The sequence below is a fragment of the Bradyrhizobium sp. HKCCYLS3013 genome (genome assembly GCF_051167615.1).
In the GTDB taxonomy this organism is placed as follows: domain Bacteria; phylum Pseudomonadota; class Alphaproteobacteria; order Rhizobiales; family Xanthobacteraceae; genus Bradyrhizobium.
Window position 1 is genome coordinate 115343 of record NZ_JBNPTK010000005.1, and the last position, 55660, is coordinate 171002.

Here is a 55660-nt window from a genome sequence, read left to right on the forward strand (position 1 = left end):
GCGACGCCCGAGAAATTCCCGCAAGAGCGTCGAGACTAGAACCTCGGTCCGTGTAGGAAATATCTCCCCGGACGGTCGCGACGCGGACCGCTATCGTGGTCGAAGGTGCCTCCCTCCGCCTCGGCCCGGGCGTTGGCGACGTGGCGTCTGCGCTTGGCGACATGCCTTGCGGTTCTGGCATCGCTCCCCGACAACGCGTGTTGGGCTTGCCCAACCTGACTTCTCTTGCCGGCGTGGGTTTGACTCCACCAGGCTTCCAACTGGTCCCGCAGCGTCTCCTCCGCGAAGGCGCGTCCGTCCGGCAGCAGCGTGGACAGGAGGAGCGCGACTATCAGCCCGAGCGGCATCGGCTGAGCGGACAAGCGGCGGCGATGACCGGGTGTGTGAAGCACGGGCGTGTCCATTCTCTGGCTGATCCGGCGATCAGCAATGCATGCTGCAACCGATGTTTTCCTCGCTCTATGACCTCAATGTGTTTGCAACACGCCACATTCATCACCGTGTTGAGATTCACTCGCGAAATGGCCGCCATATTGTCTCGGTCAAAATGTCCCGTTCGACTTGCCAAAACATCCCTATTCCTCACCGAAACAGGAAAGGCCGGAGCAAATGCGGCATTCAACGACTGATCGTTTCCCGATCGCGTCATCTTTCAGCCGACAGGCCCGCATGTTTTCGCCCCGGCGACTCGTTAGCTCATCAGTTGAAGGGAGCGCGGGGACATGCAGCCGAACGGCATCGCCAGGAGTGCAAGAAGACGATCGCGATTGTACATGGCTGCCGGTGCTCTCGTGCTCGCGCCGTTCGGCGCAGCGGCCGAGGAGATCCAGGGCAATGACCCGGCCTCGCCCGGACATTTCCAGGTCGAGCAGCGCTTCGGCTATCTGACCACCTTCAATCCGCAACAGAACGGCGGACGCCGCGTGCCGCAGCGTGCGGTCACCGGCGAGACCGAGATCGGCTACTCGCCGACCGAATGGTACGAGATCGCGTTGACCTCGCCCTACGCCTTTGCCCGCACCAATGTGCCGATGGCGCTGGGCAACGTGATGGACAACGGCGTGCCCGGCTATTCATTCCAGTCCGGCGGCGTCACCATTCGCCAGACCTTCATCCAGGGCGACCGGCTCGAGCGCACCGTCTTCCTCGGCCTGGTGTCACGCACCATCCTGGCGCCGCAGGGCGGCCTGACGCCCGATCTGTGGGTCGCCAACAAGGCCGGCGCCGGCCAGCCCGGCGCGCCGCGCTTCGTGCAGGAGGCCACGCCGCGGGTAGCGCAGATGTTCACGCCGATCATCGGCGTCAACCTGCCCAACGACTATCAGCTCATCTTCAACGCCAACATGACCTTCGGCATCGACGGCGCCGGCTCGGCGTTCGAGCCGTCGGTGCGCTTCGTCAAGCGCCTCAGCGACCGCTGGACCGTCGGCATCGAGCATTTCTCCAATCTCGGACCGTTCGGCTACATCCTGCCCTGGAATCAGCAGATGCAGACGCTCTACGCAGTCGCCGACACCCGCTTCAAGGGCTTCGAGCTCAGCTTCGGCCTCGGCTACGGCCTGACCAACGCCTCGCGTGGCCTCGCCGTCAAGACCAGCATCGGCAAGGATTTCTGATCCGCGCGCCTTCATCCCGTGACCAATCATAAGAAAAGGACACTCGTCATGCGTCGCCTCGTCACCGCCTGCGCGCTTCTCATGCTGGCCGGCTCCGCCGCGTCCGCCGAGGACGGCCCGCGCTTTCTCAATCGCACCGGCCAGACCATCGTGAAGATGTACCTGGCGGCCGCGGGCACCAAGACCTGGGGCGCCGACCAGTGCAAGAACGACGACGAGGGCGAGGTCGACCATAACGAGCGCATGACCTTGGTCGGCGTGAAATCAGGCCGCTACGACATCAAGCTGTCCGAAAAGGGCGGCCGCACCTGCATCGCCAAGAACATCGAGCTCAAGGAAGGCGCGCAGTTCGTCGTGCGCGATACGGATCTGACCGAGTGCAGCAAATAGCGGGACGGAGCGCCATCGGACGTAGCTCCGGATGGCGCCGCGTTCAGCGCGGCCTCAGATGCAGCGGCACCGTGCGCGAGACCTGCGCCTGAGCCATCGCCGGCGGAAAGCGCGGGAACGGCGCGGCGCGTTCGATGATGCCCATCGCCGCGCGGTCCAGCGCCGGCGAGCCCGAGCTGCCGGCGAGCCGTCGCGACAAGAGTCGTCCGTTGCGATCGATCACGACGTTCAGCATGACGGTGCCGCTCGCGCCATTGCCGTCGGAGGGATAGGCCGCGGCGCGGCGGATCTGCGCCACCACCTCGGCGTTCCAACTGGCCTGGCCCTCGCGCGCCCCGACGCTGTCCTCGCCGGGATTGGGCGCCGACGCGACACGTGAAGGCCGGGCCGCCGGCGCCGCAGCCGGCTTCGGCGGCGCGGACTTCCTCTCGGCCTTCTTCGTTTCCTTCTTCTCGACCGGCTTGCGCTCGACACGCTCGGGCACGGGAACGGGCTTCGGCTCCGGCGGCTTCGCCTCGATCGGTTTTGGTGGTGGCGGCGGCGGCAGAACGACATCGTCCGCACGCGGCGGCTCGGGCGCGAGGGCGACCTGCGGCGCGGGCTCCGGCGAGGGAATGACATCCGGCTCCAGGTCAGGCTGCGCCACGACCTGCGGCTCCGGCTCGGAGGGAGCCGGCGGGACAGGCTCAGCGACGGCCTCACGCGCGACCGGCTCGTCCTTCACCTGCTCTTCCTTCGGCGGCTCCGCCGACGTTGGCTCGGACGCCGGCGCATCCTGCGCCGTCGGCGCCGGCTCGCTCACCACCGCCGGGGTGAACACGACGTCGAAGGCCGGCGCCTGGGCACGCCCCTGCGGCGCGGGGCGCAGCAGCAGATAGCCGACGGCGAGCCCGACATGCAGCGCGGCCACCACCAGCGCGGCGATGGTCCACAGCGTCCGCTCACGGCGCTGCTCGTGTTCGAACGGATCGAGCGTCAGGACGCTCACTGCGCGCCCCGGTCTTCCAGTGCGACGAGTGCGACCTTGGTATAGCCGGCGCGGCGCAACGTGTTCATCAGCGCCATCACCTCGCCATAGGGCAGCGTCTGATCGGCGCGCAGCAGCACGCGCTGCTCATGATCGGACTTGGTGGCGGCATCGAGCGAGGCGGCGATGTCGGCCTGCGCCACGCTCTGGTCGCCGACGGCGAGCGAGCGGTCGGCCTTGAAGGTGACGAAGACCGGCGTCTCCGCGCGCGGCTGCGGCTCGGCCGAGATCGCCGGCAGGTTGACCGGGACGTCGACCGTGGCGAGCGGCGCGGCGACCATGAAGATGATCAGGAGCACCAGCATGACGTCGATGAACGGCGTCACGTTGATGTCGTGCGTCTCCTCGAACTCGTCGGTGCGCCGGGCGAGCTTGACGGCCATGGCTCACTCCGCCGGATTGGCGATCGACAGCATCGGCGCCTCGACCGCGCGGATGGCGCTGCGCCGCGCCTCGGCGGGCCCCGCATGCTGCCGGTCGAGATCGCGGCTGAGCAGCCGCATCACCGCCACCGATGCATCGGCGATGACGGCGCGATAGCCGCCGGTGGCGCGCGCGAACAGGTTGTAGATCACGACCGCGGGAATCGCGGCGGCGAGGCCGAAGGCGGTCGCGAGCAGCGCTTCCGCGATGCCCGGCGCCACCACCGCGAGGTTGGTCGTATGCGCATGCGAGATGCCGATGAAGCTGTTCATGATGCCCCAGACCGTGCCGAACAGGCCGACGAACGGGCCGACGGCGCCGACGGTGGCGAGAATGCCGATGCCGCGGCCGATGCGCGCCACTGCCGCCGCCTCGATCCGCTCGAACTGCCAGGAGACGCGCTCCTTGATGCCGTCGGCAGGCAGGCCGCGCGACTTGTCGATCTCGTCGTCGGCCAGGGCGAGAAGCCGGCCGACGACACCGTCGTCGGCCGAAATGCGTCCTGTCGCATCGGTCAAGGAGCGGGCCGCCATGGTGATGCCGAGCGCGCCGCGGGCCGTGCGCAGCGCCGAGCGGAGCTGAATGGTCTTGACGACCAGCACCGTCCAGGTTGCCACCGAGGCCAACGCCAAGCCGATCATCACCGACTTCACGACGATGTCGGCCTGCATGAACATGGTCCAGGGCGACAACGCCTCCGGCAGCGTGCTCGCGATATTGGCGATGTGCGCCTGATCCATGGCCGTACTCCCTGTAAGGGACCTTGGGGGTCCTCGATGCAGCCGCGGAGCCCCGTGCCGTCCACCGTTCTCCCCGGAGGGCTCTTGGTTTTGATACCCGGGCAGAGCTGCAATGGAACGGCTGCACTGTTCGCAAGCCGAGAGTGCCGCCTGTTCTCGGCAGCTTCAAGACACTTGCCTCATGGAATATGTCCCCAGGCCGATGGGAAGAATTCCCGGATGGAACGGGCGCGAGCGGTTGCTGCGCTACGGTGGTGCGCATCGGCCTCAAGTTCGCGCAGCTCGAGCCGGCGAGGGCACCGCTCGCATCACCGCGGACGATGAGTCCGGAGCCGGCACCCGAGTTCAGTTGTCCGGCCCGACCGTATATGATCGTGAATATGAGCGAGACCACCGAAGAGATCGCACGCCGCGCCACGGCCGCCTTCAACGCAGGGCGCGCGGCAGAGGCGCAACGGCTGTGCGAAACGGGCTTGAAGCAAAGTCCAGACGAACCGATGTTGAGCCATCTGCTTGCCGCAGTGCTGTTCGCGGTCGAGGACAACGCCGCAGCACGGTTGCGCATCGAGGCCAGTCTGGCCCGCCGGCCGGACCATGCCGCAGCTCGGCTGCTTGCGGCGCGCATCGCGCGGGTGGGGAAGGATTTCGAGCGCGCGCTCGCCCATGTCGACCGCGCCATCGCGCTGTCACCCCGCCGCGAGGTCTTCATCGAAAAAGCTCGCATTCTCGATCAGGCAGGAATGGCAGCCCAGGCGCGGGCAGCTTGGCTGGCGATTCTCAAGGTCATACCGGAGCACGACGAAGCACTAGCGCGGCTCGGACGTCTTTCCTGGGAGAACGGCGACTTCGATACGGCACGGACCGTCCTCGAACGGGCAGCCAACCCGGCTGCGCCGGCCTCGGTCTGGTTCGATCTCGGCCTCGTGCGACAGGATGTTGCGGATCTCGCGGGAGCTGCCGCAGCCTATCGCCGCGTGCTGGCGATAAGGCCGGATCACGCCGAAGCGGCGCTCAATCTCGGCATCGTCCTGCAGGAGAGCGGCGACCCCGACGCGGCAATGCAGGCCTATGCTTGTGCCTATCGGCTTCGCCCACAGATGTTCGGTGCCATCGCCATGGCGCTCACCTCGGCTCCGCATGGCCGACTTTGGATCGACCCTGCCGCGTTGAAGCGCGCCCTGAACTCAGCTGGTTAGGCGGCCGCGGCGTGCGCGAAATTTCTTGCGGTACACGTTTGGTGTCGCGAGCACCTCAGCCACCGTTGCAGCGTAGGTCTCACGCTGCGCGTCGTCGAGCGGCTCGAACACGAGCTGCGGCGGCTCGCGCAATACGGCGAAGCACTGCGCCACAGGCGTACCCTTCGGCAGGACGCCGGTGAAATCCGGATCGAGCCAGAGCGCTGGAAAATTGATGCCGCCATCGTGGAAGCGATCGGCATCGACGAGGCCCGACAGGGTGCGGAACGGCAAGTCCTCGCGGTTGACCGGATGCGTCGCGAAAAGCGACCACCCGGCTTCGCACTCGATCGTCCAGAAGGAATTGAACTTGATGGCCGCCTGCTGATCCGACGCGAACGGCGCGCCCATCAATTGCGCTGCGACATGAAAGCTCAACGGCGCACGCGGATGTCCCTTGGTCGCCGGGGCCGGGATGTCCCATTCCCAGGCGAACGCGCCGCACTCGACGCTGACGTCACAGGGCAGCAGGATCATGACGCCATAGGCCATCGCGTCGACGAAGGGCGGACACTGTTTGACCGTGCGGATGTCGCGCCCGTGCAGCTCGGAATGCGCCGAGGCCGGCATCTGCCGCAACCAATCCGGCAGCACGGTTCTGGCCGGCACCGGCCGCGGCAGGTGATCCACAAGGGCGGGATCACAGCGAAAGGTCATGCGCATCGCAATTTCCAGCGGCTCGAACCAAGTCTCATCGGGTGACGAGCAGAGCGATCCGAACGCGCATGATCGGACAAGTCAACGAAAAAGAAGAAGGCCGGGATTGCTCCCGGCCTTCCAAGCTCCCGACGGACGAACCGACCTGTCGCCGACCCGCCGCAGGAGAGGCAGTTACTTCGCCTCGGCGCGCTTCGGAGGCGACGCCGGCCACGACTTGATCAGCGTGTCGTAGTCGATCGTCTCGCCCTTCGGCTTCTCGTTCGCGAGCTTGCGCTGCGGAGCGATGTTGCCGTCCTTCGCCGACTTGTTGAACCAGTACTCGGCCGACTCCTTCTTGTTCAGCTTCGGCCCGCAGTCGCCCTGGACCTTGGACTTCTCAAGACGCTCGAGCACGGAGTCCTGCGCGGCTGCGAGTGCGTCCATCGCCTGCTGCGGCGTCTTCGCACCGGACGACGCATCGCCGATGTTCTGCCACCACAGCTGCGCGAGCTTCGGATAGTCGGGCACGTTGTTGCCGGTCGGGGTCCACTGCACGCGCGCGGGCGAGCGGTAGAACTCGATCAAGCCGCCAAGCTTCGGCGCGCGCTCGGTGAACGACTTGTCCCAGATGTCCGATTCACGGATGAAGGTCAGACCGACATGGCTCTTCTTCAAGGACACCGTCTTCGAGACGATGAACTGCAGATAGAGCCAGGCCGCCTTGCGGCGATCGACCGGCGTGGACTTCAGGAGCGTCAACGATCCCACGTCCTGATAGCCGAGCTTCATGCCGTCCTTCCAGTAGGAGCCGTGCGGCGACGGAGCCATGCGCCACTTCGGCGTTCCGTCGGCGTTCATCACCGGCAGGCCGGGCTTGACCATGTCGGCGGTGAAGGCGGTGTACCAGAAGATCTGCTGAGCGATGTTGCCCTGCGACGGCACCGGGCCGGATTCCGAGAAGGTCATGCCCTGGGCCTGCGGCGGAGCATACTTCTTCATCCAGTCGAGATACTTGACGATCGAATAGACTGCGGCAGGTCCGTTGACGTCGCCGCCGCGCTCGACCGAGGAGCCGACCGGACGGCAACCTTCCATGCGGATGCCCCATTCGTCGACCGGCAGGCCGTTCGGGAGGCCCTTGTCGCCGTTACCGGCCATCGACAGCCAGGCGTCGGTGAAACGCCAGCCGAGCGAGGGATCCTTCTTGCCGTAGTCCATGTGGCCATAGACTCGGACGCCGTTGATCTCCTTGATGTCGTTGGTGAAGAACTCGGCGATGTCCTCGTAGGCCGACCAGTTCACCGGCACGCCGAGGTCGTAGCCATACTTGGCCTTGAACTTGGCCTTGTAGTCCGGGTTGGTGAACCAGTCGTAGCGGAACCAATACAGGTTGGCGAACTGCTGGTCGGGCAACTGATACAAATGGCCGTTGGGCGCGGTGGTGAAGGACTTGCCGATGAAGTCGTTGACGTCGAGCATCGGATCGGTGACGTCCTTGGCGTCCTTCGCCATCCAGTCCGTCAGGTCGACGGCCTGGCCGTAGCGGAAGTGGGTGCCGATGAAATCGGAGTCGTTGATCCAGCCGTCATAGACGTTCTTGCCGGACTGCATCTGGGTCTGGATCTTCTCGACGACGTCACCTTCCTGGATGATGTCGTGCTTGACCTTGATGCCGGTGATCTCTTCGAACGCCTTCGCCAGAGTCTTGGACTCGTATTCGTGGGTTGTCAGCGTCTCGGAGACAACGTTGATCTCCATGCCCTTGAAGGGTTCAGCGGCCTTCATGAACCACTGCATTTCCTTCATCTGGTCGTCCTTCGAGAGCGTCGACGGCTGGAACTCGCTGTCGATCCACTTCTTTGCGGCGGCCTCGTCGGCCTTTGCCGGAACGGACATCGTCATGCCCGCGGCAAACAGCGCTGCGGCGCTGGTCATCGCGAGGTAGCGGGCCTTGGTCAAGTGATGCTTCCTAGGCTTCAAGTGTCGCATGCTTTCCTCCTTGAGCGACAATATTCCAGGTCCGGGTTGCCCCCGGATCTGCCCCTTTTCACTTGCGTCAGACGGTGCGAAAGATCGCAACGGCGGACGCAAGCGAAATTGCGGTTGCGAGCCACAGGCTCGAAACCTCAAACCCTTCCTCGCCGATCGGCAAGGTCGTAATCGTGTCGGTGCCGACCAGGCCGATCCAGGCAAGATGGATGATCGCGGCCAAGATCAGCGAGATGAACAGACGATCGCCGCGCGTGGTCGGAATGCGCAGCACCCCGACCCGCTCGGCCTCGGGGTAGCGGGCCGCGAGCCAGGTCATGACGACCAGCGTGCAGGCCAGCGCGGCGAAGAAGATTGCTGTCGGCAGGGTCCATGCCATCCATGCGATGTTGTCCATGGCTCAGTGACTCCAGGCGGTAGCGGCCCCCCTCCCCCGCTTGCGGGGGAGGGTTGGGGTGGGGGCGCCGCGAGTCGAACTGCCCGAGAGGACAGAGGTCCCCACCCGCATCGCATCTGACGATGCGACGCGACCTCCCCCGCAGGCGGGAGAGGTGGAGCGGAGACTGCGGCGACATGAAATCATCATCACACCCGTCCCAGCGCGAAGCCGCGCGCGATGTAGTTGCGGACGAACCAGATCACGAGCGCGCCGGGGATGATGGTCAGCACGCCGGCGGCGGCGAGCAGGCCCCAGTCCATGCCGGCGGCAGACACGGTTCGCGTCATGATCGCCGAGATCGGCTTGGCTTCGGTCGCCGTCAGCGTGCGCGCCAGCAGGAGTTCGACCCAGGAGAACATGAAGCAGAAGAACGCCGCCACGCCGATGCCGCTGGCGATCAGCGGCACCAGGATCTTGATGAAGAAGCGCGGAAACGAGTAGCCGTCCAGAAACGCCGTCTCGTCGATCTCGCGCGGCACGGACGAGACGAAGCCCTCGAGAATCCAGACCGCGAGCGGGATGTTGAAGATGCAATGGGCCAGCGCCACCGCCCAGGGCGTATCGAACAGCCCGATCGCCGAGTAGAGATTGAAGAACGGCAGCGCATAGACCGCGGCCGGCGCCATGCGGTTCGACAGCAGCCAGAAGAACAGATGCTTGTCGCCGAGGAAGCGGTAGCGCGCAAAGGCGTAGGCCGCCGGCAGCGCTACGGCAATCGAGATCACCGTGTTGATGACGACGTATTTCAACGAGTTGATGTAGCCGGAATACCAGCTCTCGTCGGTGAAGATGCGCATGTAATTCGCGATGGTCGGCTGATGCGGCCACAGCGTCATGGTCGAGACGATCTCGGTGTTGGTCTTGAAGCTCATGTTGACGAGCCAATAGATCGGCAACAGCAGGAAGACCAGGAACAGCGAGATGATGATTCGGCGGCCCGGAATCGTGTTCATCACGCGCCCCCTTCCACCGGCCGGCGCTCGGCGCCGGCATTGGTCATGATGGTGTAGAACACCCAGCAGACGATCAGGATGATCAGATTGTAGACCAGCGACAGCGCCGCGGCCTTGCCGAGGTCGAACTGGCCGAGCGCGATCTTGACCAACTCGATCGAGATGAAGGTGGTGGAATTGCCCGGGCCGCCGCCGGTGACCACGAACGGCTCGGTATAGATCATGAAGCTGTCCATGAAGCGCAGCAGCACGGCGATCAGCAGCACGCGGTGCATCTTCGGCAGCTGGATCGCGGTGAACACCGCCCAGCGCGAGGCGCCGTCGATCTGGGCCGCCTGGTAGTAGGCGTCCGGGATCGATTTGAGGCCGGAGTAGCATAGGAGCGCCACCAGGCTGGTCCAGTGCCAGACATCCATCAGGATGACGGTGAACCAGGCGTCAGCCTCGTTGGAGACGTAGTTGTAGTCGAGGCCGATGGCGTTGAGCACATAGCCGAGCAGGCCGATGTCGGGACGCCCGAAGATCTGCCAGATGGTTCCGACAACGTTCCACGGAATCAACAGCGGCAATGCCAGCACGACCAGTGCGAACGCCACGGTCCAGCCCTGCCGCGGCATCGCCAGCGCGATCACGATGCCGAGCGGGACCTCGATGGCGAGAATTGCGCCGGAGAAGATCAGGTTGCGCCACAGCGAGGCGAGGAAGCGGCCGCCGAGATCGGTCGAGGGATCGAGCAGCTCCTTGAACCAGCCGACACCGTTCCAGAAGAACTGGTTGTTGCCGAAGGTGTCCTGCATCGAATAGTTCACCACCGTCATCAGCGGCAGAATGGCGGAGAACGCCACCAGCAGGAACACCGGCAGCACCAGGAACCAGGCCTTGTTGTTGATGGTCTTGTCCATCACTCAGGCTCCCTCGACGAGACGGCTGTCGGCATAGACGTGGACATAGGCTGGATTGAACTTCAGCCCGATCGCGGAGCCCTGCGGCGAGAAGCCGGCCGGCAGTCGCGCGGCGAACTTGACGTCGCCGACACGGACGCGCGCGAAGCGGATGCGGCCGAGATCGTCGACGCGCTCGATATTGGCATCGAGCAGGCCGGGTCCGGGCTGCGCGACATCGACGAATTCCGGACGGACGCCGATCTCGATCTTGGCTCCGGCCGGCAGCGCGTCGTAGCTGCGCGACAGCGTCAGCGTGTGACCGTCGATGCGGGCCTCGCGTCCCTTCACCTCGGCGGAGAGGATGTTCATGCCCGGCGAGCCGATGAAGTACCCGACGAAGGTATGCGCCGGCTTGTCGAACAGCTCTGCCGGCGTGCCGCTCTGCACCACGCGGCCGTCATGCATGACGACGACGGTGTCGGCGAAGGTCAGCGCCTCGGTCTGGTCGTGGGTGACGTAGATCATCGTCAGGTCGAGCTCACGATGCAGCGCCTTCAGTTTCGAACGCAGCTGCCATTTCAGCTCGGGATCGATCACGGTCAGCGGCTCGTCGAACAAGACGGCGGCGACATCGGAGCGCACCAGGCCGCGGCCGAGCGAGATCTTCTGCTTGGCGTCGGCGGTGAGCCGTGTCGCCTTGCGGTTGAGGTCCGGAGTCAGATCGAGGAGACGCGCGATCTCGGCGACGCGCTTGTCGATCTCGGCCTTGGGCACGCCGCGGTTCTTGAGCGGAAAGGCGAGGTTCTCGCCGACCGTCATCGTGTCGTAGATCACCGGGAACTGGAACACCTGCGCGATATTGCGCTCACGGGTCGAGGCTTTGGTGATGTCGGTGCCGTCGAACAGGATCTTGCCGTGCGAGGGCGTGAGAATGCCCGAGATCAGGTTGAGCAAGGTGGTCTTGCCGCAGCCGGACGGGCCGAGCAGCGCATAGGCGCCGCCCTGGCGCCAGGTCATCGTCACCGGCTTCAGCGCGTAGCTCTCGATATCGCCGCTGTTGCCGTTGTAGGCGTGGGCGAGATCGACGAGGTCAATGCGGGCCATGCGGCATCTCCCTCAGATCGCCGGCGCGGCGACCAGGCGGTCGCCGGCGTCGAACACGAACACATTGGACGGATCGAGCACCGCGTCGAGGATCTCGCCGGGCTCATATTCATGGACGCCGTGCAGCACGGCGACCCAGTTCATGCCGTCGCGCGTCAGATGCACGAAGCTCTCCGATCCCGTGATCTCGGTGACCGAGACGATCGCGGGAAAGGCATGGCGGCCGTGGCTGCCGTCGCCTTTGCCAAGCCCGAGCTGATGCGGGCGGAAGCCCACGCGGTAGGCGCCATCGGACAGATCGGCATAGAGGCCGACCGCCGGCGCCTTGACCCCGCCGGCATACTCCACGCTCTCGCCGCGCTTCTGGATCTCGACCGTGTTCATCGGCGGGTCCGAGAACACCTGGCCGACACGCAAGGTATCGGGTCGGCGATACACGGCCGCGGTATCGCCGGCCTGCAGCGCCTGCCCTTCCCACATGCAGATGGTGCGGCCACCGAGCAGCAGCGCCTCCGACGGCTCGGTGGTGGCGTAGACGAAGATCGCGCCCGAGGCTTCGAAGATGCGCGGCAGCTCGGTGCGCAGCTCCTCGCGCAGCTTGTAATCGAGATTGGCGAGCGGCTCGTCCAGCAGCACGAGGTCGGCCCCCTTGACCAGAGCGCGCGCGATCGCGGTGCGCTGCTGCTGGCCGCCGGAGAGCTGCAGCGGCGTGCGCTTCAGATAGGGCTCGAGCCGGAGCAGCCGCGCCGCTTCCGCCACGCGCTTCTCGATTTCCTGGCGCGACTTGCCCTGCACGCGCAGCGGCGAGGCGATGTTCTCATAGACCGTCAGCGAGGGATAGTTGATGAATTGCTGATAGACCATCGCGACCGAGCGCTGCCGCACATCGGCGCCGGTGACGTCCTTGCCGTCGACCAGCACGCGGCCGGTGGTCGGCTTGTCGAGGCCGGCGAGCAGCCGCATGATCGAGGTCTTGCCGGACAGCGTCGGCCCGAGCAGCACGCTCAGCGTGCCGCGCTGCAAGGTCAGCGAGACGTCGCGAATGGTGGTCACGCCGTCGACAATTCGGGAGACGTGATCGAGCGTGACGCTCATGCGCGTCCTCCCGCCTCACGCGCCGGCAAAGTGGAGCGCTCGCGATTGGCTGTGATCCACGCCTCGAGGGCGGCGATCTCAGCCGCCGACATCCGCAACCCCAGCTTCGATCGACGCCACACGATGTCCTCGGCCGTCAACGCCCACTCGTCCGTCATCAGGTACCTGACTTCACGCTCCGTCAAGGTGCCACCGAAGTCCTGGCCGAGATCGGCCAAAGATGTCGCACCGGCGAGCATGGCCGCAGCCCGCGTGCCGTAGGCATGGGCGATGCGCTTCGCATGTGCATCCGACAGGAACGGAAAGGTCTTGCAGAGATCCGCAATCAACGGCCCGACGGCCGAGACCTTCATGTCGCCGCCGGGCAGCGGCGCCTTGCCGGTCCAGCCTTCCTCCGCGTCGCCCCCTTTCAGATAGGGCGCAAGACGCTCCAGCGCCTCTTCCGACAGGCGCCGGTAGGTGGTGATCTTGCCACCATAGATCGACAGCAGCGGCAAGCCGCCGGGCGTATCGAGCTCGAATACGTAGTCGCGGGTCGCTGCCTTGGCCTCGCTGGCGCCGTCATCATAGAGCGGCCGCACGCCGGAATAGCTCCACACAACGTCGGCCGGCGTCACCGGCTTGGCGAGATATTCCCCGAGCGCGGCGCAGAGATAGGCGATCTCCTCGTCGGTCGCCTTCACCTTGGCCGGATCACCCTGATAGTCGCGATCGGTGGTGCCGATCAGCGTGAAATCCTGCTGATAGGGAATGGCGAAGATGATGCGGCCGTCGGCGTTCTGGAAGATGTAGGCGCGGTCGTGATCGTAGAGCTTGCGCACCACGATGTGCGAGCCCTGCACCAGCCGCACCTTCGCTTTCGCATTGACGCCGGCGCCGGTCGCCAGCACCTGCTCGACCCAGGGACCGGCGGCATTGACCAGCGCGCGCGCCTTGATGGTCTCGCGCTCGCCGGTCTGGGTGTTCTCGGTCGTGACCAGCCAGTGGCTGCCATCCTGATGGATCTCGGTCGCACGCGTGCGGGTGCGGATGACGGCGCCGCGATCGGCGGCATCCCGAGCGGTCAGCACGACCAGGCGCGCATCGTCGACGAAGCAGTCGGAATATTCGAAGCCCTTGCTGTAGCGCCCGGGGATCAAGGGGCGGCCGACCTCGTCGCTGCGCAGGTTCACCGACCGCGTCGGCGGCAGCAGCTTGCGGCCGCCGAGATGGTCATAGAGGAACAGGCCGAGGCGCAGCAGCCAGGCCGGGCGCAGCCCCGAATGATGCGGCAGCACGAAGCGCAGCGGACGGATGATATGGGGCGCGATCTGCCACAGGACTTCGCGCTCGATCAGCGCCTCGCGGACCAGCCGGAACTCGTAATATTCGAGATAGCGCAGGCCGCCGTGCACGAGCTTGGTCGACCAGGACGAGGTTCCGCTCGCCAGATCGTTCATTTCACACAGGAAAACGGAATTTCCGCGTCCGGCCGCATCGCGCGCGATGCCGCAACCGTTCACGCCGCCTCCGACAATGGCGAGGTCGTAGATCCGCTCCAACAGACGCATCCCCCGGCAATCGCCTTGACTGCGGCGATTTCACTTTCGGTTTCGAGTTAAACACAAACGAAAGTGAAAGCAAATCGAAATTCGCATGTTGGGCCGCGGTTGGGCAAAAGCTGCCCAAACCGGGATCAAGGAGCCTGCGAGAGTGGCGGAAAGTCAGGCGCGGCGGAGCACGGCGGACCCCGCCGTTTCGGTTGCCTCTGCGGCGTCGTCGGCATCGTCGGCGGGCATCGCCGAGACCACCTCGATGCCGCGGCTATGGCAGAGGCTCGCCAGTCCGTCCGGCAGGGGGCGGTCGGTGACGAAGGTCTGGATCTGGCTGAGATGTGCGATGCGCACCGGCGCGCTGCGGTGGAGCTTGGTGGAATCGGCGACCAGCATCACGCTGCGGGCATTGGCGATGATCGCCTGCGCAACCTGGACCTCGCGATAGTCGAAGTCGAGCAGCGCGCCCTCCTCGTCGATCGCCGACGCGCCGATGATCGCATAGTCGACCTTGAACTGGCCGATCAGTTGCGTCGCGGTCGATCCGATGACGCCGCCGTCCGAGCGCCGCACGGTGCCGCCGGCCACGATCACCTCGATGCGCGGATGCGGATAGAGCAGCATCGCGACGTTGAGATTGTTGGTGATGACGAGCAGGTCCTGGTGCGACGACAGCGCGCTCGCCACCTCCTCCGTCGTGGTGCCGATATTGATGAACAGCGAGGAGCCGTTCGGAATCCGCGCGGCTGCAACCGCACCGATCGCCTTCTTCTCGTCCGCAGCGACGAAGCGCCGCGCCTCGTAGGCGAGATTCTCGACCCCGGAGGCGATGATGGCCCCGCCATGAATGCGCGTCAGCGCGCGCTGCTCGCACAGATCGTTGAGATCCTTGCGGATGGTCTGGGCCGAGACCTCGAAGCGGCGCGCGAGATCCTCCACCATGACGCGGCCGGAGGCGCGGGCGATGTTGAGGATGTCGGTCTGGCGTTGGGACAGGACGGCCATGGCAAGCTTTCAGGACAAGCTGCACCATGGTGATGCTGATCGAGTCAAGCGTCAATCGGCGAAGCATTGGGCGCATCGCAGCAATCGCCCGCCCCGGAGCAGCTCAGACGCGGCCTTGGTCCGGCCTACGTCCACGTGCGCCGAGCTCGCTCAGGCGGCTGCGCTCAGCTCACCGGTCACGAGCCGAATCGCGGCGCGTTCGGCTTCGCGGGCATTGCGAAACACCTGGCCCTCGAGGGCATTGAAGCGATGGGACGCCGCGAAGAAGCGAAAGCCGCCGCGGTCGCGGATGACGATCCCCGCCGCCTGGGAGCTGACCTCGATGATATAGGTTTCGGACATTGCGCAATCCCGTCGTTCATTCCGGGGCGTATAACCGAGCTCCATGACGAATGTTCCGTGCAGGGAGCCCCGGCTATTCCGACGTGAATGCCAACAGGAAATTGTGTGGATGTTATGTTGGCTGCGCTGCACGCCCTCACGCCGTGACGCCTTGCCGAATCAGTGCGGATCATCCGGGACGAGCGTCGCCTTGTGCAGCGATGCATCGGCTCCGCCGAGACAGTGCTGATGCCGACCGAGCAACTGATAGATCGTGCGCAGATCCCTCAGCACCTCGACGTGATGTTCACGAAACGCGCTGAGCTGATGCTCGTAGACGCCAATCCTGCGCTCGGCATGGAGGAGCCGCTGCTGCAGCTTCTTCAGCACCTGCAAGGTCAGTTTCTCGTCGACGTCCGACATGGACTTCCTCCCACCCTGTTCGCGCAACATGCCCCCACCATTTCCCCTGTGCCGGCAATTTTTTCCGGCTGGCATTTTTTGCCTTGTTGGTCGGAAACGGACTGCCGTGATTGCTGTCCGTCCGGCGCGCCACTCGAAGCGCGCAATACGGCAGAGACGCGGCAACGCGCATCCAAGCAACCAGAACTTGCAAACATCGTAAAGACGCCTGCCCTGTGGACAGGACTTAGATCGCGCGAGATTGATCGGCGCAGACGCCGCGCGAACGTGCTCGAATGAACGCGCATCGCCGGATGCCGGTTCCTATGCCGAGCGAGCGGCATATGCCGCGCATTAACGGAGGTTATTTGCGGCCGCCGACCGCGAATGTGATCAGGTCGCGATCACGCCATCACGCTGGATCGGCTGCGGCCGGCCGCCGTCGTCGATCGAGACATAGGTGAAATTGCCGTCGGTGACGAGGATCGGCTGCTCCTCTTTCCGGCGCAGCACCCAGGCTTCGAGACGCACCGTCATCGACGTCCGGCCGACGCGGACGAGATGTGCGTAGACCGAAACGAGATCGCCGACATAGACCGCCTTGCGGAAGTTCATCGCCTCGATCGCGACCGTCACCGTGCGCGACTTCGCGACCTTGGCGGCGAACACGCCGCCGCCGACGTCCATCTGGCTGAGCAGCCAGCCGCCGAAGATGTCGCCATTGGCGTTGGTGTCCGCCGGCATCGCCAGCGTGCGGATGCAGAGATCGCCGCGGGGCTCGGTCGGCGCGGCATGGGCGGTCGCTTCGGTCACGTCGGATGGTCTCCAATTGCGGGAGCGTTCAAGAAGGCGCCAAGCAGGGCCGTCAGTCCGGCCTCGCCATTTCGAACATCGCCTCCTGCATGATCTCGAAATAGTCGCCGCGACGGCCGGCGCGGACGATCGGATGCGCGAGCGCTGTCTGGTAGACACCGTCCTTGATCAGCGTCTTGTCGATATGCACGCCGACCACCTCGCCGAGCGTCAGCCAGGCCTGGGCCTTGGTGCCGTCGGCGCCCTGCAGCTGGATGATCTGCGTCACCTTGCATTCGAACGCGACGGGGCTTTCGCCGACCCGCGGCACGTTGACGAACTTGCACGGCACCGGCGTCACGCCCGCGAGCTTGAACTCGTCGATCTCGCGCGCGACATGCGCGGCGGTCGCATTCATCTGCGTCGCAAGCCCGCGCGTCACCAGGTTCCAGACGAACTCGCCGGTGTCCTGGATGTTGGCGACCGAGTCCTTCCACTGCGTCGAGGAGAAGCCGATGATCGGCGGCGTGTAGTTGAACGCATTGAAAAAGCTGTAGGGCGCAAGGTTGACGTGCCCATCAGGATCACGCGACGAGATCCAGCCGATCGGACGCGGCGCGACGATGGCGTTGAAGGGATCGTGGCGCAGGCCGTGGCCGTTCTTCGGTTCGTAGAAATGCAGATCCCGTTCGGTCACGCCGTCGTCCCTTCCGTCATTGCGGGGAGCGCAAGCGACTTGGCTTCGCTCGAATGGCGGAGAACTTAGCTTGCAGCGCCCCTGGAACCAAGCCCTGCCAGCACGAAATCGATCATCTCGTCGATCGTCGGGCCCGGCTTGGTCGCGCATTGCGCGATCATCTGCGGATGGAAGAAGCGCATCATCGCGGTCGTCGCACATTTTGCCGCCAGCGGCAGATCGGTGACCGCGAATTCGCCGGACGCCGCGCCCTGCCCGATCACGCGGCCGATGATCTCGGTGATCAGCAGCATGTGCGCCTCGCAGACGTCCCAGCTCTCCTCCATCGCCACCGCGACCATCTCGTGCAGCTTGTTGTCGCCGACATAGCGCTCGGTGTTCATGCGATGGATCGTGCCGAGCAACTCGCGCAGCCGCGGTGCCGCCGGACCGGGCCGCTCCGCGATCGCGATGGCGGCCGCCTCGACCTGGGCCATCAGCGTGCGGGCGACCCCGCGGTGGATCGCCTTCTTCGAGTCGAAGAACCGGTAGACATTCGCCGGGCTCATGCGGAGCTCCTTGGCGATGTCGGCGACGGTCGTCTTCTGGTAGCCGATCTGTCGAAACAGGCGCTCAGCAACGACGAGAATGCGCTCGTGCGTGTCGGATTCGATATGGTCGGAAACCAGGGTCATCATGCCTGCGATCTTGTTGATCCTTCATTCGGCGGCCTCGGCCAGAGGAAGCGAAGGCCTCGGCACGTCAACGTGCTGCGCTGCGGAATGATCCGCGTCTTTCGCTCCGCGCTCGTCCAGACTCTTGCGGAACCATAGGGCATACAATCCAGGCAAGTACAGCAGCGTCAGGAAGGTTGCAACGAACAACCCGCCCATGATGGTGATCGCCATCGGGCCCCAGAACGCCGAGCGCGACAGCGGGATCATGGCCAGGATCGCCGCCAGCGCGGTCAGCACCACGGGGCGGGCGCGGCGCACCGTGGCCTCGATGATCGCGTCCTTGCGGGTCAGGCCATGGGCGACGTCGGTCTCGATCTGATCGACCAGGATCACCGCGTTGCGCATGATCATGCCGGCCAGCGCGATCAGGCCGAGCAGCGCCACGAAGCCGAACGGCGCGTTGGCGACGTTGAGCCCGAGCGAGGCGCCGACGATGCCGAGCGGCGCGGTCAGGAACACCAGGATCAGCCGCGAGAAGCTCTGAAGCTGGATCATCAGCAGGGTCAGCATCACGATGACCATCAGCGGAAACAGCACGAAGATCGACGCATTGCCCTTGGCGGATTCCTCGAACGCACCGCCCGCCTCGATCCGGTAGGCCGGCTCGAGATGATTGCGGATGTCCTGCAGCTTGGGCGAGATCTGATTGGTGACATCGGGCGCCTGCACGCCATCGGCCACGTCGGCACGGACCGTGATCGCCATGTCACGGTTGCGCCGCCACAGGATCGGCTCCTCGTGCGAATACTCGATCTTGGCGATCTGCTGCAGCGGCACCGCCACGCCGTTCTTCGAGGTGATGGTGAGATCGCCGACATGGGCGAGATCCAGCCGCTCGGACGGTGCCGCGCGCGCGACGACGCCGACCTTCTCGATGCCGTCACGGATGGTCGTGACCTGGACGCCGGAGATCAGCATCGCCAGCGACTGCGACACGTCCTGCGGGGTCAGGCCGAGCGCACGGGCACGATCCTGGTCGACGACCAGCTTGAGGTAAGGCGACTGCTCGTTCCAGTCGAGCTGCGGATCCCTGACATTCGGGTTCTGGCGCATGACGTCACGCACCTGATGGGCGATCTCGCGCACCTTGGCCGCATCGGGACCGATGACGCGGAACTGGACGGGGAAGCCGACCGGCGGACCGAAATTGAAGCGATCGACGCGGACGCGCGCTTCGTTCAGCTCGCCGTTCGCAGCCGCGGTCTCGATCTTGGCCTTGATGCGCTCGCGCGCGGCGACGTCCTTGGCGACGATCACGATCTCGGCGAAGGCCTCGTTCGGCAGTTGCGGGTTGAGGCCGAGCCAGAAGCGCGGCGAGCCCTGCCCGACATAGGCGGTGTAGGTCTCGATGTCCTTGTCGTCCTTCAGCAGCGCCTCGGCCTCGCGCGCCGCCTTCTCGGTGACACCGAACGCGGTGCCCTCCGGCAGCCGCAACTGCAGGAACAGCTCGGGGCGTTCCGACAGCGGGAAGAACTGCTGCTGGACGTGGCCGAAGGCGACGATCGATGCCGCGAACACGCCGACCGTCGCGGCGACGGTGGTGATGCGGTGATCGACGCACCAGCGCACGATGGCGCGCAGGCCGCGATACATGCGCGTGTCGTAGACCGCGTGCTCGTCATGGCCGTGATGGGCCTTCATGTCCGGCAGCAGCTTGACGCCGATATAGGGCGTGAAGATCACCGCGACGAACCAGGACGCGACCAGCGCGATGGCGACGATCCAGAAGATGCTGCCGGCATATTCGCCGACCGCGGAATTGGCGAAGCCGATCGGCAGGAAGCCCGCGGCCGTGACCAGGGTGCCGGTCAGCATCGGGAACGCGGTGGACTCCCACGCAAACGACGCCGCGCGCATCCGGTCCCAGCCCTGCTCCATCTTCACCACCATCATCTCGACCGCGATGATGGCATCGTCGACCAGAAGGCCGAGCGCAATGATGAGGGCACCAAGCGAAATGCGGTGCAGGTTCAGCCCCATGATGTTCATGACGATGAAGACGAGCCCCAGCACCAGCGGCACCGACAGCGCCACCACGATGCCGGTACGCCACCCCAGCGCCAGGAACGACACGAACAGCACGATCACCAGCGCCTCGACGAACGAATGCACGAACTCGCTGACGGCGTGCTCGACCACCTTGGGCTGGTCGGCAATCTGCTCGATCTCGATGCCCTGCGGCACGGCCTTCATGAAGTCGTCGGCCGCGGCGTGGACCTCCTTGCCGAGCTCCAGGATGTTGGCCTCCTTGGCGGTGACGACGCCGATGCCGAGCGCGGGCTTGCCCTCCTGCCGCACCTTGAAGCTCGGCGGATCGACGTAGCCGTGAGTGACGGTGGCGATGTCGCCGAGCCGGAACACCCGACCGTTGCTTTCGACCGGCGTCTCCGCCACCGCCTTGGCGCCATCGAGCGCGCCGGTGACGCGCAGCGGCACGCGCTGCGACGAGGTCTCGACCGTGCCGGCCGGTGTCACATTGTTCTGCTTGGCAAGCGAATCGAACAGCGCCTGCGGCGTGATGCCGAGCGTGGCGAGCTTGGCATGGCTGAACTCGACATAGATGCGCTCGTCCTGGGTGCCGTAGAGATTGACCTTGGTGACGCCGGCGACCTTCAGCAGGCGCTGGCGCAGACCTTCGGCGGTCTTCTTCAATTGCGCATAGTCGGCGCCGTCGCCGGTCATCATGAACAGGATCGAATCGACGTCGGAGAACTCGTCATTGACGAACGGACCGATGATCCCCGACGGCAGCGAGGACTGCACGTCGTCGAGCTTCTTGCGGATCAGGTAGAACAGATGCGGCACCTCCTTCGGCGGCGTCGAATCGCGGAAAGTCACCTGCATCGCGGTGAAGGCCGGCTTCGAATAGGTCTGCACCTTCTCGAAGTAAGGCAGCTCCTGCAGCTTCTTCTCGATGGGGTCGGCGACCTGGCTCTGCATCTCCACGGCGGTCGCGCCCGGCCACATCACCGAGACGTTGACGACCTTGACGGTGAAGAACGGATCTTCGGCGCGGCCGAGCTTCTGATAGGAGAAGAAGCCGGCGACGCCGAGCGCAATGATCAGGAACAGCACCAGCGGCGGATGATTGACCGCCCAGGCCGACAGGTTGAACCGCTTCATGGGTGCTCTCCGATGAGGACCTAGTTGCTTCGCGCTTCGGTGGCCTCAATCCTTCGAGACGGCGCTTTCGCGTCTTCTCAGGATGAGGATCTAGCCCCTCACGGTGAGGAGCGCGGCGACGCCGCGCGTCTCGAACCATGAGGCCGTCATGCCATCAGAACGTCAGCGCCGACACGACCCGCACCCTCTGGCTGGGATCGATCTTCTGCACGCCGAGCGCCACGACCTTCTCGCCCTCGTCGACGCCTGACGTGATCAGCACGTCCTTGCTGTCATAGGCCTTTACCTTCACCGGCTTCAGCGTCACCTCGCCCTTGTCGTTGACCACATAGAGCGACGGATCACGGCCCTCGCTGAACAGGGCCGACAGCGGCAGCCGCGCGACGCGCGTGGTGGCGGGATCGGCGAGCGTCAAGGTCGCGGTCATGCCGAGCGAGACGGCTTCGCCGGCGTCGGGCAGCGAGAACTTGGCGAGATAGGTCCGCGTGGCAGGGTCGGCGGCCGGCGCGATCTCGCGCAGCTTCGCCGCATATTTCTTGTCGGCCTCCGACCACAGCGTGACGTAGGCGCTGCCGGTCTTGGCGCGTTCGAGCAGCGTCTCGGGGATCGCGACCACCGCCTCTTTCTCGGCAAAGCGCGCGACCCGGATCGCGGCCTGGCCGGCGGCAACCACCACGCCCGGCTCGATCATGCTCGCGGTGACCACGCCGCGCGCATCCGCAACCAGCGTCGCATAGGACAGCGAGTTGCGGGTCAGCTCGACCGAGCGTTCGGCACGGTTGAGCCGTGCCCTCGCCTCGTCGGCGGACGCCCTGGCCTGGTCCATCTGGGCGTCGGTGGTCCAGCCCTTGGCCCGCAGCTCCTTGGCGCGGGTCTCGGCGGCGGACGCTTGCGCCAGCACGCCGGTGGCGGCGCGGAATTCGGCTTCGGCCTGCTCGGCCTGGAGCTTCAGGTCGACCTCGTCGAGCGTGGCGAGCGGCTGGCCGACATCGACGGTCTGGCCGATCTCGACCAGGCGCTTGGCGACCTTGCCGGCGACGCGGAAGCCGATATCGGCCTCGATGCGCGGGCGGATGGTGCCGACGAAGCTGCGTTCGGGCGTCTCGGCCTCATAGTGGACCGGGGCGACCAGAACCGGCCGGACCGGCTCGGCCTTCTGGGCGACGGTCTCATTGCACCCGGCCAGGGCGACGGCCATGGTGGCCAGCGCAAGACCGGTCAACAGCTTGGAATAGCTCGCGAAAATCAGGCGGATCAACATGGCGCACCCTCGCTGCAGTTGCGAGCGAGTGTCGAATGTTGAGTGATGATTGTCAATATTCGTCAGTGATCATGACTTCGTGAACATCTGGACACGTTGCCGCAGGTGCTCGTTGGCGCGGCAGGCGCTCTTGGGGAGCTCCCCCCAGCCAAGGCGACGGCGGCAGCCGTCGAACCCGGAATCCCGCGCTGGTCGGCACCATCCTCCTCATCTCGAGCTTCGGGTTCGGTCGGCTGATGCAGCCTGCCAACGAACGTCCGCGCGGCCGCCGCGGATCGCCCCCGCCTCGACCCCGCGGAGCGCACGTGCCCTTGCCTGGAAGCCACAACAAAGAGCCCGGTCGAGACCGGGCCCTTCGTCACCTCACTCGATGGGCGATCTCAAGCCTCTGCAATCGTCAGCCGATTGTGCGGTCGCTATTCCGCCGGCGCCTGGCCGGCGAACTCCACCTTGCTCTCATGGCCGCCGAAGAACACCAGCAGCCCGGCGATCAGCGGCAGCACCGACAATGCGAGCAGGCCGTGGGTGGTGGAGCCCGTGGTGTCCTTGATCCAGCCGACCAGATAGGGGCCGCCGAAGCCCGCGAGATTGCCGATCGAGTTGATCAGCGCGATGGCGCCGGCCGCGGCCGTGCCCGACAGCCACGCCGTCGGCAAGGTCCAGAATACGCCGAAGACGCAGAACACGCCGATCGCCGCAACCGTCAGCGCGACCATGGTGAGCGTGGGATCGCCGATCACGCTCGAGGCGGCCAGCGCCACCGCGATCAGGATCAGTGGCGCGCCGACATGCACGACGCGCTCGCGCGTCGCATCCGAATGCCGCGCCCACAGGATCATCGCCACGGTGCCGAACGCATAGGGGATCGCGGTGACGAAGCCGGTCTGCACATTGCTCAGTCCGAACGCCTTGACGATCTGCGGAAGCCAGAACTGCATGCCGTAGAGCGCGCCGACGAAACCGAAATAGATCAGGCTGAGCACGATCACCTTGGGCGACGACAGCGCCTCACCGAGCGTCATGTGTCCGGCGGCCTGCTTCGCCGCGGTCTCGGCCTCGAGCTTTGCCGCGAGCCAGGCCTTCTGCTCCGCCGACAGCCAGGTCGCGTGCTCCGGCCGGTCGGTCAGGTAGAACCAGGTGACGACGCCGAGGATGACCGAGGGGATGCCCTCGATGATGAACAGCCACTGCCAGCCCTGCAGTCCCATCAGGCCGTGCAGGCCGAGCAATAGGCCCGACACGGGCGCGCCGATCACGGTCGAGATCGGCACGGCGACCGCAAAGGCGGCGAGGAAGCGCGCGCGATACTGCGCGGGGTACCAGTAAGTGAGATAGAGGATGATGCCGGGGAAGAAGCCGGCCTCGGCGACGCCGAGCAGGAAGCGCAGCGTGTAGAAGCTCCACGGGCCCGAGACCAGCGCCATCAGCGCCGAGATGATGCCCCAGGTCACCATGATGCGCGCGATCCAGCGGCTGGCGCCGAACTTCTCCAGCGCCAGATTGCTCGGCACCTCGAAGATGAAATAGCCAATGAAGAAGATGCCGGCGCCCCAGGCGAACACCAGCGGCGAGAACTTCAGCTCGGCGTTCATGGTCAGCGCGGCGAAGCCGAGATTGACGCGATCCAGATACGAGAAGAAATAGGCCAGCACCAGGAACGGGATCAGCCGCCAGGAGATGGCGCGGATGGTCGCGGCCTCGATGTCGGAGCGGCCAGGCGCGGCCGGGGTGGTGGCGGACGGACTCATCGATCTCCTCCCGGGAGCATTGCAGACATTGGTAGTTGATGGGCGGTGTTGAGCATCGGTCGTGGCAAGTCAATCGGAAAACCTGAAACCCCACAGCCCGTCGGCGCATCGCGGGGGCGCGGCACGCGCATGACGCTCTCGTCACCCGGGATGCTCGCCCGCGCTGACAGGCGCCGCCGCGCAGCACGAGCGCTCGCGACGGCGCTGATCGTGATCGCGCTCGGGCTTGGCCTGCGTTTCCACGGTCCCGGCCTCGGCCTTCCCGCCTTGATCGTCAAGTATGGCGGCTCCGTGCTCTGGGCGACGATGGTCTATATGCTGCTCGTCGCGCTGCTGCCGCGAATGGCGGTGGGGCAGATCGCCGGCCTCGCGCTCGCCATCGCCGCCATCGTCGAAGCCTTCAGGCTGATCCACACGCCCTGGCTCGACAGCTTTCGCCTGACGCTGGCGGGCGCGCTGCTGCTCGGCCGCATCTTCTCACTGTGGAACATTGCCGCCTATGTGGTCGGCATCCTCATCGGCGTCTGGATCGACCGGATCGCGATGCGGCCGGCTTCGGCATAGGCTTGCCCCGGGCAAGCTACGACATCGCGCGAGAGCTCAGCCCGACGCGGTACAGACGCGGCTGAAGAAGGCGTCCAGCTCCTCGGCCAGAACGGCAGGCTGCTCTTCCGGAATATAGTGGCCGCACGAGGAGATGGTGATGCCCTCCACTTGATCAGCGACCTCCCTGAGCGGCGCGGCCATGTCCACGATCGATCCCTGGTCGGCGCCAACGGCCAGCACCGGCGGCTTCAGCCTGCCCCTGGCTTTCAGTTCGCGGTTCTGAAGCGCTGACAGTGCGGCGGCACGATAATAGGCGAGCCCGGCGCGCAAGCCGCCGGCCTTGGTCAGCACGCGGGCATATTCGTCGAGATCGCATTCGGAGAACGCTTCTGGACTGGCCCCCTTCCGCCGCAGGAACCAGGCGAGATAGTCGCGTTCGCGGCCATGGATCAGCATCTCCGGGAGATCCGCGACGGCGTGGAACGCGAAGTGCCAGGTGCGCCACGCGCGGTCTGGCGCGAACGGCAACGCCTCGGGCAAGGTGACGCCGGGAATTCCTGCATCGAGCAGGGCCAGGCTGCGCACCTCGGCTTCAAACAAGGCCGCATAGGGATAGGCCACCCACGCGCCGATATCGTGGCCCACCAGATGATAGCTGGTGAGGCCGAGCTGCTGCAGCAGGCGATGCACCGCCGTGGCCAGGGCCTGCGTGTCGTAGCCGTCGGCTGGCCGGTCCGAGTCACCCTGTCCTGGGAAATCGACGGCAATGACCCGATACCGCGACCCGAGCAGCGGCATGACCTTGCGCCAGGCAAACCAGCTTTCGGGAAAGCCGGCGAGCAGCACCACGACATCGCCAGCCGGCGGACCACCGCTGACATAGTGCAGCCGGACGCCGTCGACGGTTTCGAAGCGATGGGTGAATCCCGGCAGCGACGGCTCGGCGCGACTGAACGGCTCCGCCGCGACCAGCCGCGGCGGAGTTTTGGCAGGGATGGCGTTCATCAACTCGGGCATTGATCATTCTCCTATTATAGAACAAACGTTTCCTATTTTGGCACGACATCATGCGAGCAACGCCGCGGCCTGATTTGCGACGCTCATCATCTCGCTCCTTGCACGCCCCGTCTTGCCAACCACCCGCAGCCCTTGGATCACGCAGAAGAGCGCGCCCGCGACGGCTTCCGGGTCGAGCGCCGGCCGGATCGATCCGTCGGCCTGTCCCAACTTGATCAGGTCGCGCAACAAGGTCTCAACCCGGCGCAACGCCCCCCGGACCTTGGCGGCAGCCTCCGCATTCAAGGTAGCGAGCTCGGTCGCGCTGGTGACGACGAGGCAGCCGCGCCGGCCTTCGCTGTCGCTGGCGGATTCCGCGTAGAACTGCAGCAAGGCCTTGAGCTTGTCGCGTCCGCTGTGGTGTGAATCGAGGCAGTCGCGAACCTGCCGGTCGCGGCGCGCGATGTAGTGATCGAGCGTCGCCAGAAAGATCGCGTGCTTGTCCGCGAAGGCCTTGTAGAGGCTTCCGGTGGTGAGCTTCATGGCAGCGCGCAATTCGGCCAGCGACGCGCCGTGGTAGCCGCGCTCGCTGAAGACCACCAGGGCCCTGTTCAGGGCAGTGTCCATATCGAACTCGCGCGGCCGACCGGGGCCGCGGCGCTCGGATGAATTCGTTCGTGACCGCGTCATTCCTCCTTTTAGGAAACATTCGTTTCCAAATCAAGAGATCGAACGATTCTCCGGCGGAAAGGTCAGTCTCCAAGTTGAAACCGCTGGAACCGGTGCAATTCGTCCTCGATCTCCCGCTTCAGCGCCTTGCGCAGCTCGCCACGCGCGGCCTTGCCCGGGCCGACCCAGCTCCATTTCTGCATCAGGAGCTTACCGTTCTGGCGGTCGGTCTTGAGGTCGAGCGCGGCGACGATCTCGTCGCCGACCAGGACGGGCAGCGCGAAATAGCCGAACAGGCGCTTGTCCTTCGGGACATAGGCCTCGAAGCGATGATCGTAGTCGAAGATCGCCTGCGTCCGCTTGCGCTGGATGATCAGCGGATCGAACGGCGACAGGATGTGCACGCGCGCCGGATCGATTTCGACCGGCTCGTCCAACGCTGCTGGCGTCGCCCAGTGCTCCTGCTTGCCGGCGCCCTCCAGCGCCACCGGCACAAGCGTGCCGCGCCTGACCCTGGCATCGATCACCCGGCGCACCGCGGCCTTGCTGGGGGCATTGAGATGGCAGAGCGAATCGAGGCTGACGACGCCTTGCGCGCGCAGGCCGCGGTCGAGCAGATAGGCTGCGATCTCGCGATCGTTGGCGCCCTTCGGCAGCCGTTCCCAGCCGAAATGCCGGGTGGTGAGGTCGTAGGTCTTGAGCATGCCGTCGCGGCCCGACACCGTCAGCACGCCCTCGTAGAAGCCGAGCTGCAGCGCGCGCTTCGACGGCTTGCGGCTGGCCCAGGCGTGGTCCTTCTCGCGCAGCACGTCGTCGTCGATGTCGCGGATCGTCAGCGCGCCGCCTTGGCGGATCAGCCGCATGACCTTGCGCGTATCCTCCGGCTTCACGGTGGTGAGCCAGCGATGGCCCTCGCGGCGGTGGCGGCGCATCGCCGGAACGAAGTAGCGGAAGTCCTGCACCGGAATATAGGACAGCGCGTGGGTCCAATATTCGAACACGGTCTTGTCCGCGCTCTGCGCCTGCCTGAGATCGGCGCGGCGATAGGCGGGAATGCGGCTGAACAGGATGTGGTGGTGGCAGCGCTCGATGACGTTGATGGTGTCGATCTGCACATAGCCGAGATGGGCGATGGCGGCGGCAACGGCCTCGGGGCCCGCGCCGAAAGGCGCCTCGGCATCGAGCCGCTGCGCGCGCAGCCAGATGCGGCGCGCCTGCGGCTTGGAGAGCGGGATGGGCGTGGAAACGGCGGGCATGCCGCGCAATGGTGCGAGATTCGCCCCCGCTCCCGCAACGGCGAATCAGGCCGACGGGATCCCCTTGCGGAACCTCAAGGCTTGGACTTGTCCGGAATGCTGCCGGTGGCGATCTCGGCCTTGCAGCTGGCGCGGCCGGGATCGGGCGCACGGCATTTGTAGATGCGGCCGGTCAGGCGGTCGACCAGCCAGGCCGTATCCTCGGAGGGACTTTCCAGGCCGACATAGCGGTTGCCGACAGCCGTGAACAGCGTCGACAGCAGGATCGATGCGGCAATGATCCCTGCTCCAATCAGCGTCGACATGGAACCGGACGATCCCGCCTGATCCTGGCTGCTCGCCCGATGGGACTGATAGTCGCGCCTGTGCGATGGGTTGAACACGGCTCTGCTTTTCTGTTCGCGTTTCTTGACTACGAATCCACTCGCCGTTCGCGTCCCTCAGGTTTGCGATTTTTTCCCGGCGAGCGCTATCCGGTAGAACCGCATCTGGCCGATTTGTTGTTCGCGGACCGGCCACCTGCCGATCGCTTTGCGGCAGCGCGCAGCGCGTCCCGCAAACCACTCGCTTCGCCCCTCGACGGCCGCCCGGCCCGGCAACGTGACGTCGATCACATTGGACGCTTTGAACCCGTTCTATCGTTCACGCATCCAATGGCCATAGGGCATGACGACCCGAGGATAACGACGATGACCCCATATTTTGGACGTTTTGCATTTCAGGCGGCGGCGTTCTCCGCGATGCTGGCAATCGGCGCAGGCACCGCTTTCGCCGGCGAGGCCGTGTCGGCCGACAAGATCCTCAACGCGCTGAAGCCGAAGGCCGTGACGCGCGGCATCTCGATCGGACCGCAGGCGAACCCGCAGGCCGACACGGCGACGCAGGCGAAGCAAGCGGCCTTCATCGACAGCATGCGCAACCGCAAGACCCGCTCGCTGTCGCTCGGCGAGCGCGAACAGATCGCCGAGATCGCGGCGACCAAGCCCAAGATCGATCTCGAGATCCAGTTCGACTACAATTCGGCCGACATCAGCAAGGCCTCGATGCCGGCCGTGCAGGAGCTTGGCAAGGCGCTGTCCGATCCGAACCTGAAGGGCTCGACCTTCGTGGTCGCCGGCCATACCGACGGCATCGGCAGCGACGGCTTCAACCAGGATCTCTCGGAGCGCCGCGCCGACACCATCAAGCGCTATCTGGTCGAGAAGTTCGCCCTCCCCGGCCAGGACCTCGTCACGGTCGGCTACGGCAAGACCAAGCTCAAGGACGCGGCCAACCCGGCCGATCCGCTCAACCGGCGGGTCCAGGTCGTCAACATGGACACCAAAACCGCGGCGAAGTGAGCGCTCCGCCGCGCATCGCCCCGCCTGCTTACGGTCCCTGGCGGGCGGGGCGCTTTTTGTCCGCGTTCAGATCCAGCTCTGGAACAGCATCAGCCGGGTGAAGGTCTGCATCGTCGTGCCTATGAAGGCGGCGCTGATCGGCAGCATCGCGACGAAGCCCAGGATCGCGACGGCGACATAGCTCACCAGCACCCAGCGCGGCCAGCGTCGCAGCGCATGGACGAGCGCGAGGCTCGCCAGCGTCGCCGACGGCAGGTAGTAGTAGATGAAGCTCAGCGCGCGCGGCAGCAGCGCCCAGGGCAGATAGCAGCCGAGATAGAACGCCAGGATCAGGAACGCCGTCGCGCTGCGCGTCGCGATGAAATCCCGGGCGCAGATCGCGAGCGCGGCCAGCGCCGGCCACAGCACCAGCGGATTGCCGAGCAGCACCACCGCGGCGATGTCGGTGTCACCATTCTTGTCGAACAGGAACCAGACCGGACGGACCAGCAGCGGCCAGGTCGGCCACGCGCTCATATAGGTGTGGCCGGCGATCGCCGTGGTGACGCTGTCGGCGAAGATGCGCCGCTGCGCCTCGAAGATGCCCATGACGGACAGGCCGTACAGCGGGACGAAGGTCGCGAGATAGCAGACAGCAGGCATCGCGACGAGGCACAGCACGATCTGCAGCCAGCTCAGTTGCGGCCATTGCTCGGGCCGATACCAGTCGGTCGGCTCGCCATCGCCGAACGAGGTCTGCCAATGCTGGAACAGCTTGATGAGACCGACGATGAGAAGCGCCGTCAAGAGCGGAAACAGCCCGCTCCATTTGCAGGCGATCGCAAGGCCGAACAGCGCCCCCGCCAGCGCGAACACGACCTGCGGCCGGCGCTGCCTGAACGAAAACAGGAACGCCGCGATCCCGAGCAGGCTGAAGGCGAGCGCACCGATGTCGAGCATCGCGATGCGCGCCTGGACGAACAGCATCTGGTTGAAGGCCGCGAGCAGCGCCGCCGCGATGGCGGGCCATTGCGCCGCGAACAGCGCCAGGCCGCACAGATAGATCGCGGCGACGGCGAGCCCGCCGAGCACGGTACCGGGATAGCGCCATGCGAAGGCATTGTCGCCGAACGTCCTGATCGACAGCGCAATCAGCTCCTTGGCGAGCGGCGGATGCATCGGGTTGAGCTGCGGCGTTGCCGGCGCCAGTCCCAGCATCTGCCGCGCCGCCGGCACGTAATGCACCTCGTCGAAGACGAATTTCGGCGGCGAGGCGAGCCCGATCATCAGCACGACGTGCGCGATCGCGAAGATCAGCAACGCCGTCATCACGCAGCGGCGGACCGACAGAGCGCCATCCTGCGCAACCTCGCCGTCATCTTCGTCGTCATCCCGGCGAGCAGCAGATACCTTCATGGGCCTCCGCGTTGAACTGATCCCACGGTGACGGCAACTAACCACCGAACGGTCATCGAGGCAAACTTGTGCCCATTTTACAACAACCCCGCGCGCCGTCTTCGGCTAGATTGAGCAGGGAACGACCTTCGGTGTGGATATGAGCCTGCGTCGCCGAACCTGTGTCGCTGCGATCTCGGCCGCCGCCCTGCTGGGCGTCGCGGGCGGCGCGAGCGCCGACGGCCGCATCGGCGAAGCCGTGCTGGTGCAGAAGGACGTGCTGCGCGTTGCAGGCGCGTCGAGCAGCCCGATCAATCTCGGCGACGGCGTCGTGCGCAACGAGACCGTGCGCACCGGCAATGACAGCGCCGCGCGGCTCGTCATGATCGACAGCACCAATCTCTCGCTCGGCGCCAACGCCACCCTGACGCTCGACCGCACCGTCTTCAACGACGAGACCAGCTATCGCGACATCGCGATCCGGCTCGGCACCGGCGCGTTCCGCTTCGTCACCGGCCATTCCGAGAAGACCGCCTACAAGATCAACACGCCGCTCGCGACCATCGGCGTGCGCGGCACCATCCTCGACATCCGCTCGCAGCGCGGCCAGACCATGGTTGTGCTGCAGGAAGGCGCGTCGCGGGTCTGCACCCTCACCTTCCAATGCCTCGAGCTGACCCAGCCCGGCGACACGGCCATCATCACCGCAACCGGCAACGGCCGAAGCGCGATCAAGAAGACCAGCAATCCGTCCTGGAGCTTTGCGGCGAGCTGCGCGTCGACATCGGGCCTCTGCACGGTCACCGATCTCGCCAGCAATGCGCCGCCGCAGGACTTCACCGGCATCCTGTGCGGGCGATGACGATGAGGACGCGCCGCGGTCAGCTTGCTCTCCTGATGACGGCCATCGCCGGCGGGCTGCTCGCGCTCGCCCTGCAAGCCGCGCCAGCCGCCGCGCAGAGCAATTGCGGGGTGGACAATTTCGCGGCGGCGCCGTGCCCGACCCCGTCGCCGTCTCCGACCTCCTCGCCCACCGCGACGCCGACGCCGTCGGCCACGCCGACATCGACCGCCAGTCCGACGCCGACGCCCTCGCCCTCGAGCACGCCGACCCCGTCGCCGTCGCCCACCGGCGCGGGAAACAGCGCCAACGCGATCAACGGCCTCGCCGACCAGCGCTTCAACCAGATGATCACCAACCGCGTGCTCGGGCTGGTGCTGCTCGGCGTCAACGAGCAGGTCAACTGCAGCGACTGCGTCAGCGCGTTCGGCTCGGCCGGCTCGTTCTCGGCGGGCATCCATGGCCGCAAGCAGCTCACCAGCAATATGGCGCTGCTCGCCGGCCTCGCCTACACGCACTACGACGAGAACGGCTATCACGTGACGTCTGCGCCGATCGGCGCCTTTGCGCTGCGCTACGACTTCGCCGACTGGGGCTCGTCGCGGCCGTTCTTCGACGTCGGCACCATCCTGACGCCCTATGAGCGCGTGCGCTACGGCCGGAGCTATGCGACGAGCCTCGGCAACGTCACCGTGGACGGCACCACCACGGCATCGAACTACGCGGTCTATGGCCGCGCCGGCTGGATCAGCCGGTTCTCGCCGCGCGACGAGCTCGCGGCCTCGGTCGAGCTGTGGCAATTGTGGCAGCACGTCGCCGGCTATCGCGATCCCACGGTGGCCTTCAACCCGTTCGACGCGACGATCGCCGGCGGCACCGACCGCACCAGCCTGGTCAAGGTCGGCGGCCAGTGGACCCACCTGTTCGGCACGAGCATCGAGGCCAACATCAATGGCGGCTACGTCCAGTCGTTCGCGACCAGCTCCGGCATCGTCGCGACCGTCACCGGCAACGGCACGGTGACGCCGACCATGGGCAACCAGGGCTGGTTCGAATATGGCGGCCGGCTCGGCTTCCGCCTGCCGCAGGGCTGGATCGCCGACCTGTTCGTCAACGGCACGCTCGGCCCGCAGCCGGTCGGCAACACCATCCACGGCGGCATCGGCCTGCGCGTCCATTACTAGCGGGCCGCCCCGGCGCAGCGGATCACCCTGCTCCGCCAAATTTTCATGATCGGCCTGCGCCCGCGTCGCCTTGACCCGCGCCCGGCGGCGGACCTATTGAATGATGATCGTCATTTCAATGCAACGGCTCGCCAGGCGCGCGGAGATCCGATGGACGTATCCACCCAGGCGACCAGCGAGGCCCGGCGTAGCGGCACGGCAGCTCCGGAGGCGCCAACGCCGCTTGTCACGCCGGCCCCGGCTCCGTCGCGCGCCAAGGCCGAATCGGTCCGCACTTCACTCCTCTCCGGCCCGGTGCTGCCGACGCTGTTCCGGCTGGCGCTGCCGACCATGACGGTGCTGGTGGCGCAGACCGCGGTCAACGTCGCCGAGGCCTACTACGTCGGCTTCCTCGGCACCGATGCGCTGGCCGGCGTCGCGCTGGTGTTCCCGATCTTCATGCTGATGACGATGATGTCCAATGGCGGCATCGGCAGCGGCGTCTCCTCGGCGGTGGCGCGCGCCGTCGGCGCCGGGCACAACGCCGATGCCGATGCCATCGCGTTCCATGCGATCGTGCTGGCGGTGATCGCCGGCGGCCTGTTCACGCTCGCGACCGCCCTGCTCGGCCCGGCCCTGTATCACGCGCTCGGCGGACGCGCAGGCGCGCTGGAGGCGGCGCTGCGCTACTCCAACTATCTGTTCGCCGGAGCCATCCCGGTGTGGATCGTCAACCTGCAGGCGGCGGCGCTGCGCGGCGCCGGCAATGTGCGGGTGCCGGCGCTGGTCACCCTGGTCGGCGCGCTGGTCATGATCCCCGCCTCGCCGCTGCTGATCTTCGGCCTCGGTCCGCTGCCGGGGCTCGGCATCGCCGGCGCGGGCATCGCCTTCGGCCTGTATTACTGCGGCGCCATGCTGGTGCTGGTGCGCTATATGGCCTCCGGCCGCTCCAGCCTGCATGTGCGCGTTGCGCCGCTGCAGGCCCGGCTGTTCGCCGACATCCTGAGGGTCGGACTGCCGACCGCGCTGAACGCGGTCATGGTCAATCTCACCGTCATCCTGGTGACCGCGCTCGCCGGCCGCTTCGGCACCTCCGAGCTCGCCGCCTACGGCATCGCCTCGCGGCTCGACTACATCATGATCCCGATCCTGTTCGGACTGTGCACGGCCACCCTGACCATGGTCGGCATCAATGTCGGCGCCGGACAGCGCGGCCGTGCGCGCCGCATCGCCTGGATCAGCGCCCTGGCGGGCGCGGCGCTGGTCGGGACCATCGGCGTGATCGTGGCGCTGCATCCGCCGCTCTGGCTCGGCCTGTTCAGCCGCGACGCCGAGGTTGTGCGCGAGGGCGCGACCTATCTGCGCACCGTAGCGCCGGCCTACGCCGCGCTCGGCTTCGGCTTCGTGCTGGCTTTTGCCGGCCAAGGCGCGGGGCACGTGCTGTGGCCGTTCGTCGGCTCCGCCCTGCGCGTGCTGATCGCGGCGGGCGGCGGCTATGCCGCCATCGTCATGCTCGGCGGCGGCATGGCCTCGCTCGCCGCGATGGTCACGCTGTCGCTCGTCGCCTACGCACTCGTTTGCTGCCTCGTTCTCTCGCCCCGGATCTGGCGCTCGCGCGCTTAGCGGACACTAACCGGCAAGAGCAATTCAAACGACCTGCAACTCACAAGCGGCCACCGCCGAATACAAGCAATTCGCGCGGCTACTACCAGTGAGTGGTGCGAACAAGCACCTCTCGATGATCCGGCAAATACACTGATAACCTTCGGCTTCCGCAACGACGTCGCAGGGTTCCTTTACGGAACCGGATTCAGCATGCGGTAATGTCTGGCCGCCACTTCCTTGCAGCACGGGCTCGCATCCGCCGGCGTCGAGCCTCGGACAGCCATCAGCAGGAAGCGTTGCACATGACCGTATCGATTTCGTCGAAGACACTTCGCGATCTGGCATGGAGATTTGGCCGCGCGAAGGACGGCCAGATCAGCATGATCTTCGCCATCACCATCATCCCCATCCTGGTGTCGGTCGGCGCCGCCGTCGATTTCGCCAAGTCCAGCGACACCAAGGCGCAACTCCAGAAGTCGGTCGATGCCGCGGTCCTCGCCGGCGTGACCCAGGCCAGCGCGCAGCAGGTCTCGACCGCGAGCGCGGTGTTCTCGGGCAGCTTCAAGGGCCGGTTCGGCAGCGGCACATCGGCGACCTTCACGCCCAACGGCGACGGCTCGCTGTCGGGCACCGCGACGACCACGGTGAAGACCTCGTTCCTCAACGTCATGGGCACGACGTCGCTCGGCGTGACGGCGTCCGCTACGGCGAAAGCCGGTGCGCAGGCCAGGTCGCCGGTCTGCATCCTGCTGGTCAGCACCATCAACGCGCAATCGTTGCTGGTGAATTCCGGCGCCCAGCTCAATGCGCCGAGCTGCGAGGTTCACGTGCTGTCGACGCAGAGCCCGGCGGCGATGTTCAACGCCACGCTCAACGTCAAGCGCATCTGCATCAAGGGCACCAACATCACCAAGAACGGCGGCGTCACGCCGCCGGCCGAGACCGGCTGCGCGGCGATCGCCGATCCCTTCGCCGGCAAGCTGCCCGCCATCACGGTGGGCGCGTGCACCACCAACAACAAGGTCTACGATCCCGGCTCGGTCACGCTCAGCCCCGGCGTGTATTGCGGCGCGACCAATTTCAACGGCTCGGGCACGCTGACGCTCAATCCCGGCCTCTACATCATCAAGGGCGGCGCGATGACCTTCAATTCGGGGTGGACGGTGACGGGCAGCGGCGTCACCTTCTACCTCGTCGACCAGAACGCGACGCTCACCTTCAACGGCAACGTCAATGCGACGCTGTCGGCGCCGACCAGCGGCACCTACGCCAACATCCTGATGTACGAGCCGTCAGGCCTGTCGACGACGAACCTGCCGATCAACGGCACCAGCAGCTCGTCCTACACCGGCCTGATGTACCTGCCGAGCCGCAACGTCACCATCAACTCGGTCTCGACCATGAGCAGCAACAGCGTCACGATGGTGTTCAACACGCTGATCCTCAACCAGACCAACTGGGCGATCGCGCCCGGCGCGCTGTCGATGTCGGCGACCAGCGGCCCGGCCGGCACGGCGTTTTTGTCGAAGTAGCTTGCTGCATATGAGGCACGCTCCAGCCGCAATGACGGTGCGCCCCCTCTCCCCGTTCTTCACGGGGAGAGGGGTGGGGTGAGCGGCAGCCGCACGAGCGGTTTGAGTCCATAGCCTCCACCCGTCTCACCTGAATCACAGAGATTCGGATCACATCACGAACGTCCTCACGCCAAGAAAGAACGGACCTAACAACTAAGACTTCTTGTGTGGCTGCCCCTCACCCCGACCCTCTCCCCGTAAGAACGGGGAGAGGGAGCGCACCAGTCGTTGTTCTTGCAGCGTTGTTCTTGCAGCGTCGCTCCTGCAACATCGCTCAAGCGGATCGGTGTCCCGACGGTTCTAAAGCACACCGCTGAACCTGCTCTGCTCCTTGAGGCCGACGCCTGCCCCGCGCGTCCACAGCCCGCGGCAAGACCCCACGTCATCACGCCTCTCACACCTTTGTCACACACTCTCCCTTGACACCCAGCGCGACTTGAGATGATGTTATGTTATAACATAACGATTGAGGCCGCATGCCCGTTCGCTGGCACCGACCCCTTCCCCTGAAGAGGCTGTTCGATCTCGATGCGCAAACTCCCCGTCACGGTCTTGTCCGGCTTCCTCGGGGCTGGGAAGACCACTTTGCTGAACCACGTCCTGAACAACCGCCAGGGTCTGAAGGTGGCGGTGATCGTCAACGACATGAGCGAGGTGAACATCGATGCGGACCTCGTTCGCGATGGCGGTGCCAATCTGTCACGGACGGATGAGCAACTGGTCGAGATGACCAATGGCTGCATCTGCTGCACCCTGCGCGACGACCTGCTGAAGGAAGTCCGCACGCTGGCCGAGAGCGGTCGTTTCGACTATCTCGTGATCGAGGCCACCGGCATTTCAGAGCCGCTGCCGGTGGCGGCGACCTTCGACTTCCGCGACGAGCATGGCATGAGCCTGTCGGATGTCGCGCGCCTCGACACGATGGTGACGGTGGTCGACGCGGTCAACCTGCTCAAGGACTATTCGTCGTCCGACTTCCTGACTGACCGCGGCGACCAGTTCGACGGCGACCGGCGCGCGCTGGTCGATCTGCTGGTCGAGCAGATCGAGTTCGCCGACGTGATCGTGCTCAACAAGGTCGACGATGCCAGCGGCGATCAGCGCGACGCCGCGCGCAAGATCATTCGCGCGCTCAATCCGGACGCCGACATCATCGAGACCAGCCAGGGCCGTGTGCCACTGGAGCGCGTGCTTGCGACCGGGCGCTTCGACTTCGACCGCGCCCAGCAGCACCCGCTCTGGTACAGCGAGCTCTACGGCTTCGCCGACCATGCGCCGGAGACCGAGGCCTATGGCGTAACGAGCTTCGTCTACCGCGCCCGGCGGCCGTTCATTCCGGCCCGCTTCGACCGGTTCCTGCGCGAATCCTGGCCGGGCGTGATCCGCGCCAAGGGCCATTTCTGGCTGGCGACCCGGCCGCAATGGCTCGGAGAGATCAGCCAGGCCGGCGCCATCGTCCGCACCAGCGCGCTCGGCTTCTGGTGGGCTGCGGTACCGCAGAAATTGTGGCCCGAGGACCTCGACTGGCGCACGCGCATGCTCGGGCGCTGGGACGAGGTCTATGGCGACCGCCGCCAGGAGATCGTGTTCATCGGCAGCAACATGGATGAGGCGGGCCTGAGCGCGCGGCTCGACGCCTGCCTGCTGCCGGGGAAGCCCGCGATGGATGTCGCCGCATGGGCGCGGCTGTCGGATCCGTTTCCGGTCTGGCGCCGCGCCGACGAGGCGGCCTGATCGGCATTCATCCGAACTGCGGCTCGAGACAACGAACCGCGAGACACACGCGCGACAGTCGCCCCTGCTTCGCGTGTGAGAGGGAGGGCGGTATAGCCACTCCCTGCCCGGCGGAGCCGTCGCGAGACGGCTCCGCCATTTCCTTGATGGCTACGGCTTCGACTCGGCGGGATCGCGGTGCACCGGATCGATCCACAGCACCGTCTCCGGCTTCTCGACCGGCTCGATGTCGATGTTGATCGCGACCGCCTCGCCGTCGCTGCGCACCAGCACGCATTCCAGCACTTCGTCCGGGCTGGCGTTGATCTCCTGGTGCGGCACATAGGGCGGCACGAAGATGAAGTCGCCGGGGCCGGCCTCCGCGGTGAATTGCAGCCGATCGCCCCAGCGCATCCGCGCCTTGCCCTTGACGACGTAGATCACGCTTTCGAGATGGCCGTGATGATGCGCGCCGGTCTTGGCGTCCGGCCGGATCGTGACGGTGCCGGCCCACAATTTCTGCGCGCCGACGCGCGCGAAGTTGATCGCGGCCTTGCGGTCCATGCCCGGTGTCGACGGCACGTTGCCATCGAGCTGATGACCCGGAATGACGCGGACGCCGTCGTGCTTCCAGCGCTCGTCGCCGTGATCGTGGGAATGGCCGTGCGTGTGATCGTGAGAGCCTGACATGATTTTCTTCTTCTCGGATTCTTGTGTTCGGAGGAACCGGCGCGATTGTAGTCGAAATGCCGCATCGGCGCCATTGCGGTTCCACGCGAACCTTTTCGCAACGCCCGCGTTGAGTCCGCACAGTTCACACACACAATGGAGAGACATCATGGGTGCGACCATGGACAAGATCAAAGGTGCGACCAACGAGGCGATCGGCAAGGCCAAGCAGGGCATCGGCGAAGCCACCGGCAACGACCGTCTGCAGGGCGAAGGCGCGATCCAGGAAGTGAAGGGCAAGGGCCAGCAGGCGCTGGGCGATGCCAAGCAGGCGACCAAGGACGCGGTGAACACCGCCGCCGGCGCTGCGAACAAGAACCTCTGAGCAGGATCGGCGCGGTCGCTGAGGTCGCGCGATGACGATCTCCAGAAACTAACAAGACCGGCCCCTCGCGGGCCGGTCTTCGCGCCGTTGTTAGTTGACGACGAATAGCAACTATCGGCGTCCCAACCGGCGCCTATAAATGCGCCCTCTCCCCTTGTGGGAGAGGGCATGCAGGACAGTCCCCACAAGCTTCGTCGGGTGAGGGGTATCTCTCCCCGAGCATCGCTCGCCGAAGGATACCCCTCACCCTATAGCGTTCGCGGATGGGCCGGTGATGTCCTCTCCCACCCTGGCGAAGCTCAGCTTCGCCTTGGGGGAGAGGACGCTGTATCGCACAGCACGCTTGCTGACCGAACCGCCGTCACTCGCCCAGACCTACTTCACGCCCAGCAGCTCGACGTCGAACATCAAGGTCGCGTTCGGCGGAATCACGCCGCCGGCACCGCGTGCGCCATAGCCGAGCTCGGGCGGAATGATCAGCGTGCGCTTGCCGCCGACCTTCATGGTGGCGACGCCCTCGTCCCAGCCGGCGATCACGCGCTTCATGCCGATCGGGAATTCGAACGGCTCGTTGCGATCCACAGACGAGTCGAATTTCTTGCCCTTCTGGCCGTTCTCATAGAGCCAGCCCGTATAATGCATCACGCAGGTCTGACCGCGCGTCGGCGTCGCGCCGGTGCCTTCCTTGGTGTCGATGATCTGCAGTCCGGAGGGAGTGGTCATGGTCTTTCCTGTCGGTTGGGCGGAACTGGTCTGTGCCGAGACCGCGCGGGAGCCCAGCACGCCACCGGCCGCGGCCGATGCCGCCATCATCAGCGCAACTCTTCTGTTCATCGGACGCCGCATGCTCCAGACCGCCTCTGCTCGTTCACGGGAGCCGCGGTTTAGCCCAAGCGGGAGCGGCTGACCAGCCCGGCATCTGCTTCCGAAAAAAATAATCCTATTGCCAATAATCGGAAATCATGATTATCTCCGCGCATCCCGCCTCACCGCAGAGGGGCGTAGCGCGCGATCGTCACGACACGCGAGGCGGGGTGCGATGGCCGCGAGAGATCGCAGCATTCTCTTCGACGAGGATGCGGACGAACGATATCTTGCGGACGTGAAGTCGCAGCGTCCTGACACCCCGACGCTGGTGTCACCCGCGCGATGCGCAAGCATCGTCGCGGCATGGTGGCCAACAAGCCCGGCGCACCAGGGAGACTGCGTATAAGCGTGAAGACCGTCGCGCAGGGAATGCCGGAGTGTTCGGCTTTGCCTGTGGTACCTGCCGCCTGCATTCTTTTCGCAGGCGGGCCATGGGTGAGGCCCTCACCCGGCATTCCCTGCGCCCTCTGCATGATTGCGAGGGACGACCAAGTGCAGACCTCGGGCGAGTCTCGCCGCGAGATCACGTCCTCATGTCTTCAACTCGATGGCTGTTTGAATTGTGAATCCGCCAAACCCACCGCTGTCGTCCCGGACAAGCCGTGACGCGCCAGCGCGTCGCGGCGCCGATCCGGGACCCATACGCCGCAGCAGACGTGATGGGCAAAAAGCCAATTGCCAGCCTGCCTCAAACCGCTCCCTGGGGGTATGGGTCCCGGCTCAAGGCCGGGACGACAGCGGAATGTGTGGACACGACAGGGCCCAAGCGCAGTGATGGTGAGATAGTCCGCGAGAACGCGCCCGCCTCAATATCCCAGCGCGCAGCCGTCCTTGCGCGGGTCGGAGCCGCCGGTGAGCGTGCCCTTGTCCCAGTCGATCCAGATCGCCTGGCCGCCGCCGAGCGGCGACACCACCTTGGTGGTCTTGTGGCCGATCTTCTGCAAGCCTTCGACGACATCGGCCGGCACGCCGTCCTCGAGCTGATAGACGCCCTCGTAATGCAGGCCGCGCGCCATATCGATCGCTTCCTGCACGTCGCAGCCATAATCGAGGATGTTGGTCAGCACGTGGGTCTGGCCGACCGGCTGATACTGGCCGCCCATCACGCCGAACGACATCTGGGCGCGGCCGGCCTTGGTGGCGAGCGCCGGGATGATGGTGTGCAGCGGACGCTTGCCCGGACCGATGCAGTTCGGATGACCGGGCTGGATGCGGAAGCCGCCGGCGCGGTTCTGCAGCAGCACGCCGGTCTCGTTGGAGACGATGGCCGAGCCGAACGAATGCGCGATCGAGTTGATGAAGGAGCAGACGTTGCGGTCGCGGTCGACGACGGTGATGTAGACCGTCTCCGGATTCATCGGCGGCGCGACGTTCGGCAGATCGAGCAGCTTGTCGAGGCTGATCTGCGAGATGTACTCGTCGGCGAACTCCTTGGCGAGGATGCTCGCGACCTCGGTGGTCATGTGCGCGGGGTCGCCGATATGCTGCTCGCGCATCATGTAGGCGATGCGCGCGGCCTCGGCCTCGAGGTGGAAGCGCTCGACGCTGAGCGGATCGATCCGCGTGAGGTCGAAGCGGGAAAGAATGTTGAGCATCACCAGCATGGTGATGCCCGGGCCGTTCGGCGGGCACTGCCAGACGTCGTGATCCTTGTAGGTGGTGCCGATCGGCGAGGTCACCTCGGTCTGGTGATTGGCGAAGTCCTCCAGGGTGTGCAGGCCGCCGATGCCGCGCAGCGTCTGCACCATGTCCTCGGCGACCGCGCCGGTGTAGAAGCCCTTCGCCCCCTCCTTGGCGATCACGCGCAGCGTCTGCGCCAGCTCCGGCTGGCGGATCACGTCGCCGACCGCCGCCGCCTTGCCGCGCGGCAGGAAGTAGCGCGCGGTGTTGGTGCCGTTCTTGAGCTTCTCGAACTGGTTGTTCCAGTCGAAGGCCACCCGCGGCGCCACCACATAGCCGTCCTCGGCGGCGCGGATCGCCGGCTGCAGCAGCCGGTCGAGGCCGAGCCGGCCATGGTCGTGCAGGATGCGCGCCCAGGCATCGATGGCACCGGGCACGGAGACGGCGTGGGCAGAGGTCAGCGGCACCGAATGGATCTTGCGCTCGAGGTACCAGTCCACGGTCGCGGCGGCAGGCGCCCGGCCCGAGCCGTTATAGGCCATGATCCGGCCCTCGCCCCTGGGCTGGACCAGGGCGAAGCAGTCGCCGCCGATACCGGTCGATTGCGGCTCGATCACTCCGAGCAGGGCGCAGGCTGCCACCGCCGCATCGGCCGCGGTGCCGCCGGCCCGCAGCACCTCGATCCCGGCCAGCGCCGCCTGCGGGTGCGATGTCGCGATCATTCCGTTCTGGGCGTGGACCGTCGACCTGCCGGGGAAATGGAAGCTTCTCATCGTTGCTCGCTGCGTGATCGTGTGGTGGTTGGAATACCAGTGCTGGCCGGCTACATCGCACATTCCTTCCGGGCTCGGCAATGCCCGGGGATACCAGCTTTTCTATGGTCAGCTCTGCTGGTAAACGGCCGCATGCCCCTCGCCGTCGCCGCCTTCTATCAGTTCGTCGCCCTGCCGGATTTTCGCGACCTGCGTGCGCCGCTCCACGCCTTTTGCGCCGAACGCGGCATCAAGGGCAGCGTCCTGCTGGCCGAGGAGGGCATCAACGGCACCGTGGCCGGGACCGAGCCGGCAATTGCCGCCCTCGTCGGCGAGTTTCGCGACGGAATGCTGTTCGCCGGCCGGCTGGACAATCTGGAGCTGAAATACTCGCGCGCCACCGCCATGCCGTTCCGGCGCCTCAAGGTGCGGCTGAAGCGGGAGATCGTGACGCTCGGCGATCCCGCCGCCGATCCGACCCGCCAGGTCGGGACCTATGTCAGTCCCGCCGATTGGAACGCGCTGATCGCAGCGCCCGATACCGTCGTGCTCGACACCCGCAATGCGTTCGAGGTGGCGATGGGCACGTTCGAGGGCGCAATCGATCCGGGCCTGCAGAGCTTCGGGCAGTTCAAGGATTTTGCCGCACGCGCGCTCGATCCTGCCAGGCACAAGCGGATCGCGATGTTCTGCACCGGCGGCATCCGCTGCGAGAAGGCGAGCGCGCTGCTGCTGGCGCGCGGCTTTTCCGAGGTCTACCACCTCAAGGGGGGCATCCTGAAATATCTCGAGGAGACCCCGGAATCCGAGAGCCGCTGGCGCGGCGGCTGTTTCGTGTTCGACGAACGGGTGGCGCTCGGTCACGGGCTGCGGGAGCACAGCGAGGCCACGATCAAGGCCGTTCCGGAGGGCGCACGCGATGAACAGCTCTGAGCAATCCAACGCGCAGCTCGGCGATCGGATCGACACGCTGGAGATGCGCCTGACGTTTCAGGACGACACGATCGAGACGCTGAACCAGACCATCACCGCGCAGTGGCGCGAGATCGATGCGCTGAAGCGACAGGTCGCCCTGCTGGTGGAGCGGCTCGAGGAGGCGCAAGGCAATACCGAGGGGCCGCGCAATGAGCCGCCGCCGCACTACTGAGCAGGCGGCGATCTCACGCCGGGACGGTCGCCGGCGCCTTGCCGGCGGGCAGGTCGACCACCTCGCCGGCCATGATCAGGCGGTCGCGGCCGGCGTCCTTCGCGGCATAGAGCGCGCGGTCGGCCGCCTCGATCAGCGAGGCCGGGCCGGCGGAGCGTTCGAAACCCGGCCGGCACACCGCACCGCCGATGCTCGCGGTGACGATTCCCGCCGGGTTGTGATCGTGGACGATGCGGGCCTCATGCAGTGCCCGCCTGATCCGCTCGCCGAGCCTGGCGCAGCCCCCGGCATCGGTGTTCGGCAGCAGGATGGCGAACTCCTCGCCGCCGTAGCGGGCGGCCAGATCCGAGCTGCGCTGCGCCTCGTCGGCGAGAATGCCGGCCACGGTGTGCAGGCACTCGTCGCCGGCCGGATGGCCATAGGCGTCGTTGAAGGCCTTGAAGTGGTCGATGTCGATCATCAGCAGCGCCAGCGAGGTCTTGTCGCGGTAGGCCCTGCCCCACTCCTCCAGCAGCCGCTCGTCGAACCGGCGGCGGTTGGCGAGCCCGGTGAGGCCGTCCTCGATGGCCAGTGTCTCGAGCCGGCCCTGCAGCGTCTTCTGCTGGGTCACGTCGCGGGTGACCGCGACGAAGCCGTCGAGCGCACCATCCGGCTGACGGGTGGCGCGGATCGTGGCCTCGACCCAGATCTCCGACTTGTCGCGGCGGCGCATGCGATAGGTGGCGCGGGCTTCGTCGACGGCCCCTCGCCTGAGCTGATCGAGGATCTCCTGCAACTGCGGGCGATCGAGCGGATGCACGCCGGAGAGCGCGCGCTTGCCCAGGAGCTGCGACGGATGCCAGCCCAGCACGCGCATGGTCGAGGGCGAAACGTAGCCGATGCATTCGTCCAGCTCGATCCGCGTCACGATGTCGCTGGAGCCTTCGGCGAGCAGCCGGAAGTTTTCTTCCTTGGCGGCCAGCGCCGCGGCTAGCTGCTGGCGCTGCAGCAACTGCTTCGCGAGGAAGATGCCGATCGCAATGACGAGCGCGACCAGACAGACCAGCACCGTGAGCCGAATGAGCGCATCACGCTTCCATTCGGCCAGGACCTCCGCCTCCGTGCGCGTCACCAGAATGAGGAACGGATAGCGCTGCGCGTGCTGATAGAACCCGATGCGGTCGGACGTTTCGCCGAGCCGCCGGAAATGCAGCGTCCCCGACGCAGGATGATAGGGAATCGCTTCGAGGATGGGGCGCCCAACCGTCTGAGCGTCGGGCTCCGCATTGTCGGCGAGGACGGCCCCATCGCGGCTCATCAGGCTGATCGTGCCCTGACGACCGACGGCAAACTGACGGTAGAACTGAGCAAAATAGGCAACGTCGATGGTTGCCAGCACGACGCCGCCGAACCGGCCATCCGCGTGATTCCAGCGCCGCGACAGGGTGATGACCCACTGGCCGCCAGCCCTGCTCTGCACCGGGCGACCGATCAGCAGCGAACGATCGGCGGAAACCCTGTGGTGCGCGAAGTAGTCGCGATCGGCATTGTTGTAGTTGGTGAGCGTGACGTCCTCGGTGGTCGCGAGCCAGTCGCCGTTTTCGCCATACGCGAAGATGCCGCGGATGCGCCCGAGATTGGGCTTCCTCGCCTTCAGGATCGTCTGCAGTCGGGTGATCGCGCCGGGCTTGCCGTCATCGGTTTCGAGGGCGGCGACGACGCCGCGCAACAGCGAATCCGCAAGCTCGAATGTGTCCTCGACGTGCTGGGTGAGCGAATGAGCGAGATTGCTGAGATCGGTTTCGGCATTTCGCACCTCCGCCTGGCGGGAGGTCCATTCGCCCCAGATGCTGAAAGCGAGAATGGCGACCGACACGAGCGCAAGCACGCCAGCCGCCCACATGGGCAGGCGGCCTCGATCAACTCTGGTCGCACCAACGTCCATTCCGCGGGACTCTCCGGACGCGCCGAGGTTCCCATGGACATCTTATTTAACTCTGAAATGCGGCTGCTCCGAAGGTGTCCTCAGCGGCCCGTAAGACTACGGCTGCTCCCGTACAAATACGGAGCCACACCGAGAAATCCGCGGTCGCAAGCGGCGTCCCGCTTATTAGTTCAACGGGCGAACACCGATCGCACCTTGTCCCACAACGATGACGCATGCGCCGGATCGTGGTCGACGTCGTCGTCCTTCGCTCGGGTCGTCGAGGGCTGTTGCAGGCTCACCGGATCCGATGCCGGGAACGTATCCATCAGTCCCTTGTCGAGTTGCGTGGCCGTCTCACGATCGAGACGCGCGGCCTCGCGCGGATCGACCGCGTGCTTGTCGTGGGGCGCAGGATTGAATTTCTCAGCCATGGTCAATCTCCCTGTGGAACGACAACGCAGTGGCGAAAGACGTGTTCCGCGAGATGTGGCGGCCGGCGACCGCAATGGCGCTCGTATCTCCCGCCGCTTCCGCGCCGATATCACCTTGGCCGGAACCGCGTGGGCATGTATCACGGACGGTAAACTGTTCCCGAAAGTTGCGGAGCCCCAGCGTGAGTGAGACTGCCGTGAACAAGCCCTTCATCGACGTGCTGGCCGGACGGCGGCAGAGCGTGCCCCCGATCTGGATGATGCGGCAGGCCGGCCGCTATTTGCCGGAGTACCGCGAGGTCCGCGCCAAGGCCGGCGGCTTTCTCGACCTCTGCTTCAATCCCGAGCTCGCGGCCGAAGTCACGCTGCAGCCGATCCGGCGCTTCGGCTTCGATGCGGCGATCATCTTTTCCGACATTCTGGTGATCCCGCACGCGCTCGGCCGCAGCGTCCGCTTCGAAATCGGCGAAGGCCCGCGGCTGGACCCGCTCGATACGCCGGACAAGATCGCGACGCTGTCGGCGAAGGCCGATTTGTCGAAGCTGGAAGCGGTGTTCGAGGCGCTGCGCCGGGTGCGGGCCGAGCTGCCGCGGAGCACCGCGCTGATCGGCTTCTGCGGCGCCCCATGGACGGTCGCGACCTACATGGTCGCAGGCCAAGGCACGCCTGATCAGGCGCCAGCGCGGCTGCTCGCCTATCGGCATCCCGATGCGTTCGGCAGAATCATCGATGCGCTGGTCGACAGCTCGATCGCCTATCTCCTGAAGCAGCTGGAGGCCGGCGCCGACGCGCTGCAGATCTTCGACACCTGGGCCGGCGTGCTGTCGCCGCGCGAGTTCGCGCGCTGGTCCGTCGCGCCGACACGGCGCATCGTTGAGGGCGTCCGCAAGGTACGTCCGGATGCGAAGATCATCGGTTTTCCGCGCGGGGCCGGTGCATTGCTGCCCGGCTATGTCGCCGAAACCGGAATCGATGCCGTCAGCATCGACTGGACCGCGGAGCCGGGCCTCGTGCGCGAGAAGGTGCAGAGCAAGGTCGCGGTGCAGGGCAATCTCGATCCGCTGGCACTGATCACCGGCGGCGCGGCGCTCGACCAGGCGGTCGACGACGTGCTGGCGAGCTATTCCGGCGGCCGCCACATCTTCAACCTCGGCCACGGCATCCTGCCGGAAACCCCGATCGCCCATGTGGAGCAGATGCTGGCGCGGGTCCGCGCCTACAAGGGATGACTTGCTAGCGCGGCCGGCTGCGCTCGATCAGCTCCGCCGCGCCGTTGGCAAGCAGATCGAGCCCGACCGCCCGGCCGAGCTCGCGCGGACGATCCGCCGGCGCCGAGCGCTGCGCCTCGATGAAGTGGCCGCCATCCTCGTCGAGCACCGAGGCGGTCAGCGTCAGCTGACCGCCGTCGATGGTCGAAAAGCCAGCGATCGGCGAGTTGCAGTGACCGTTGAGCACCCACAGCACCTCGCGCTCGGCGTCGGCGCAGGTCCGCGCCGCCGCATCGTCGATGGTCGCCAGGATGCGCCGCGTGTCCCAGTCGGAGGCCGGGCATTCGACGGCGACGATGCCCTGCCCGACCGCCGGCAGCATGTCGGCGACCGGGAAGTCATAGGAGGCGCGGTCGGACAGGCCGACCCGCTCCAGCCCGGAGCGCGCCATGATCAGCGCATCAGCCGGCCCCACGGCGCCGCCGTCCGGCAGCTTCTGCAGCTCGCCATTGTCGAGCTTGCGGATGCGGGTATCGGCCGCGCCGCGAAAATGGATCAGCTCGGCCTGCGGAAACAGTCGTCGCGCATAGGCGGCCCGGCGCACGGCATTGGTGCCGATCTTGAAGCCCCGGCCGCCATCGTTGCGGAATTCGTCCAGCGACAGCCCCCGCCGCAGCACCAGCACGTCGCCCGGCGGATCGCGCGACAGCAGCGCCGCAACCACCAGCCCCGGCGTTTCCTCGTTGCCCGGCATGTCCTTCAGCGAGTGCATTGCTGCATGCAGCCTGCCATCCAGCATAGCGCGGCGGATCTCGGCCACGAACGCCCCGCCCTTGCCGCCATGGGTGAGCAGCTTGCTGGTCTGGTCGGAATCGCCCGTCGTCTCGAACTTGACGATCTCGATGTCGAGCGACGGAATCGCGGCCTGCAGCCGGCGGGCGATCTCCTCCGTCTGCGCCAAGGCCATCGTGCTCTTGCGGGTGCCGATCCGGAAACGTGTCACGAACTCATTCCTGCGTCAGCGCGCGTCCTGCAAGATCATGTCGGAGGCCTTCTCCGCGATCATGATGACCGGCGCGTTGGTGTTGCCCGAAACCAGGTCCGGCATGATCGAGGCATCGACCACGCGCAGGCCGTCGACGCCGCGCACCCGCAGGCGCTGATCGACCACGGCGACAGCATCGGTCCCCATCCGGCAGGTCGAGGTCGGATGGTAGATCGTGCTGCCGGTCTGCCGGCAATAGGCCAGGATGTCGTCATCGCTCACGATCTTGGACCCCGGATAGGCTTCATCCGAGACATACGGCCTCAAGGCCGGGGCCGCCAGGATTTTCCGCAGGATCCGGAGGCCATCGACGTTGGCCCGCCGGTCGGTTTCACTGGCGAGATAATTGATGCGGATTTCCGGCGGCACCGCCGGATCCGCGCTCCTGATCCGCAGCGAACCGCGGCTTTCGGGCCTGAGCTGGCAGACCGAGGCGGTGAAGCCGGAGAAGGTGTGCAGCTTCTCGCCCATCTTGTCGGTCGAGAAGGGGATGAAGTGGATCTGGATGTCCGGGCTCGCGAGCCGCGGATCGGTCTTGAAAAATGCGCCGGCCGTCCCCGCCGCGATCGTCAGCGGACCGTTGCGGAAGGCCGCATAGCGTGCGCCAGCCAGCACCTTGCGCACCGGATTGTTGACGATGTCGTTGAGCGTGATGCGCTGGCTGCAGCGCATCACGATACGCACCTGCAGATGGTCCTGCAGGTCACTCCCGACACCGGGCGCATCGAGGACCACGTCGAGGCCGTGCTGCTTCAACAGCTCGGCCGGACCGACCCCGGACAGCTGCAGCAGTTGCGGCGAGTTGTAGGCGCCGCTCGACACCAGGATCTCCCTGCGGGCGCGGGCCGTCCGCATCCGGCCGCGCTGGCTGAACGTGACGCCGCCGGCCCGGCGCCCCTCGAACAAAATCCGCTGGGCCAGCGCGTCGGTCTCGACGTGCAGGTTGCTGCGACCGAGCGCCGGCCGCAGGTAGGAGGCCGCGGTGCTGGCGCGACGGCCGCGCCGGGTCGTCGTCTGGAAGAACCCCGCGCCCTCCTGGCTCGCACCATTGAAGTCGCCATTGAAGGGCAACCCGGCCTCGACCGCCGCCTTCACGAAGGCTTCAGACAAGGGGTCCTCGTGCCGCCAGTCGGACACCGGCAGCGGGCCGTCGATGCCATGATAGTCGTCGGCGCCGCGGGACTGATTTTCCGCCCGCTTGAAATAGGGCAGCACGTCGTCATAGCCCCAGCCGACATTGCCGCGCTGCCGCCAGCGGTCGTAGTCCTCGTGCTGACCGCGCACATAGAGCAGGCCGTTGATCGAGCTGGAGCCGCCGAGCACCTTGCCGCGCGGCTGAAACACCGAGCGGCCGTCGAGCCCCGGCTCCGGCTCGGTCTGGTACATCCAGTTGACGGTCTTTTCCTTGAAAAGCTTGCCGTAGCCGAGCGGAACGTGGATCCAGATGTTGGTGTCCTTCGGACCGGCCTCGAGCAGCAGCACCGTGTGCTTGCCGTCACTGCTGAGCCTGTTGGCGAGAACGCACCCGGCCGAGCCGGCACCGACCACGATATAGTCGAACTCCAGGTCCGTCTCACGCAACGCTGCGCTGCCTTCCATCGCTTCCCCACCGGCCTTGTTGTTGTTTCATCTTCGATGATACCAAAAGCCGGCGCATGCAAGCGGCAAATCAGCAGGTCTGGTCGGCCATCTCAGTCATGACTGCTTCAGCAGCCGCGCGGCGTGCCGTGCGATCATCATCTCTTCATCGGTATTGACCACCCGCACACGCACCCGCGACTGGTCCGAAGAGATCAAGGAATGGCTCGCGCGGTTGCGGCTTTCGTCCAACGCGATCCCGAGCCACTCGAATCCTTGGCAGACGCGCTCGCGAATGCGCCATGCATGCTCGCCGATCCCGCCGCAGAACACCACCGCGTCGATGCCAGAGAGGATCGCGGCCATGGCGCCGAGCTCGCGCCTGATGCGGTCGACGAAGTAGTCGATCGCCTGCCGCGCCTCCGGCGTGCCGGCGGCCTCCAGTTCGCGCATGTCCTGCGACAACCCCGACAATCCCTTAAGGCCCGAGTGATTGTAGAGGAGATCGGTGACCGCCTCGGCCGTCATGCGCTTCTCCTCAAGCAGATAGAGAACGACGCCAGGGTCGAGCTGACCGCAGCGCGTGCCCATCGGCAGACCGTCGAGTGCCGTGAAGCCCATCGACGAACCGATGCTCTGCCCATCCCGGATCGCACACATCGAGGCGCCGTTGCCGAGATGCATCACGACCACCCGGCCCTTCTCGTCGAGCGGAGCGATCTCCTTCAATCGCGACACGACGTATTCATAGGACAGGCCGTGAAAGCCGTAGCGGCGGACGCCCTGATCGTAGAACTCGCGCGGCAAGGCGTAGGTGTCGTTAACCCAGGGGTGCGAGCGATGGAACGCGGTATCGAAACATGCGACCTGCATGGCGCCAGGAAAGGCGCGATGGGCGGCGCGGACACCAGAGAGATTGTGAGGCTGGTGCAGCGGCGCCAGCGGAATGAGCTTTTGCAGATCATTCAGAACATCGTCATTGACGACGATCGGCCGCGTGAATGCGAGCCCGCCATGAACGACGCGGTGACCGACGGCGTCGACTTCGGTGCGGCCGATGGCGCGCTGCAGGACCTCGAGCACGACGCCGAGAGCCGCTTCGTGATCGGCGGCGCTCGCTGCATCCAGGCGTTCATCGGCCAGCGGAGCGCCCCTCAGCTTTGCTTCGAGATGCGGCGCGTTACGGCCAAGCCCCTCGATCTGGCCATGCACGGTCTCGACAAGGACGGCATCTTCCTCGAACAAGGCGAATTTGATCGAGGATGAGCCGGAGTTGAGGGTCAGGATGTGTTGCATCGGTGATGCCGCCTCGTGACGAATGTTGAACTGATAAACTGCAGAAAATACGAATTATTTCCATGACGATCCGAAGACGAACAAAACGCTAGGTTGCATTCTGACACCGAATTATCGTCTGCCATCGTACCCAAGGTTGAGTCGGACCCGCGGGAGGGCCATTGCGTGAATATGCCTCGACATCTCCTCCCGACCACCGTGGTCGGAAGCTACCCGCAGCCGGATTGGCTGGTCGATCGCGCAATGCTCTCGAAATCCGTTCCTCGCATTCGCATGCAGGGCATGTGGCGCATTCCCCGGCCGCTGCTCGACGACGCCCAGGACGACGCGACCATCGTCGCGATCCACGACATGGAACAGGCGGGGATCGACATCGTGTCGGATGGCGAGATCCGGCGCGAAAGCTACTCCAACCGGTTCGCGACCGCGCTCGACGGCGTCGATGCCGACAATCCCGCCATCATCATCTCGCCGTCCGGGATCAAGACGCCAGTGCCGCGCGTCGTCGGTCCGATCCGGCGGACGCAGCCGGTCGAGCTGCGCGACATGGAGTTCCTCCGCCGTAACACCCGGCGTGCCGCCAAGATCACCCTGCCCGGGCCGTTCACATTGAGCCAGCAGGCCCAGGACGACTTCTACGGCGACGACGAGGCGCTCGCGATGGCTTTCGCCGAGGTCGTCAATGCCGAGGCCCGCGACCTGCAACGCGCCGGCGCCGACGTCATCCAGCTCGACGAACCCTGGGTCCGCAACAATCCGCAGGCGGCGCGGCGCTATGCCGTCAAGGCGATCAACCGGGCTCTGGATCATATTACGGTGCCCACCATCGTTCACGTCTGCTTCGGTTATGCCGCCATCGTGCCGGGCTCCAGCAAGCCGAGCGGATATGCGTTCCTGGCCGAGCTTGCCGATTGCCACGCTGCGCAGATCGCGATCGAGGCGGCGCAGCCGCGGCTCGACCTCGGCGTTCTCAGAGATCTCTCGACCAAGACCATCGTGCTCGGCGTCCTCGATCTCGGCGATCCCGAGATCGAGCCGATCGCTGTCGTGGCCGAGCGCATCCGCAACGGCCTGAAAGTGGTGGCGCCGGAGCGGCTGGTCGTGGCGCCCGACTGTGGCATGAAATATCTGCCGCGCGCGACCGCCTTCGGGAAATTGAAGGCGATGTGCGCGGCGGCGGCGCGGGTGCGCGAGGAACTCGCCTGACAGCCCAATGTGGCAGATGCGGCGCATGTCGGACGCGGCGCTCCACGATGGCGCCACCCTGCAAACCCATTTCCGGAATAAGGCAGGCGGTGAGCGCCGGGGGTCGGCTGGCCCGATTTCGTCGCGAGGGAGGCTCCGATGGCCGTCTGCATCACGACGAGGAACGTCGCCGCCGCGATCGGCATGCTTGCCGGCGCAGCGGTGAGCGGGACCGCGATGGCCGACCCGCTCGACGATATCATGGGCGGCCTGATGCGCGACGCGCGCAGCTCGTTTGCGCGGATAGTGCCGATCGGGCTCGTGCCGACCATGCCATCGCTCCAGCCGCCTCCCATCCAGCAGCCAACGGCACTGCCACCACCCTCTCGGCCCGCGTTCCCGCCGCAGGCCCAGGCCGTCAAGCCGCAGGTGGCAGCGAAACCATTGCGCCCCCGGCCGCCGCTCAGTCCGGCCGCGGCGACGCTGGCGGCTGCCGATGCGGCCGAGACGGTCGCCGACGCCAATCTCGATGCCGCGCTGGCGGCCAACGAGAAGGCCATTTCCGACCGCGACGCGGCGGAGGCGGTGGCAAAGGCCAATCCCACCGCAGCCAACATCGCGGCGGCCAAGGCCGCGGCCGAGGCGGCGTACACCGCCGAAGCGAACCTCACCGACGCGCTATTGGCCGACAAGGAGACCGATGCACGCCTGAAGGCCGCACGCGCCGCCGTCGCAGCCGAGCAGAGCGGCCGGAAGTCCTCAGGCAAGCCGCCGTCGGCGACGCCGGTCAACCTGCTCGCCGACAAATAGCCGGCAGTGCGCTCACAGCGCGTCGGCCCGCTCCAGCGTATCGATCGTGACCACGCCGTGGGCGCGGGAAACGCAGGCGCAAAGCTTGCGGCTCTCGTGCTTCTGCTCGGCGCTGAAGAACACGTCGCGATGATCGATCTCGCCCTCGACTTCGACGACGTCAACCGCGCAGACGCCGCACTCGCCGCGCCGGCAATCCGCCATGACCTCGTGGCCGGCGGCATTGAGCACGTCGAGCATCGAGCGGTCGCGCGGCACCACGATCTCCTCGCCGCTGTCGCGCAGCCGGACCTTGAATGGCTCGGTCGACAGCCGGCCGCTCGATCCGAACGTCTCATAGCTGAGATCGGCCGGCGCGCGGCCGCACGCCGCCCACGCGCTGCGCGCGGCATCCAGCATCCGCATCGGTCCGCAGAACAGCACGGCTGCTCCGGACGGCAGACTCGAAAAAAGATCGGTCAGGTCGAGCCGCTGCGACTGGTCCGCGGCATACACCGCGAGACGGTCGCCGAGCAGCGCCGAGAGCTCATCGAGGTAGGCCGCATCACCGCGGGATCGCACCGCGTAATGCAGCGAGACGCTCGGCGTCTTGCGCAGCAGCGCATGCGCCGCCCCGACCAGCGGCGTGATGCCGATGCCGCCGGCGACCAGACAATAATGCTGATACTGCCAATCGACCTGCAGCAGCGAGGTCGGGCTCGCCACGTCCAGCCGCGCGCCGGGCTGCAGCGACCACAGATAGCGCGATCCGCCGCGGGAATCCTCGGCGAAGCGCACGGCGATCCGGTAGCCCCGCGGGTCCGCCTCGCCGACCAGCGAATAGGAGCGGACATCGGGCCGGCCGCCGGCGAGGACGCCGACCTTGATGTGGCTGCCGACCGCATAGGGCGCGCAGACATAGCCGTCGGGCCGCAGGATGAATTCGCGGATGCCCGGCGCAAGGTCGCGTGTCGAGACCAGGGTCGCAGGCGACCAATTGTCCTGGAAACGCATGATCGCCTCCTCAGCCGTTGATCTGCGTCTTGATCAGCACCGCCGCCGGCACCAGGTCCATCGGACCACGCGCCTTCACGGCCAGCCGCAGGTTGCGGGCGGCCAGCCGGGCATGCTCACGCATGATGCTCTCGGCGCGGGCGCCCTCGCGGTTCTCGATCGCATCGATGACGATGCGGTGATGCTCCTGCGCGACCACCAGGATGTGGCGCGCCTCCGGCAGCGCCGATTGCGCCATCACGAATCCGCTCGGCGAGGCGAACGGCAGCGCGCTGGCGCGGTCGACCTGGCGGATCACCGGCGGACTGCGCGACAACTCGGCCAGCAAGGCATGAAAGCGCGCATTCAGCGCCACATAGGCCGAGAAGCCGTCGAAGGAGAGCTCGGCGGGCGCGATCAGTTCGTCGATCTGGGCGAGGCATTCGCGCATCGGCTCGGTGTCGCGCACGGACACGCCGCGCTCGGCGGCGAGCCGCGCCGCCAGTCCTTCCATCGTGCCGCGCACCTCGATGGAGTCGAGCACGTCGCGCTCGGAGAACGATTTCACCATGAAGCCGCCGGACGGAATCGCCTCCAGCAGCCCCTCCTCCTCGAGCCGGACCAGCGCCATGCGCACCGGCGTGCGGGAGACGCCGGCGGCCTCGACCGCCTGCAGCTCGGATATGCGCTCACCGGGGCGCAAGCCGCCGGTGAGGATCAGGTCGCGCAAGGTGAGCTGCGCTCGGACGGTCTGCGAGATCGAACGCTCGCTGTCACGCTCGGCCATTCCATTCTACTCCGCGGCTTCACGCAGCGGCGTTTCGCGCGCGATCATCCGATCGATGATCCGCCGTGCCCACATTGCGCCTGCATCGATGTTGAGATTGTAGAACACGCGCCCCGGATTCTCGTCCATCGCGCGCTGCTGCGCTTCCAGGATCAGTTCGTCCTCGCGGAAGATGCCCGACACACCCTCGCGGATCTCGGTCGTCAGCCGCTGCTCGGTGAGCTGGTAGTTGCGGGCGAACGCCCAGAAATAATGGCAGGTCGTGTCGGTCTCCGGCGTGATGGTGTTGAGCACCATGCCGTTGACGCCCTGCGAGCGGTCACCCTCCGGCGCGCCCGTCCCGGTCGGCGCGACGCCGACGTCGATCGTCACCGTGCACGGCGCCTCGAAGCGGATGATCTGCCAGCGGTCCACCAGGCCCGGCTTGCCGAGCTGCTTCGCCCAAAATGGGGGCGGCTCGATACCGCGCATCCAGCGCGTCACGGTGGCGGTGCGCTCGCCATGGGTGACGTCGAACGGCGCTTCGGCCACCGCGTCGTTGCCGATCGACGAGCCGTGCACGAAGGTCTCGTGCGTGAGATCCATCAGATTGTCGACCACCAGCCGGTAGTCGCATTTGACGTGGATGGTCTTGCCGTCGCCGGCCCAGGCCGGATCGTGATTCCAGTGCATGTCGGGAATAATAGCGGGATCGGCCAGCGCCGGATCGCCCATCCACAGCCAGATGAACCGATGCCGTTCGACCGCCGGATAGGCACGTACGCAGGCCGAGGGATTGATGGTCTCCTGCGACGGCATGAAGGTGCAGCGGCCCTGCGGGCTGAATTTCAGGCCATGATAGCCGCAAACGACGGTGTCGCCTTCCAGCCGGCCCTTGGACAGCGGTACCAGCCGGTGCCAGCAGGCATCTTCGAGCGCGGCGATGGTGCCATCGGCCTTGCGGTACATCACGACGTGCTTGCCGCAGATCGTCCGCGGCAGCAGGGCCTGCTTGACCTCGGCGTCCCAGGCCGCGGCGTACCATGCATTCATCGGAAAAGAAGCGGCCATGGCGTGTCCTCGTGTCGGTATACTTCCAACTGAGCATTGTATACAGCAAGCAAAGAATGAGACGCAAGTTCCGCCTTCTTTCGGCAAAAACTGCCGATCCTGTATACAGCACCCGCGCGACGGTTCCGCTCCAAGGAACAAGGCTGACAGACAATCCTTTCTGATTCAGCTACTTGCGCTGATTCCTCGCTACGCACTCCGAGCCACAGTCACCCGCTCTGTAACGGCACCAGAGATCCGCCGGATCAGCCCCTCACGGCGAGAGCTGGTCCCGTTCGGAGCGCGGCTCCGGCGAGGCAGGGGTCGACGATCACAGCCCCTCGCCCCGAAGCCACGCGGCGCCGCGCGCATAGAGCGCTTCGACCTCCGGCCCCTTCAGCCCGGGCATGTCGCGCTTCACCGTGTAGCCGATGCGCGTCTGCAGATAAGCGAGATGCCGATACCCCACGGGAAACTGCTCCAGCAGCGCACGGTCCAGCGCCGGCACCGCGCCGGGCGTCACCGGGTCCATGCGGTCCTTCTCGTAGATCGGCTGGCGCAGCACGATGCCCCATTTGCCCGCGCGCTTCTCGAGGAAGTCGTAGAAGCGGCCGGTGCACAGCACGTCGCAGACGACGCCCTCGACCTCGGCCCGCTGCGAGATCGTCATCTTGGTCTGGGAGATCGCACGATGACCGGCGAGATCGACCGAGATGCCGCCGAGGAAGTGCAGGATGTTGACACCCTTGGCCCAGGCCGCCTTGC

53 protein-coding genes (1 of these 53 only partly in view) are annotated in these 55660 nt (G+C 66.0%); 16 read left to right on the forward strand and 37 right to left on the reverse strand.

The window, feature by feature from the left end; genetic code table 11:
- The first annotated feature begins 773 nt into the window (after positions 1 to 773).
- On the forward strand, positions 774 to 1616 hold the full coding sequence (locus tag ACQR1F_RS11445) for a hypothetical protein (RefSeq protein WP_316217355.1): 843 nt from the start codon (positions 774 to 776) through the stop codon (positions 1614 to 1616).
- A 48-nt stretch (positions 1617 to 1664) separates the two neighbouring features.
- Positions 1665 to 2006 carry a hypothetical protein gene (locus tag ACQR1F_RS11450; RefSeq protein WP_434913048.1) on the forward strand — a complete coding sequence of 114 codons (342 nt, stop codon included), beginning with the start codon at positions 1665 to 1667 and terminating at the stop codon, positions 2004 to 2006.
- A 43-nt stretch (positions 2007 to 2049) separates the two neighbouring features.
- Here ACQR1F_RS11450 and ACQR1F_RS11455 read toward each other — a convergent pair whose 3' ends face one another.
- The 3 genes from ACQR1F_RS11455 to exbB are packed head-to-tail and all read right to left on the reverse strand — an operon-like array spanning position 2050 to position 4196.
- Positions 2050 to 2994, reverse strand: coding sequence for a TonB family protein (locus ACQR1F_RS11455; RefSeq protein ID WP_434913049.1), 945 nt, complete (start codon positions 2992 to 2994; stop codon positions 2050 to 2052).
- Positions 2991 to 3416 carry a TonB system transport protein ExbD gene (exbD, locus tag ACQR1F_RS11460; RefSeq protein WP_315802739.1) on the reverse strand — a complete coding sequence of 142 codons (426 nt, stop codon included), beginning with the start codon at positions 3414 to 3416 and terminating at the stop codon, positions 2991 to 2993. Before exbD ends, ACQR1F_RS11455 begins: the two co-directional genes overlap by 4 nt.
- 3 nt (positions 3417 to 3419) lie before the next feature.
- Positions 3420 to 4196 (reverse strand): tonB-system energizer ExbB, encoded by a 777-nt coding sequence (gene exbB / locus ACQR1F_RS11465; protein WP_434913050.1) that lies wholly within the window; start codon positions 4194 to 4196, stop codon positions 3420 to 3422.
- A 380-nt stretch (positions 4197 to 4576) separates the two neighbouring features.
- Between exbB and ACQR1F_RS11470 the strand changes: the two genes are divergently transcribed.
- Positions 4577 to 5392, forward strand: coding sequence for a tetratricopeptide repeat protein (locus ACQR1F_RS11470; protein ID WP_434913051.1), 816 nt, complete (start codon positions 4577 to 4579; stop codon positions 5390 to 5392).
- On the opposite strand, the gene ACQR1F_RS11475 is transcribed toward ACQR1F_RS11470, so the two are convergent.
- The 17 genes from ACQR1F_RS11475 to ACQR1F_RS11555 all read right to left on the reverse strand — a co-directional run bounded on the left by ACQR1F_RS11475 (position 5381) and on the right by ACQR1F_RS11555 (position 24131).
- Positions 5381 to 6094: a hypothetical protein gene (locus tag ACQR1F_RS11475; protein ID WP_434913052.1), complete on the reverse strand. Its 714-nt coding sequence runs from the start codon at positions 6092 to 6094 to the stop codon at positions 5381 to 5383. The two genes, ACQR1F_RS11470 and ACQR1F_RS11475, sit on opposite strands and share 12 nt — an antisense overlap.
- A gap of 168 nt (positions 6095 to 6262) precedes the next feature.
- Positions 6263 to 8059, reverse strand: coding sequence for an ABC transporter substrate-binding protein (locus ACQR1F_RS11480; protein ID WP_315802736.1), 1797 nt, complete (start codon positions 8057 to 8059; stop codon positions 6263 to 6265).
- Positions 8060 to 8126: 67 nt separating this feature from the next.
- Positions 8127 to 8456, reverse strand: a complete 330-nt coding sequence (locus ACQR1F_RS11485) for a DUF2160 domain-containing protein (protein ID WP_315802735.1) — start codon at positions 8454 to 8456, stop codon at positions 8127 to 8129.
- 188 nt (positions 8457 to 8644) lie between these two features.
- The gene (locus ACQR1F_RS11490; protein WP_315802734.1) at positions 8645 to 9451 is read right to left on the reverse strand and encodes a carbohydrate ABC transporter permease; all 807 of its coding nucleotides are present in this window, start codon (positions 9449 to 9451) and stop codon (positions 8645 to 8647) included.
- Entirely contained in the window at positions 9451 to 10353 is a 903-nt protein-coding gene (locus tag ACQR1F_RS11495) for a carbohydrate ABC transporter permease (protein ID WP_315802733.1), read from the reverse strand. Before ACQR1F_RS11495 ends, ACQR1F_RS11490 begins: the two co-directional genes overlap by 1 nt.
- Before the next feature lie 3 nt (positions 10354 to 10356).
- Entirely contained in the window at positions 10357 to 11439 is a 1083-nt protein-coding gene (locus tag ACQR1F_RS11500) for an ABC transporter ATP-binding protein (protein WP_315802732.1), read from the reverse strand.
- A 12-nt stretch (positions 11440 to 11451) separates the two neighbouring features.
- Positions 11452 to 12534, reverse strand: coding sequence for an ABC transporter ATP-binding protein (locus tag ACQR1F_RS11505; RefSeq protein WP_315802731.1), 1083 nt, complete (start codon positions 12532 to 12534; stop codon positions 11452 to 11454).
- On the reverse strand, positions 12531 to 14084 hold the full coding sequence (gene glpD, locus ACQR1F_RS11510) for a glycerol-3-phosphate dehydrogenase (RefSeq protein ID WP_316178066.1): 1554 nt from the start codon (positions 14082 to 14084) through the stop codon (positions 12531 to 12533). The genes ACQR1F_RS11505 and glpD overlap by 4 nt, the downstream gene beginning before the upstream one ends.
- Positions 14085 to 14237: 153 nt before the next feature.
- The gene (locus ACQR1F_RS11515) at positions 14238 to 15071 is read right to left on the reverse strand and encodes a DeoR/GlpR family DNA-binding transcription regulator (protein WP_316178064.1); all 834 of its coding nucleotides are present in this window, start codon (positions 15069 to 15071) and stop codon (positions 14238 to 14240) included.
- 150 nt (positions 15072 to 15221) lie between these two features.
- Positions 15222 to 15413 carry a hypothetical protein gene (locus ACQR1F_RS11520; protein WP_315802729.1) on the reverse strand — a complete coding sequence of 64 codons (192 nt, stop codon included), beginning with the start codon at positions 15411 to 15413 and terminating at the stop codon, positions 15222 to 15224.
- Positions 15414 to 15572: 159 nt separating this feature from the next.
- The gene (locus ACQR1F_RS11525) at positions 15573 to 15815 is read right to left on the reverse strand and encodes a hypothetical protein (protein WP_315802728.1); all 243 of its coding nucleotides are present in this window, start codon (positions 15813 to 15815) and stop codon (positions 15573 to 15575) included.
- Between the two features lie 372 nt (positions 15816 to 16187).
- A complete protein-coding gene (locus tag ACQR1F_RS11530) occupies positions 16188 to 16607 on the reverse strand; it encodes an acyl-CoA thioesterase (protein ID WP_315802727.1) in 420 nt (139 codons plus the stop codon).
- A 52-nt stretch (positions 16608 to 16659) separates the two neighbouring features.
- Positions 16660 to 17283, reverse strand: a complete 624-nt coding sequence (locus tag ACQR1F_RS11535) for a flavin reductase family protein (protein ID WP_434913053.1) — start codon at positions 17281 to 17283, stop codon at positions 16660 to 16662.
- Positions 17284 to 17348: 65 nt separating this feature from the next.
- Positions 17349 to 17957 (reverse strand): TetR/AcrR family transcriptional regulator, encoded by a 609-nt coding sequence (locus tag ACQR1F_RS11540; RefSeq protein ID WP_316217391.1) that lies wholly within the window; start codon positions 17955 to 17957, stop codon positions 17349 to 17351.
- A gap of 24 nt (positions 17958 to 17981) precedes the next feature.
- On the reverse strand, positions 17982 to 21122 hold the full coding sequence (locus ACQR1F_RS11545; protein WP_434874669.1) for an efflux RND transporter permease subunit: 3141 nt from the start codon (positions 21120 to 21122) through the stop codon (positions 17982 to 17984).
- Between the two features lie 154 nt (positions 21123 to 21276).
- Entirely contained in the window at positions 21277 to 22383 is a 1107-nt protein-coding gene (locus ACQR1F_RS11550) for an efflux RND transporter periplasmic adaptor subunit (protein ID WP_434913054.1), read from the reverse strand.
- A 416-nt stretch (positions 22384 to 22799) separates the two neighbouring features.
- Entirely contained in the window at positions 22800 to 24131 is a 1332-nt protein-coding gene (locus tag ACQR1F_RS11555) for an MFS transporter (RefSeq protein WP_316217374.1), read from the reverse strand.
- Between the two features lie 129 nt (positions 24132 to 24260).
- Here ACQR1F_RS11555 and ACQR1F_RS11560 point away from each other — a divergent pair, with 129 nt between their 5' ends.
- Entirely contained in the window at positions 24261 to 24695 is a 435-nt protein-coding gene (locus ACQR1F_RS11560; RefSeq protein ID WP_315802722.1) for a DUF2809 domain-containing protein, read from the forward strand.
- Positions 24696 to 24731: 36 nt separating this feature from the next.
- Here the strand turns inward: ACQR1F_RS11560 and ACQR1F_RS11565 are convergent, their stop codons facing one another.
- The 4 genes from ACQR1F_RS11565 to ACQR1F_RS11580 all read right to left on the reverse strand — a co-directional run bounded on the left by ACQR1F_RS11565 (position 24732) and on the right by ACQR1F_RS11580 (position 27903).
- Entirely contained in the window at positions 24732 to 25694 is a 963-nt protein-coding gene (locus ACQR1F_RS11565; RefSeq protein WP_434839113.1) for an alpha/beta fold hydrolase, read from the reverse strand.
- Between the two features lie 48 nt (positions 25695 to 25742).
- Complete coding sequence (locus ACQR1F_RS11570) at positions 25743 to 26300, reverse strand: TetR/AcrR family transcriptional regulator (protein WP_434839114.1); 558 nt, start codon at positions 26298 to 26300, stop codon at positions 25743 to 25745.
- A gap of 125 nt (positions 26301 to 26425) precedes the next feature.
- Entirely contained in the window at positions 26426 to 27598 is a 1173-nt protein-coding gene (locus ACQR1F_RS11575; protein ID WP_434913055.1) for a winged helix-turn-helix domain-containing protein, read from the reverse strand.
- A 74-nt stretch (positions 27599 to 27672) separates the two neighbouring features.
- The gene (locus ACQR1F_RS11580) at positions 27673 to 27903 is read right to left on the reverse strand and encodes a hypothetical protein (protein WP_315802718.1); all 231 of its coding nucleotides are present in this window, start codon (positions 27901 to 27903) and stop codon (positions 27673 to 27675) included.
- A 384-nt stretch (positions 27904 to 28287) separates the two neighbouring features.
- On the opposite strand from ACQR1F_RS11580, the gene ACQR1F_RS11585 reads away from it, so the two are divergent.
- A complete protein-coding gene (locus tag ACQR1F_RS11585) occupies positions 28288 to 28938 on the forward strand; it encodes an OmpA family protein (protein WP_434913056.1) in 651 nt (216 codons plus the stop codon).
- Positions 28939 to 29004: 66 nt separating this feature from the next.
- Here the strand turns inward: ACQR1F_RS11585 and ACQR1F_RS11590 are convergent, their stop codons facing one another.
- The gene (locus ACQR1F_RS11590; protein WP_434913057.1) at positions 29005 to 30333 is read right to left on the reverse strand and encodes a phospholipid carrier-dependent glycosyltransferase; all 1329 of its coding nucleotides are present in this window, start codon (positions 30331 to 30333) and stop codon (positions 29005 to 29007) included.
- 139 nt (positions 30334 to 30472) lie between these two features.
- Between ACQR1F_RS11590 and ACQR1F_RS11595 the strand changes: the two genes are divergently transcribed.
- The 5 genes from ACQR1F_RS11595 to zigA all read left to right on the forward strand — a co-directional run bounded on the left by ACQR1F_RS11595 (position 30473) and on the right by zigA (position 37229).
- Positions 30473 to 31174, forward strand: coding sequence for a FecR family protein (locus ACQR1F_RS11595; RefSeq protein ID WP_434913058.1), 702 nt, complete (start codon positions 30473 to 30475; stop codon positions 31172 to 31174).
- The gene (locus tag ACQR1F_RS11600; protein WP_434913059.1) at positions 31171 to 32337 is read left to right on the forward strand and encodes a hypothetical protein; all 1167 of its coding nucleotides are present in this window, start codon (positions 31171 to 31173) and stop codon (positions 32335 to 32337) included. The genes ACQR1F_RS11595 and ACQR1F_RS11600 overlap by 4 nt, the downstream gene beginning before the upstream one ends.
- Before the next feature lie 150 nt (positions 32338 to 32487).
- On the forward strand, positions 32488 to 33939 hold the full coding sequence (locus ACQR1F_RS11605; RefSeq protein WP_434913060.1) for an MATE family efflux transporter: 1452 nt from the start codon (positions 32488 to 32490) through the stop codon (positions 33937 to 33939).
- Between the two features lie 284 nt (positions 33940 to 34223).
- On the forward strand, positions 34224 to 35453 hold the full coding sequence (locus tag ACQR1F_RS11610) for a TadE/TadG family type IV pilus assembly protein (RefSeq protein ID WP_434913061.1): 1230 nt from the start codon (positions 34224 to 34226) through the stop codon (positions 35451 to 35453).
- 570 nt (positions 35454 to 36023) lie between these two features.
- Positions 36024 to 37229 carry a zinc metallochaperone GTPase ZigA gene (gene zigA / locus ACQR1F_RS11615; protein WP_434874678.1) on the forward strand — a complete coding sequence of 402 codons (1206 nt, stop codon included), beginning with the start codon at positions 36024 to 36026 and terminating at the stop codon, positions 37227 to 37229.
- A 150-nt stretch (positions 37230 to 37379) separates the two neighbouring features.
- Here the strand turns inward: zigA and ACQR1F_RS11620 are convergent, their stop codons facing one another.
- Positions 37380 to 37898, reverse strand: coding sequence for a cupin domain-containing protein (locus ACQR1F_RS11620; RefSeq protein WP_316217385.1), 519 nt, complete (start codon positions 37896 to 37898; stop codon positions 37380 to 37382).
- 148 nt (positions 37899 to 38046) lie between these two features.
- On the opposite strand from ACQR1F_RS11620, the gene ACQR1F_RS11625 reads away from it, so the two are divergent.
- The gene (locus ACQR1F_RS11625) at positions 38047 to 38262 is read left to right on the forward strand and encodes a CsbD family protein (protein WP_315802709.1); all 216 of its coding nucleotides are present in this window, start codon (positions 38047 to 38049) and stop codon (positions 38260 to 38262) included.
- Positions 38263 to 38637: 375 nt separating this feature from the next.
- On the opposite strand, the gene ACQR1F_RS11630 is transcribed toward ACQR1F_RS11625, so the two are convergent.
- Positions 38638 to 39096 carry an FKBP-type peptidyl-prolyl cis-trans isomerase gene (locus tag ACQR1F_RS11630; RefSeq protein WP_316178026.1) on the reverse strand — a complete coding sequence of 153 codons (459 nt, stop codon included), beginning with the start codon at positions 39094 to 39096 and terminating at the stop codon, positions 38638 to 38640.
- 839 nt (positions 39097 to 39935) lie between these two features.
- Entirely contained in the window at positions 39936 to 41522 is a 1587-nt protein-coding gene (gene ggt / locus ACQR1F_RS11635; RefSeq protein WP_315805858.1) for a gamma-glutamyltransferase, read from the reverse strand.
- Positions 41523 to 41654: 132 nt separating this feature from the next.
- Here ggt and ACQR1F_RS11640 point away from each other — a divergent pair, with 132 nt between their 5' ends.
- Positions 41655 to 42434, forward strand: coding sequence for a rhodanese-related sulfurtransferase (locus tag ACQR1F_RS11640; protein ID WP_316218623.1), 780 nt, complete (start codon positions 41655 to 41657; stop codon positions 42432 to 42434).
- Positions 42421 to 42648: a SlyX family protein gene (locus tag ACQR1F_RS11645; protein ID WP_316218624.1), complete on the forward strand. Its 228-nt coding sequence runs from the start codon at positions 42421 to 42423 to the stop codon at positions 42646 to 42648. The genes ACQR1F_RS11640 and ACQR1F_RS11645 overlap by 14 nt, the downstream gene beginning before the upstream one ends.
- A 13-nt stretch (positions 42649 to 42661) precedes the next feature.
- On the opposite strand, the gene ACQR1F_RS11650 is transcribed toward ACQR1F_RS11645, so the two are convergent.
- The gene (locus ACQR1F_RS11650) at positions 42662 to 44572 is read right to left on the reverse strand and encodes a diguanylate cyclase (protein WP_434883863.1); all 1911 of its coding nucleotides are present in this window, start codon (positions 44570 to 44572) and stop codon (positions 42662 to 42664) included.
- Positions 44573 to 44742: 170 nt separating this feature from the next.
- On the reverse strand, positions 44743 to 44985 hold the full coding sequence (locus ACQR1F_RS11655) for a hypothetical protein (protein WP_315805854.1): 243 nt from the start codon (positions 44983 to 44985) through the stop codon (positions 44743 to 44745).
- Positions 44986 to 45182: 197 nt separating this feature from the next.
- On the opposite strand from ACQR1F_RS11655, the gene hemE reads away from it, so the two are divergent.
- Positions 45183 to 46214, forward strand: coding sequence for a uroporphyrinogen decarboxylase (hemE, locus tag ACQR1F_RS11660; protein ID WP_410051469.1), 1032 nt, complete (start codon positions 45183 to 45185; stop codon positions 46212 to 46214).
- A 4-nt stretch (positions 46215 to 46218) separates the two neighbouring features.
- Here the strand turns inward: hemE and hemC are convergent, their stop codons facing one another.
- The 3 genes from hemC to ACQR1F_RS11675 form a co-directional block, all read right to left on the reverse strand.
- On the reverse strand, positions 46219 to 47196 hold the full coding sequence (gene hemC, locus ACQR1F_RS11665; protein ID WP_315805852.1) for a hydroxymethylbilane synthase: 978 nt from the start codon (positions 47194 to 47196) through the stop codon (positions 46219 to 46221).
- A 15-nt stretch (positions 47197 to 47211) separates the two neighbouring features.
- Positions 47212 to 48837: a GMC family oxidoreductase gene (locus ACQR1F_RS11670; RefSeq protein WP_434913062.1), complete on the reverse strand. Its 1626-nt coding sequence runs from the start codon at positions 48835 to 48837 to the stop codon at positions 47212 to 47214.
- Positions 48838 to 48933: 96 nt separating this feature from the next.
- Positions 48934 to 50112 (reverse strand): acetate/propionate family kinase, encoded by a 1179-nt coding sequence (locus ACQR1F_RS11675; RefSeq protein ID WP_316218629.1) that lies wholly within the window; start codon positions 50110 to 50112, stop codon positions 48934 to 48936.
- A gap of 171 nt (positions 50113 to 50283) precedes the next feature.
- On the opposite strand from ACQR1F_RS11675, the gene ACQR1F_RS11680 reads away from it, so the two are divergent.
- Both ACQR1F_RS11680 and ACQR1F_RS11685 read left to right on the forward strand, forming a co-directional pair.
- A complete protein-coding gene (locus ACQR1F_RS11680; protein ID WP_434845635.1) occupies positions 50284 to 51318 on the forward strand; it encodes a uroporphyrinogen decarboxylase family protein in 1035 nt (344 codons plus the stop codon).
- A gap of 138 nt (positions 51319 to 51456) precedes the next feature.
- Positions 51457 to 52107, forward strand: coding sequence for a hypothetical protein (locus ACQR1F_RS11685; protein WP_434913063.1), 651 nt, complete (start codon positions 51457 to 51459; stop codon positions 52105 to 52107).
- Positions 52108 to 52119: 12 nt separating this feature from the next.
- Here ACQR1F_RS11685 and ACQR1F_RS11690 read toward each other — a convergent pair whose 3' ends face one another.
- The 4 genes from ACQR1F_RS11690 to ACQR1F_RS11705 form a co-directional block, all read right to left on the reverse strand.
- The gene (locus tag ACQR1F_RS11690) at positions 52120 to 53100 is read right to left on the reverse strand and encodes a PDR/VanB family oxidoreductase (protein WP_434913064.1); all 981 of its coding nucleotides are present in this window, start codon (positions 53098 to 53100) and stop codon (positions 52120 to 52122) included.
- Positions 53101 to 53110: 10 nt separating this feature from the next.
- Complete coding sequence (locus ACQR1F_RS11695) at positions 53111 to 53866, reverse strand: GntR family transcriptional regulator (protein WP_315805847.1); 756 nt, start codon at positions 53864 to 53866, stop codon at positions 53111 to 53113.
- Between the two features lie 6 nt (positions 53867 to 53872).
- Positions 53873 to 54916 carry an aromatic ring-hydroxylating dioxygenase subunit alpha gene (locus tag ACQR1F_RS11700; RefSeq protein WP_315805846.1) on the reverse strand — a complete coding sequence of 348 codons (1044 nt, stop codon included), beginning with the start codon at positions 54914 to 54916 and terminating at the stop codon, positions 53873 to 53875.
- 310 nt (positions 54917 to 55226) lie between these two features.
- Positions 55227 to 55660 carry the 3' portion of a nuclear transport factor 2 family protein gene (locus ACQR1F_RS11705; protein WP_434913065.1) on the reverse strand. 175 nt of this gene lie beyond the right edge of the window, so only the last 434 of its 609 coding nucleotides appear in the window; its start codon lies beyond the right edge, outside the window — the gene reads right to left on this strand; the stop codon is at positions 55227 to 55229.

What these genes read in the sequence shown, in the direction of transcription:
- ACQR1F_RS11655 (WP_315805854.1), bottom strand. Translation starts at nt 44,985, where the DNA reads ATGGCTGAGAAATTCAATCCTGCGCCCCACGACAAGCACGCGGTCGAT.
- ACQR1F_RS11540 (WP_316217391.1), bottom strand. Translation starts at nt 17,957, where the DNA reads ATGACCCTGGTTTCCGACCATATCGAATCCGACACGCACGAGCGCATT.
- zigA (WP_434874678.1), top strand. Translation starts at nt 36,024, where the DNA reads ATGCGCAAACTCCCCGTCACGGTCTTGTCCGGCTTCCTCGGGGCTGGG.
- ACQR1F_RS11685 (WP_434913063.1), top strand. Translation starts at nt 51,457, where the DNA reads ATGGCCGTCTGCATCACGACGAGGAACGTCGCCGCCGCGATCGGCATG.
- ACQR1F_RS11545 (WP_434874669.1), bottom strand. Translation starts at nt 21,122, where the DNA reads ATGAAGCGGTTCAACCTGTCGGCCTGGGCGGTCAATCATCCGCCGCTG.
- ACQR1F_RS11610 (WP_434913061.1), top strand. Translation starts at nt 34,224, where the DNA reads ATGACCGTATCGATTTCGTCGAAGACACTTCGCGATCTGGCATGGAGA.
- ACQR1F_RS11625 (WP_315802709.1), top strand. Translation starts at nt 38,047, where the DNA reads ATGGGTGCGACCATGGACAAGATCAAAGGTGCGACCAACGAGGCGATC.
- ACQR1F_RS11640 (WP_316218623.1), top strand. Translation starts at nt 41,655, where the DNA reads ATGCCCCTCGCCGTCGCCGCCTTCTATCAGTTCGTCGCCCTGCCGGAT.
- ACQR1F_RS11505 (WP_315802731.1), bottom strand. Translation starts at nt 12,534, where the DNA reads ATGAGCGTCACGCTCGATCACGTCTCCCGAATTGTCGACGGCGTGACC.
- ACQR1F_RS11585 (WP_434913056.1), top strand. Translation starts at nt 28,288, where the DNA reads ATGACCCCATATTTTGGACGTTTTGCATTTCAGGCGGCGGCGTTCTCC.
- ACQR1F_RS11690 (WP_434913064.1), bottom strand. Translation starts at nt 53,100, where the DNA reads ATGCGTTTCCAGGACAATTGGTCGCCTGCGACCCTGGTCTCGACACGC.
- ACQR1F_RS11560 (WP_315802722.1), top strand. Translation starts at nt 24,261, where the DNA reads ATGACGCTCTCGTCACCCGGGATGCTCGCCCGCGCTGACAGGCGCCGC.
- ACQR1F_RS11480 (WP_315802736.1), bottom strand. Translation starts at nt 8,059, where the DNA reads ATGCGACACTTGAAGCCTAGGAAGCATCACTTGACCAAGGCCCGCTAC.
- ACQR1F_RS11490 (WP_315802734.1), bottom strand. Translation starts at nt 9,451, where the DNA reads ATGAACACGATTCCGGGCCGCCGAATCATCATCTCGCTGTTCCTGGTC.
- ACQR1F_RS11675 (WP_316218629.1), bottom strand. Translation starts at nt 50,112, where the DNA reads ATGCAACACATCCTGACCCTCAACTCCGGCTCATCCTCGATCAAATTC.
- exbD (WP_315802739.1), bottom strand. Translation starts at nt 3,416, where the DNA reads ATGGCCGTCAAGCTCGCCCGGCGCACCGACGAGTTCGAGGAGACGCAC.
- ACQR1F_RS11525 (WP_315802728.1), bottom strand. Translation starts at nt 15,815, where the DNA reads ATGTCGGACGTCGACGAGAAACTGACCTTGCAGGTGCTGAAGAAGCTG.
- ACQR1F_RS11680 (WP_434845635.1), top strand. Translation starts at nt 50,284, where the DNA reads ATGCCTCGACATCTCCTCCCGACCACCGTGGTCGGAAGCTACCCGCAG.
- ACQR1F_RS11575 (WP_434913055.1), bottom strand. Translation starts at nt 27,598, where the DNA reads ATGCCCGCCGTTTCCACGCCCATCCCGCTCTCCAAGCCGCAGGCGCGC.
- ACQR1F_RS11445 (WP_316217355.1), top strand. Translation starts at nt 774, where the DNA reads ATGGCTGCCGGTGCTCTCGTGCTCGCGCCGTTCGGCGCAGCGGCCGAG.
- ACQR1F_RS11590 (WP_434913057.1), bottom strand. Translation starts at nt 30,333, where the DNA reads ATGAAGGTATCTGCTGCTCGCCGGGATGACGACGAAGATGACGGCGAG.
- ACQR1F_RS11500 (WP_315802732.1), bottom strand. Translation starts at nt 11,439, where the DNA reads ATGGCCCGCATTGACCTCGTCGATCTCGCCCACGCCTACAACGGCAAC.
- ACQR1F_RS11515 (WP_316178064.1), bottom strand. Translation starts at nt 15,071, where the DNA reads ATGGCCGTCCTGTCCCAACGCCAGACCGACATCCTCAACATCGCCCGC.
- ACQR1F_RS11475 (WP_434913052.1), bottom strand. Translation starts at nt 6,094, where the DNA reads ATGCGCATGACCTTTCGCTGTGATCCCGCCCTTGTGGATCACCTGCCG.
- ACQR1F_RS11620 (WP_316217385.1), bottom strand. Translation starts at nt 37,898, where the DNA reads ATGTCAGGCTCTCACGATCACACGCACGGCCATTCCCACGATCACGGC.
- ACQR1F_RS11565 (WP_434839113.1), bottom strand. Translation starts at nt 25,694, where the DNA reads ATGCCCGAGTTGATGAACGCCATCCCTGCCAAAACTCCGCCGCGGCTG.
- ACQR1F_RS11485 (WP_315802735.1), bottom strand. Translation starts at nt 8,456, where the DNA reads ATGGACAACATCGCATGGATGGCATGGACCCTGCCGACAGCAATCTTC.
- ACQR1F_RS11670 (WP_434913062.1), bottom strand. Translation starts at nt 48,837, where the DNA reads ATGGAAGGCAGCGCAGCGTTGCGTGAGACGGACCTGGAGTTCGACTAT.
- ggt (WP_315805858.1), bottom strand. Translation starts at nt 41,522, where the DNA reads ATGAGAAGCTTCCATTTCCCCGGCAGGTCGACGGTCCACGCCCAGAAC.
- ACQR1F_RS11570 (WP_434839114.1), bottom strand. Translation starts at nt 26,300, where the DNA reads ATGGACACTGCCCTGAACAGGGCCCTGGTGGTCTTCAGCGAGCGCGGC.
- ACQR1F_RS11645 (WP_316218624.1), top strand. Translation starts at nt 42,421, where the DNA reads ATGAACAGCTCTGAGCAATCCAACGCGCAGCTCGGCGATCGGATCGAC.
- ACQR1F_RS11520 (WP_315802729.1), bottom strand. Translation starts at nt 15,413, where the DNA reads ATGTCCGAAACCTATATCATCGAGGTCAGCTCCCAGGCGGCGGGGATC.
- ACQR1F_RS11700 (WP_315805846.1), bottom strand. Translation starts at nt 54,916, where the DNA reads ATGGCCGCTTCTTTTCCGATGAATGCATGGTACGCCGCGGCCTGGGAC.
- ACQR1F_RS11550 (WP_434913054.1), bottom strand. Translation starts at nt 22,383, where the DNA reads ATGTTGATCCGCCTGATTTTCGCGAGCTATTCCAAGCTGTTGACCGGT.
- ACQR1F_RS11495 (WP_315802733.1), bottom strand. Translation starts at nt 10,353, where the DNA reads ATGGACAAGACCATCAACAACAAGGCCTGGTTCCTGGTGCTGCCGGTG.
- ACQR1F_RS11450 (WP_434913048.1), top strand. Translation starts at nt 1,665, where the DNA reads ATGCGTCGCCTCGTCACCGCCTGCGCGCTTCTCATGCTGGCCGGCTCC.
- ACQR1F_RS11580 (WP_315802718.1), bottom strand. Translation starts at nt 27,903, where the DNA reads ATGTCGACGCTGATTGGAGCAGGGATCATTGCCGCATCGATCCTGCTG.
- glpD (WP_316178066.1), bottom strand. Translation starts at nt 14,084, where the DNA reads ATGCGTCTGTTGGAGCGGATCTACGACCTCGCCATTGTCGGAGGCGGC.
- ACQR1F_RS11600 (WP_434913059.1), top strand. Translation starts at nt 31,171, where the DNA reads ATGACGATGAGGACGCGCCGCGGTCAGCTTGCTCTCCTGATGACGGCC.
- ACQR1F_RS11695 (WP_315805847.1), bottom strand. Translation starts at nt 53,866, where the DNA reads ATGGCCGAGCGTGACAGCGAGCGTTCGATCTCGCAGACCGTCCGAGCG.
- ACQR1F_RS11555 (WP_316217374.1), bottom strand. Translation starts at nt 24,131, where the DNA reads ATGAGTCCGTCCGCCACCACCCCGGCCGCGCCTGGCCGCTCCGACATC.
- exbB (WP_434913050.1), bottom strand. Translation starts at nt 4,196, where the DNA reads ATGGATCAGGCGCACATCGCCAATATCGCGAGCACGCTGCCGGAGGCG.
- ACQR1F_RS11630 (WP_316178026.1), bottom strand. Translation starts at nt 39,096, where the DNA reads ATGAACAGAAGAGTTGCGCTGATGATGGCGGCATCGGCCGCGGCCGGT.
- ACQR1F_RS11605 (WP_434913060.1), top strand. Translation starts at nt 32,488, where the DNA reads ATGGACGTATCCACCCAGGCGACCAGCGAGGCCCGGCGTAGCGGCACG.
- ACQR1F_RS11650 (WP_434883863.1), bottom strand. Translation starts at nt 44,572, where the DNA reads ATGGACGTTGGTGCGACCAGAGTTGATCGAGGCCGCCTGCCCATGTGG.
- ACQR1F_RS11595 (WP_434913058.1), top strand. Translation starts at nt 30,473, where the DNA reads ATGAGCCTGCGTCGCCGAACCTGTGTCGCTGCGATCTCGGCCGCCGCC.
- ACQR1F_RS11470 (WP_434913051.1), top strand. Translation starts at nt 4,577, where the DNA reads ATGAGCGAGACCACCGAAGAGATCGCACGCCGCGCCACGGCCGCCTTC.